This window comes from Streptomyces capillispiralis (genome assembly GCF_007829875.1).
Taxonomy (GTDB): domain Bacteria; phylum Actinomycetota; class Actinomycetes; order Streptomycetales; family Streptomycetaceae; genus Streptomyces; species Streptomyces capillispiralis.
Genome location: NZ_VIWV01000001.1, coordinates 1 through 57,671 on the forward strand (window position 1 = coordinate 1; position 57,671 = coordinate 57,671).

General features: G+C 73.5%; 39 protein-coding genes and 1 pseudogene. 15 read left to right on the plus strand and 25 right to left on the minus strand.

Going from position 1 to position 57,671, the window contains the following annotated elements; genetic code table 11:
• Positions 1–25: 25 nt before the first annotated feature.
• Positions 26–370, minus strand: a complete 345-nt coding sequence (locus tag FHX78_RS00005) for a hypothetical protein (RefSeq protein WP_145865388.1) — start codon at positions 368–370, stop codon at positions 26–28.
• Between the two features lie 412 nt (positions 371–782).
• Between FHX78_RS00005 and FHX78_RS00010 the strand changes: the two genes are divergently transcribed.
• The 4 genes from FHX78_RS00010 to FHX78_RS00030 all read left to right on the plus strand — a co-directional run bounded on the left by FHX78_RS00010 (position 783) and on the right by FHX78_RS00030 (position 4,865).
• A complete protein-coding gene (locus tag FHX78_RS00010) occupies positions 783–1,625 on the plus strand; it encodes an ArsR/SmtB family transcription factor (RefSeq protein ID WP_145865389.1) in 843 nt (280 codons plus the stop codon).
• Between the two features lie 1,321 nt (positions 1,626–2,946).
• Complete coding sequence (locus FHX78_RS00020; RefSeq protein WP_229924245.1) at positions 2,947–3,417, plus strand: lysozyme family protein; 471 nt, start codon at positions 2,947–2,949, stop codon at positions 3,415–3,417.
• 44 nt (positions 3,418–3,461) lie between these two features.
• Positions 3,462–4,423 (plus strand): IS5 family transposase gene (locus FHX78_RS00025; protein ID WP_425282228.1). Its coding sequence is split into 2 segments (ribosomal slippage): positions 3,462–3,855 and positions 3,855–4,423, totalling 963 coding nucleotides; the frame shifts between segments, so codons are not numbered across the junction.
• A gap of 7 nt (positions 4,424–4,430) precedes the next feature.
• Positions 4,431–4,865, plus strand: coding sequence for a hypothetical protein (locus tag FHX78_RS00030; protein WP_145865392.1), 435 nt, complete (start codon positions 4,431–4,433; stop codon positions 4,863–4,865).
• Between the two features lie 1,355 nt (positions 4,866–6,220).
• Here FHX78_RS00030 and FHX78_RS00040 read toward each other — a convergent pair.
• From FHX78_RS00040 to paaA, 9 genes and pseudogenes are all read right to left on the minus strand, one after another.
• On the minus strand, positions 6,221–7,480 hold the full coding sequence (locus FHX78_RS00040; RefSeq protein WP_145865394.1) for a kynureninase: 1,260 nt from the start codon (positions 7,478–7,480) through the stop codon (positions 6,221–6,223).
• 479 nt (positions 7,481–7,959) lie between these two features.
• Positions 7,960–8,757: pseudogene (locus FHX78_RS00045) on the minus strand (alpha/beta hydrolase family protein); the annotation flags it as partial.
• Positions 8,747–9,595, minus strand: coding sequence for a tryptophan 2,3-dioxygenase (locus FHX78_RS00050; RefSeq protein ID WP_145865395.1), 849 nt, complete (start codon positions 9,593–9,595; stop codon positions 8,747–8,749). The gene FHX78_RS00050 and the pseudogene FHX78_RS00045, both read right to left, overlap by 11 nt.
• 25 nt (positions 9,596–9,620) lie before the next feature.
• The gene (locus FHX78_RS00055) at positions 9,621–10,397 is read right to left on the minus strand and encodes an SDR family oxidoreductase (protein ID WP_145865396.1); all 777 of its coding nucleotides are present in this window, start codon (positions 10,395–10,397) and stop codon (positions 9,621–9,623) included.
• Positions 10,398–10,543: 146 nt separating this feature from the next.
• Positions 10,544–11,680 (minus strand): 2Fe-2S iron-sulfur cluster-binding protein, encoded by a 1,137-nt coding sequence (locus FHX78_RS00060; RefSeq protein ID WP_229924087.1) that lies wholly within the window; start codon positions 11,678–11,680, stop codon positions 10,544–10,546.
• Positions 11,681–11,688: 8 nt separating this feature from the next.
• The gene (paaD, locus tag FHX78_RS00065) at positions 11,689–12,201 is read right to left on the minus strand and encodes a 1,2-phenylacetyl-CoA epoxidase subunit PaaD (protein WP_268257226.1); all 513 of its coding nucleotides are present in this window, start codon (positions 12,199–12,201) and stop codon (positions 11,689–11,691) included.
• Complete coding sequence (gene paaC, locus FHX78_RS00070) at positions 12,198–12,926, minus strand: 1,2-phenylacetyl-CoA epoxidase subunit PaaC (RefSeq protein WP_229924093.1); 729 nt, start codon at positions 12,924–12,926, stop codon at positions 12,198–12,200. Before paaC ends, paaD begins: the two co-directional genes overlap by 4 nt.
• 70 nt (positions 12,927–12,996) lie before the next feature.
• A complete protein-coding gene (gene paaB, locus FHX78_RS00075) occupies positions 12,997–13,308 on the minus strand; it encodes a 1,2-phenylacetyl-CoA epoxidase subunit PaaB (protein ID WP_145865400.1) in 312 nt (103 codons plus the stop codon).
• On the minus strand, positions 13,305–14,312 hold the full coding sequence (gene paaA / locus FHX78_RS00080) for a 1,2-phenylacetyl-CoA epoxidase subunit PaaA (protein WP_145865401.1): 1,008 nt from the start codon (positions 14,310–14,312) through the stop codon (positions 13,305–13,307). The genes paaB and paaA overlap by 4 nt, the downstream gene beginning before the upstream one ends.
• Positions 14,313–14,637: 325 nt before the next feature.
• On the opposite strand from paaA, the gene FHX78_RS00085 reads away from it, so the two are divergent.
• Together FHX78_RS00085 and FHX78_RS00090 are read left to right on the plus strand one after the other, a co-directional pair.
• Entirely contained in the window at positions 14,638–14,886 is a 249-nt protein-coding gene (locus FHX78_RS00085; RefSeq protein ID WP_145865402.1) for an acyl carrier protein, read from the plus strand.
• Positions 14,886–16,370: a class I adenylate-forming enzyme family protein gene (locus tag FHX78_RS00090; protein WP_145871513.1), complete on the plus strand. Its 1,485-nt coding sequence runs from the start codon at positions 14,886–14,888 to the stop codon at positions 16,368–16,370. Before FHX78_RS00085 ends, FHX78_RS00090 begins: the two co-directional genes overlap by 1 nt.
• A gap of 200 nt (positions 16,371–16,570) precedes the next feature.
• Here the strand turns inward: FHX78_RS00090 and FHX78_RS00095 are convergent, their stop codons facing one another.
• The 4 genes from FHX78_RS00095 to FHX78_RS00110 all read right to left on the minus strand — a co-directional run bounded on the left by FHX78_RS00095 (position 16,571) and on the right by FHX78_RS00110 (position 30,772).
• On the minus strand, positions 16,571–16,765 hold the full coding sequence (locus tag FHX78_RS00095; RefSeq protein ID WP_145865403.1) for an antitoxin: 195 nt from the start codon (positions 16,763–16,765) through the stop codon (positions 16,571–16,573).
• 98 nt (positions 16,766–16,863) lie between these two features.
• Positions 16,864–18,096 carry a crotonyl-CoA carboxylase/reductase gene (gene ccrA / locus FHX78_RS00100; protein ID WP_145865404.1) on the minus strand — a complete coding sequence of 411 codons (1,233 nt, stop codon included), beginning with the start codon at positions 18,094–18,096 and terminating at the stop codon, positions 16,864–16,866.
• Positions 18,097–18,144: 48 nt separating this feature from the next.
• Positions 18,145–22,131: a type I polyketide synthase gene (locus FHX78_RS00105; RefSeq protein ID WP_229924086.1), complete on the minus strand. Its 3,987-nt coding sequence runs from the start codon at positions 22,129–22,131 to the stop codon at positions 18,145–18,147.
• The gene (locus tag FHX78_RS00110) at positions 22,124–30,772 is read right to left on the minus strand and encodes a non-ribosomal peptide synthetase (RefSeq protein ID WP_145865405.1); all 8,649 of its coding nucleotides are present in this window, start codon (positions 30,770–30,772) and stop codon (positions 22,124–22,126) included. The genes FHX78_RS00105 and FHX78_RS00110 overlap by 8 nt, the downstream gene beginning before the upstream one ends.
• 440 nt (positions 30,773–31,212) lie before the next feature.
• Here FHX78_RS00110 and FHX78_RS00115 point away from each other — a divergent pair, with 440 nt between their 5' ends.
• The gene (locus FHX78_RS00115) at positions 31,213–32,547 is read left to right on the plus strand and encodes a phthiocerol/phthiodiolone dimycocerosyl transferase family protein (protein ID WP_425282229.1); all 1,335 of its coding nucleotides are present in this window, start codon (positions 31,213–31,215) and stop codon (positions 32,545–32,547) included.
• Between the two features lie 56 nt (positions 32,548–32,603).
• The gene (locus tag FHX78_RS00120) at positions 32,604–33,122 is read left to right on the plus strand and encodes an RNA polymerase sigma factor (protein ID WP_145865406.1); all 519 of its coding nucleotides are present in this window, start codon (positions 32,604–32,606) and stop codon (positions 33,120–33,122) included.
• Between the two features lie 106 nt (positions 33,123–33,228).
• Here FHX78_RS00120 and FHX78_RS00125 read toward each other — a convergent pair whose 3' ends face one another.
• Positions 33,229–33,918 (minus strand): PAS domain-containing protein, encoded by a 690-nt coding sequence (locus FHX78_RS00125; RefSeq protein WP_145865407.1) that lies wholly within the window; start codon positions 33,916–33,918, stop codon positions 33,229–33,231.
• A gap of 666 nt (positions 33,919–34,584) precedes the next feature.
• Between FHX78_RS00125 and FHX78_RS00130 the strand changes: the two genes are divergently transcribed.
• Positions 34,585–35,841 carry a helix-turn-helix domain-containing protein gene (locus tag FHX78_RS00130; RefSeq protein WP_145865408.1) on the plus strand — a complete coding sequence of 419 codons (1,257 nt, stop codon included), beginning with the start codon at positions 34,585–34,587 and terminating at the stop codon, positions 35,839–35,841.
• 185 nt (positions 35,842–36,026) lie between these two features.
• Here FHX78_RS00130 and FHX78_RS00135 read toward each other — a convergent pair whose 3' ends face one another.
• Complete coding sequence (locus tag FHX78_RS00135; protein WP_208766173.1) at positions 36,027–38,369, minus strand: ATP-binding protein; 2,343 nt, start codon at positions 38,367–38,369, stop codon at positions 36,027–36,029.
• A gap of 68 nt (positions 38,370–38,437) precedes the next feature.
• Positions 38,438–38,872 (minus strand): hypothetical protein, encoded by a 435-nt coding sequence (locus FHX78_RS00140; RefSeq protein WP_145865410.1) that lies wholly within the window; start codon positions 38,870–38,872, stop codon positions 38,438–38,440.
• 266 nt (positions 38,873–39,138) lie between these two features.
• On the opposite strand from FHX78_RS00140, the gene FHX78_RS00145 reads away from it, so the two are divergent.
• The gene (locus tag FHX78_RS00145; protein WP_145865411.1) at positions 39,139–40,323 is read left to right on the plus strand and encodes an SH3 domain-containing protein; all 1,185 of its coding nucleotides are present in this window, start codon (positions 39,139–39,141) and stop codon (positions 40,321–40,323) included.
• A 47-nt stretch (positions 40,324–40,370) separates the two neighbouring features.
• Here the strand turns inward: FHX78_RS00145 and FHX78_RS00150 are convergent, their stop codons facing one another.
• The 4 genes from FHX78_RS00150 to FHX78_RS00165 all read right to left on the minus strand — a co-directional run bounded on the left by FHX78_RS00150 (position 40,371) and on the right by FHX78_RS00165 (position 46,575).
• On the minus strand, positions 40,371–41,954 hold the full coding sequence (locus tag FHX78_RS00150) for a serine/threonine-protein kinase (protein WP_145865412.1): 1,584 nt from the start codon (positions 41,952–41,954) through the stop codon (positions 40,371–40,373).
• On the minus strand, positions 41,951–42,745 hold the full coding sequence (locus FHX78_RS00155) for a serine/threonine protein kinase (RefSeq protein WP_145865413.1): 795 nt from the start codon (positions 42,743–42,745) through the stop codon (positions 41,951–41,953). Before FHX78_RS00155 ends, FHX78_RS00150 begins: the two co-directional genes overlap by 4 nt.
• 1,073 nt (positions 42,746–43,818) lie before the next feature.
• Positions 43,819–45,018 carry a PP2C family protein-serine/threonine phosphatase gene (locus FHX78_RS00160; protein ID WP_145871519.1) on the minus strand — a complete coding sequence of 400 codons (1,200 nt, stop codon included), beginning with the start codon at positions 45,016–45,018 and terminating at the stop codon, positions 43,819–43,821.
• A 96-nt stretch (positions 45,019–45,114) separates the two neighbouring features.
• Positions 45,115–46,575 carry a serine/threonine-protein kinase gene (locus tag FHX78_RS00165; RefSeq protein ID WP_167531651.1) on the minus strand — a complete coding sequence of 487 codons (1,461 nt, stop codon included), beginning with the start codon at positions 46,573–46,575 and terminating at the stop codon, positions 45,115–45,117.
• 517 nt (positions 46,576–47,092) lie between these two features.
• Here FHX78_RS00165 and FHX78_RS00170 point away from each other — a divergent pair.
• Complete coding sequence (locus FHX78_RS00170) at positions 47,093–50,377, plus strand: GH92 family glycosyl hydrolase (protein WP_145865414.1); 3,285 nt, start codon at positions 47,093–47,095, stop codon at positions 50,375–50,377.
• Positions 50,378–50,502: 125 nt separating this feature from the next.
• Here the strand turns inward: FHX78_RS00170 and FHX78_RS00175 are convergent, their stop codons facing one another.
• Positions 50,503–51,111, minus strand: coding sequence for a TetR/AcrR family transcriptional regulator (locus FHX78_RS00175; RefSeq protein WP_145865415.1), 609 nt, complete (start codon positions 51,109–51,111; stop codon positions 50,503–50,505).
• A 72-nt stretch (positions 51,112–51,183) separates the two neighbouring features.
• On the opposite strand from FHX78_RS00175, the gene FHX78_RS00180 reads away from it, so the two are divergent.
• Both FHX78_RS00180 and FHX78_RS00185 read left to right on the plus strand, forming a co-directional pair.
• Positions 51,184–52,167: a DMT family transporter gene (locus FHX78_RS00180; RefSeq protein WP_145865416.1), complete on the plus strand. Its 984-nt coding sequence runs from the start codon at positions 51,184–51,186 to the stop codon at positions 52,165–52,167.
• Between the two features lie 118 nt (positions 52,168–52,285).
• On the plus strand, positions 52,286–52,813 hold the full coding sequence (locus FHX78_RS00185; RefSeq protein ID WP_145865417.1) for a GNAT family N-acetyltransferase: 528 nt from the start codon (positions 52,286–52,288) through the stop codon (positions 52,811–52,813).
• A gap of 18 nt (positions 52,814–52,831) precedes the next feature.
• Here the strand turns inward: FHX78_RS00185 and FHX78_RS00190 are convergent, their stop codons facing one another.
• Complete coding sequence (locus FHX78_RS00190; RefSeq protein WP_229924084.1) at positions 52,832–53,713, minus strand: endonuclease/exonuclease/phosphatase family protein; 882 nt, start codon at positions 53,711–53,713, stop codon at positions 52,832–52,834.
• A 181-nt stretch (positions 53,714–53,894) separates the two neighbouring features.
• Between FHX78_RS00190 and FHX78_RS00195 the strand changes: the two genes are divergently transcribed.
• Positions 53,895–54,770: a PhzF family phenazine biosynthesis protein gene (locus FHX78_RS00195; RefSeq protein ID WP_145865418.1), complete on the plus strand. Its 876-nt coding sequence runs from the start codon at positions 53,895–53,897 to the stop codon at positions 54,768–54,770.
• 54 nt (positions 54,771–54,824) lie between these two features.
• Here the strand turns inward: FHX78_RS00195 and FHX78_RS00200 are convergent, their stop codons facing one another.
• Positions 54,825–55,676: a phytanoyl-CoA dioxygenase family protein gene (locus FHX78_RS00200; protein WP_145865419.1), complete on the minus strand. Its 852-nt coding sequence runs from the start codon at positions 55,674–55,676 to the stop codon at positions 54,825–54,827.
• 117 nt (positions 55,677–55,793) lie between these two features.
• Between FHX78_RS00200 and FHX78_RS00205 the strand changes: the two genes are divergently transcribed.
• Complete coding sequence (locus tag FHX78_RS00205) at positions 55,794–56,819, plus strand: LacI family DNA-binding transcriptional regulator (protein WP_145865420.1); 1,026 nt, start codon at positions 55,794–55,796, stop codon at positions 56,817–56,819.
• Between the two features lie 99 nt (positions 56,820–56,918).
• Here the strand turns inward: FHX78_RS00205 and FHX78_RS00210 are convergent, their stop codons facing one another.
• Positions 56,919–57,635 (minus strand): sulfite exporter TauE/SafE family protein, encoded by a 717-nt coding sequence (locus FHX78_RS00210; protein WP_145865421.1) that lies wholly within the window; start codon positions 57,633–57,635, stop codon positions 56,919–56,921.
• Positions 57,636–57,671 lie beyond the last annotated feature (36 nt).

Here is a 57,671-nt window from a genome sequence, read left to right on the forward strand (position 1 = left end):
GGTGGGCGCGGGAGCGGTGGGTGGGTTACCAGCAGCGGGAGCTGACGTTGCCTACTTCGTTGCCCGTGAGCAGGCCGCCCCAGATGTAGTTGTCGTCCGCGAGGTAGACCCACTTGTTGTGGGTGTAGCCGTTTGCGGAGACGGTGCCGCCTTCGAGCCAGCACACGGCGGTGAGGTTCTGGTTTGCCGCGACGGTGTAGGCGATGCGGTAGCCCGTGGACGGTCCGATGCGCACGTTGCCCTGGATCCAGGTGGTGACCGTTTCGAACTGGGCGCTGGTGTTCGTCCGGTTGGTCTGCGGGGCTTGGGCCGCGGTGGCCGGAGCGGCCATGCCGGCGGCGGCCATGATGCCCGCTGCGGCTGTGATCATGATCTTGGTCAGTGGGCGTGACCTCGTCTGGTGCACTTTCTGATTCCCCCTGATGGGTTTGGGGAGGCCCTGGCGGGGCGGTCTCCCTGGTGCGGGCAGCGTCGTCCGTGGTGGGGTGCTGTGCAAGCTTTTCGGGGATCGTCGAAACGTTGCCGCGGCCGTCCGCCGTGGTGGCCGGGAACCGGCGTCCGGGGGAAGGGCATGCGGCCGGACGGTGTTGTGCTCGTCGGAGCACGGACGACGCTTTACGTTCACGACGGGGGTTGGTGTGACCGGCAGTCGTCTCTTACTGGGGCCGTTGGACGAGGTGCGCGTGGAGGTGGCCCGGGCTCCTGGCGCCAGCCTCTTCCCCGTGTTGCAGGAGGTGCTGGGAGGTGTGCGGCAGGGGGTGCCGGGGCGGTGGCGGAGCGCCGTGGAATCCGCTCTGCCCGCCTCGGCCGAGGTGATCCGTCCCTTGTTCGGGCCCGGGCACGGCTGGCTGCCCGATGTGTTGGCGCTGACCGGTGATGTGCGCGCCGCCCGTATGGAGAGTGTGCTGTCGCAGTTGCGGGAGGTCGGGCCGGAGGGCCTCGTGGCTGAGGTGACCGGGCGGTTCGGTGCCGTGGTGCCCCGGAGCTGGCAGAGGGTGCTGGATGACCCTGGGCGCTTTCTCGCCGCGTACTACGAGGTGGCCGACGCGGCCTGGCGGCGCTTGGAGCCGTTGTGGGTGCGGGCGGATGCGTTGTTGGGCAGGGAGGCCGAGCGGGTGGGTTCCGCTGTGGTCAGCCAGAACCTCGGTGTGGTGCTGACCGGTCTGGGCCCTCGGGTGCGGTACGTGGACGGGGTGCTTGAGCTGCCGCGGTGTGCGAGGGAGGTCTTCGAGCTCGGGGGTCGTCGGCTGGTGCTGGTTCCCGTGGTCTTCGGTGCGGCGGCCTCGATGCACAGTTTCGACCGTGATGATGTGGTCTGGTTCAGCTACCCGTTGCCCGGGCTGGGGCGTCTTGGCTCTCCGGGAGGGCAGCCGGTGGGTGAGGACGGTCTCGTTCGACTGCTGGGACCGGTCAGGGCGGGTGTGCTTCGCTCGGTGCGGCCGCCTGCGACGGTCAGTGAGCTGGCTCGTGTGCTGAATACGGGGGTCAGCACGATTACCTACCACTGCGAGTATCTGAGGGCGGTGGGTTTGCTTCAGCGGGAGCGTTATGGCCGTGAGGTGCGCCAGCGGCTGACCGGCCGTGGGGCTGCGCTGGTGGAGTTGTTCAAGGGTCCGGCCGGGTAGCGCTGCTGGCTGCGGGCTGGTTGGGGCAGGTCTCGGGGTGGCCTCCGTGGCCGCGTGATGCTGTGCCCTCTGGTGCTTGTGCGGCGCCTGTCTGGTGGGGTGAGCGGCGGTCGTGCAGAGGGTGGGGTGGTGTGTTCTGGTGCGGCTGGGCGGGGTGGAGGGGTGGGTGGTGTCGTTGGCCGTGCAGGGTCGGGGTGTGGGGTCGTCGGGGTACGGGGGCTGGTGGGGCGGGGTGGGGCGGGTGAGGTGGGTGGGGTGGGTGGGTGGGGTGGTGTCTGGGGCGTGGAGCGGCCGCTCGTTGCGCAGGGCGTTGTTGTGGGCGAGGAGGGTTTGCGAAGCGGAGGCCGGGCCGGGGCCGGCCACTGCGGGACCTCGCGGTGCAGGTGATCGTCGCGGCGCCGGGGCAGTGCCGTCCGGGCTGTCAGGTCCAGGGGGAGTGCGAGCGGCGTCAGTTGCGCGGTGGGGTTCCGTTCGTCGCCCTCCTGTCCGGCTCGGGGGTGGTGGCGTGGGGGGATGCGGAGGTCGTGCTTGACGCGGCCGGACGGCTCAGTGCTCGTTGAGTTGAATGGTGCGGGGTGGGGTGGGTGGGGCCGGCTTTGGTCTTTTGCGGGGTTCGTCGTCGGGTGTTTTCGCGGTCGGCGCCGGGCGGGGCGCGCCTGGTGGGGCAGGCGCTGTGGTGTGCGGCGGGTGCAGGGGCGGGCCTGCGGCTTTCGCCTGGTCGGTTGTGTGTCGCGCGGTGTGCTGGGCCGGTGGTGCGGTTCGCGTGGTTGGTTGTGCGTCATGCGGCGTAGTGGGGCAAGTTGTGCGTGCGGTGCGGTTTCTGCCGCGCCAGGGGGCGGGTCGTGTGCGGTATCCGCGGCGGCCGGTGGCCGACGGCGGCCGGCGCGCTGGCGCGCCGGTGCCGTGGTGCCGTGGTGCCGTGGTGCCGTGGTGCCGTGGTGCCGTGGTGCCGTGGTTGTCCCGTGGTGCCGCCGTCAGGTTCCAATGGCCGTGGGCTGGGGTGTTTGCTGCCATCGGCTGGTGGTCGGCGGGGTGCCTTTCGACGGCATGGGCGGGTGGGCTGGCCGGGCAGGACGCCTGTGGTGATGCTGTGGGGTCTGGGTCCTCGTCCGCGGCGGGGAGGGGAGGGATTGGGTCAGGGGTGCGGGGGCACATGCACCTCACAGTGGTGGAGGGGTGATCGACGATGGCCGGACGACCGGCAGCGGAAACGGCAGCGGCAGCGGCAGCGGGGCAAGGGGCGCGGACGGCGGGCCGTCAGGATGCTCGGACGCCGCCGCTGCGGCCCGGTGGCTACGATCCGGCCGACTACGCGGCAGTCGTGGTACGCGCTGCCCGGGAGGCCGGGGTTTCGCCGCTGCTGGTCATGGGGGTGCTCCACAACGAGGCCTACAAACCGCACCATCCCCTGCTGGAGCGGCTGTGGCAGTGGTGGAAACCCAAGGCGTCCTTCGGTCTGGCCAACATGCACCGGGCGACGTTCGAGCGGGTCCGGCACACGCATCGTCTGCCGGGCCGATGGCAGGACCTGCGGGATGACCCCGCTTTCGCCATCCGCACAGCCGCCCTGCACCTCAAGGACCTCGACCACAGCCTTCCCAAGGGGCATGTGCGCCGTTACACCCGTGACGAGCTCCTGGCCCTGGGCTACAACACCGGTGAACGCAACATGCGTGCCTTCGCCCGGGGCGTACCGCCCGGCCCGATGGCACGGTCGTACCTGCGCCGCTACCGCGCCCACCAGGAACGGGCTGCCGAAGCCCTCGGACGCGCCGGCACGCCGCACGACTAGGGTCTGTTGCGGAAGTAGATCTTGTTCGTTGATGATCACGTCCTGTGGGACGTGGGGATCTGACGAACGGCCAGTGGGCCCGGCTGGAGCCTCTGCTGCCGACGGGCATCAAGCCGGGTCGGCCGCAGGTGTGGACGCGGCGGCAGCTGATAGACGGCATACGGTGGCGGACCCGGACCGGTGCTCCCTGGCGGGACGTGCCCGAACGCTACGGGCCCTGGGATCGGGTCTATGACCTGTTCCGACGCTGGCAGCGGGACGGCACCTGGGCGAGGATCCTCACCAAGCTCCAGGCCGAGGCGGACGCGAAGGGCCTGATCACCTGGGAGGTCAACGTCGACTCCACCGTCTGCCGGGCCCACCAGTACGCCGCCGGAGCGGCGAAAAGGGGGACCTCCAGAAGGAGCCGCCCGGCGGGATCTTCGTCGAGCCAGCCGATCACGGCCTCGGACGCTCCCGCGGCGGACTGACCAGCAAGATCCACATCGCGGTCGAGCAAGGGCAGAAGCCCTTGTCCGTCGTGATCACGGCCGGGCAGCGGGGCGACTCCCCGCAGTTCGAAGCGGTCCTGGAAGCCGTCCGGGTTCCGAGGCTGGGGCCCGGCAGGCCGCGCAAGCGCCCGGACCGAGTGCGGGCCGACAAGGCGTACGACTCCCGCGGCAATCGCTCCTACCTGCGCAGACGCGGCATCAAGGCCACCATTCCGGTTCCGGCGGACCGAGTCCGCAACCGCCTCAAGCGTGGATCGCAGGGCGGGCGCCCGCCAAAGTTCGACAAAGACGACTACAAGCAACGGCACGCGGTCGAGTGCGGGATCAACCGGCTCAAGCGCCACCGGGCCGTCGCCACTCGGTACGACAAACTCGCCGTCCGCTACGAAGCGACAGTGCTGGTCGCAGCCATCAACGAGTGGCTGCGACCAGCACTTTCACAACAGGCCCTAGCACGACTCGGACGTCGGGTAGGAGTTGTCCGGCCGGTCATGGTCGTGGGTGGTCCGGCATGATGCCGGGGTGAGCATCGTCGTCGAGTTCTTCGCGGCTGCGGATGACGTGTCAGCGGCACTGGTTCTTCGGGCCGGGCCGCGACGCGCTTTCGAGTCGCTTTCCTTCGGCGATTTCGATCCCGAGGTAGCTGTGGTCGAGTGGGAGTGCCTGCTTTCCGGCGGCAGCTACGAGGAACTCGTCGAGGCCGGTGAGCCTCGCCTCGTCGCCGGCCAGGACGATGACGGGTGCGTCGTCTTCGCGGTCTCGCCTCGCCTGTCCGCCGTGCTCGCCGGGGCCGAGCGGTCCGAGTTGGAGGATGCCGCTGTCGCGTGGTCTTTGCAGCGGGCGGAGGACGGCGAGGTCATCGGCACGGAGACCGCCATAGTGATCCTGGGTGATCTGGCCGCTTTCGTCGGCAGCGCCCGGCGCCGGGGCCGGAACGTCTGCTGCTGGGTCGCGTAGGGGTCGCGTTCGGAGGCAGATCGCGACGGAACGCTGTGGTGGTGCCGGGGAAGACGTAGCCGCGCTGGCCGTAGTGTGTGGCGGCCGCTCGGGACTGTTCCGGACGGTTGACCGCTCGTTCGATGGTGGTGCGTTTCTTGTAGCGGTCCTGGGTGTGCCCGGGCGGCCGTCCTTCTTGTGAGCTTTTGCGCAGGGTGGGCGGTCTGGCTGTCGGTCTTCTCCGGGATCGTGTGCCGGATGCCCCTGGGGGGCGGATACCGGCGGGGCAGGGGCCCGTTGCTGTGATGCCTGTTTGTTGCGAGGCTGTCGGGCTTCTTGCGTGGCCGGCCCGGCCTGATGCGGGGGACGTGGATTTTGTCCAGCATGCGTGTGAGCTGGGTGCAGTTCGCTCGTTGTCCCGGCGTGACGCGGGGAGCGGGCGGGAGCGGGAGCGGCCATGCGTGTTCGGGGGTGCTTGCTGGTGGACCCGCCCTGCGAGCGCCCCGGGCCTTCGCCTCCGGGACTGCCTCCATCAGGTGGCCGAGGGGGTTCTGCTACGGCGTTTCGCCCTGGTGTTCTGCCGCTGGGTTGCTCTTTGAGGCAGATGCCGGCGGCGGTTCGGTGCCGGCACCGGCGCCGGCGCCGTCGGCATGCTGGTGGGCCCGCGCGGTGGTGGAGTCGGCCGGGCTGTCCCCGTCGATCTTCCCGGCCGTATCGGCGGCTCGGGCTTGGACCTGCTGGTCGCAGGCGTTCCCGGGTTCCGTGGGCCGAGCGGATGCGGTGGCGTTCATAGGCGGTCTTCCACCGGGCCGAAGCGTTCGGGAGGATCCTGTCGGCGCATGCCGGTCCGCGCACGGTGCAACATCCGGTCGCTCACCTGCCGGTGATCCCGCCGCCTGCCACAACTGCTGTTGCTGACCGGCAGGAACGGCAGCAGCCTCGTCACCGCCGCCCAGGCCTTCCTCACCCTCCGGCGGCTCGACGAAAGCATTACCAGGGTTGTGCCGCAACGGTGCTTGGCGTTGCGGCCGGCCGGGTCGGGCCGGTGCTGTGCGCGGTGCGCTGCTGCTGCGTGCGGTGGAGCGCCGTCTCGGGCCGTCTCGGGCCGTCTCGGGCCGTCTCGGGCCGTCTCGGGCCGTCTCGGGCCGTCGTGTGGGGAGGCCGCGGTGAGCAGGGGGCGGGCCCGGCTGTGTGTGCGGGACGAGGTGGAGTCCGGCCTGTGGGGCCGTCCGCCCCGCCGGCCGGGCGGAGGCGGCAGGCGCCCCCTGCGGGCCGACCGGGCCGGCCGGGAAGGACGGGAGGGACGGGAGGGATGAGGGGGATGAGGGGGATGAGGGGGATGAGGGGACCGGGGGGACCGGGGGGACGGGAGGCCGTCAGGTCACCGGGCCTGTGGCCGGCGGTGCGGGGTCGTAGGCGGCGTTGCGGGTGAGGTCGCGCAGGGCGAGGGCGGCGGTGAGCAGGTCCTGGTGGCTGGTGTAGAGGGCGTTGACGCCGAAGCGCAGCAGGTCGGGTGCGCGCATGTCGGCGATGACGCCGTGTTCGGCGAGGGCGGTGGCCAGTCCGCGGGCGTGGGGGTGGCGCAGGGTGACCTGGCTGCCGCGGCGGGCGGGGTCGGCCGGGGTGACGGGGGTGAAGCCCAGGGGGGTGAGGAGTTCGTCCGTGCAGCGCAGGAAGAAGCCGGTCAGGGACAGGCTTTTGGCGCGGACCTGGTTCAGGTCGACGCCGTCGAAGGCGGTGAGGGCGGCTTCGAGGGCGAGCAGGGACAGGATCGGCGGGGTGCCGATGCGGGCGCGGGCGATACCGGGGGCGGGCGTGTAGTGGCGGGCCAGGGCGAACGGGTCGGCGTGGCCGGTCCAGCCCGGCAGCGGCGTGTCGAGGCGGTCGTGGTGGCGGTGCGCCACGTACAGGAAGGCGGGGGCGCCGGGGCCGCCGGAGAGGAACTTGTAGCCGCAGCCGACGGCCAGGTCGACGCCGAGGGCGTCGACGTCGAGGGGCAGCGCACCGGCCGCGTGACACAGGTCCCACAGTGCGAGGGCGCCGGCCGCGTGGGCGGCCCGGGTCAGCGCCCGCATGCTGTACAGCTCGCCGGTGCGGAAATCGACGGGTGCGTAGCTGACGACGGCGGTCCGGTGGCCTTCGGTGGCGAGGAAGCGCGGGAGGTCCGCTGGGGAGACGTGGTGTACCTGGAGGCCTCTGCGGCGGGCGACCGCGTGTGTCAGGTAGCGGTCGGTGGGGAAGTGTCCGGGGTCGGTGACCAGCAGTGGCCGGTCCGGGCGGAGCGTGGCGGCGGCGTCCAGTGCGGTGAACAGCTGCACGCTGGTGGAGTCACCGGCGATGGTCTGCCCCGGCGCGGCTCCGATGAGGGCGCCGATCGTGTCTCCCACGCGCAGGGGTGCCTCCCACCAGCCGGCCGTGTTCCAGGAGCCGATGAGTGCGGTGCCCCACTGGCGGTGCAGTACGTCTTCCAGGGCGGGCGGGACGGCGGCGGGCAGGGGGCCCAGGGAGTTGCCGTCGAGGTAGACGACGTCCGGCGGGAGCAGGAAGCGGGTGCGGAGGGGGGCCAGGGGGTCGGCGGTGTCGAGTTGTACGGCCTCGTTGTGCAGGGCGGCCGGCGGGGTGAGGGCGGTGGTCATCGGTGTGCCGCCCTTTCTTCCTTGATTGTCCAGCCTGTGCCTTCCTTGGCCGTCCGGCCGCCCGTGCCTGCCTCGACCGTCCAGCCCGTGCCCTCCTCGACCGTCCGGCCTGTGCCTTCCTCGACTGTCCGGCCGCCCGTGCCCTCCTCGGCCGCCTGGCCTGCGCCTGCCTCGGCCGTCCAGCCCGTGCCTGCCTCGGCCGTCCGGCCCGTGCCTGCCTCGGCCGTCCAGCCTGCGCCTTCCATGGCCGTCCGGCCGCCCGTGCCCTCCTCGGCCGCCTGGCCTGCGCCTGCCTCGGCCGTCCAGCCCGTGCCTGCCTCGGCCGTCCGGCCCGTGCCTGCCTCGACCGTCCGGCCCGTGCCTTCCTCGGCCATCCGGCCGCCCGTGCCTTCCTCGGCCATCCGGCCATCCGTGCCTTCCTCGGCCGTCCGGCCATCCGTGCCTTCCTCGGCTGCCTGGACCGTGCCTTGCGGGGGGAGGGCGGCGGTCATGGACCGCAGGGTGTCGGCGACCGCGCGGGCGCCGGGTGCGCCCGGCTCGATGAGGGTGTAGTGGCCGGTGCCGGGCAGGACGACCGTCTGGAGGTCGCGGTGCACGGCCGCGTAGTCGCTGAACTGGGTGAGAGGGACCTCCTCGTCGGCGGCGCCGTGCAGCAGCACGGTGGGCACCCCGGTGGTGCCGGCGTTCCGCAGGAGGCTGAGGGGGTCGACCTCCGGCAGCCGTGCGGTGAAGTGCGGCTCCCCGCCCAGGAGTTGCAGCGCCGCGTCGTCGCTGAGACCGTCACGCCGGGTGGCGGTGAGATCGGTGATCGGCGCCAGAGCGAGCACACCGCCCGGAAGGGTACGGGTGTGCCAGCGCGAGCCGGGCGGCAGCAGCCCCCGCGCGGCACACCACAACGCCAGATGCCCGCCCGAGCAATGACCCGCGAGCACGTAGGGCCGCCCCTGGGGCAGGGTATCCACAATGCGGGCGACATCATCGAACGTCTCCGGGTAACCGCCCGCACCACCGGAACGCCGGAAACCGGGAAGCAGCACATCAAAACCCTGCTGGGAAAGCCACGCCGCGAACGGGGTCAGGTGCATGCGGTCGTAACGCCAGTAGCCGCCGTGCAGCAGAACCACCAGCGGAGCACCGGCAGTACCCGAAAACCAGGCATCATAGGACTGATGGGGATGCTCACCGTAACGGCCGTGCACCGGTGCCAGTACCGGCTTCAGACCCAGGACACGCCGCTCCTCCTCAGCAGCGAAAACCGACACCACCCTAGACGTCACCGCGTACCTCCCACAGGTCAGGAAAGACCCGACGGGCCGCCCGTTCCTCCAGCCAGACCAACCCCGCCGAACCCGCACTACCCGCCCTGGCACCCATCGCACGACGGACCACCAGGACATGCTCGAACCGCCAACGCGTGACAAGCTCCGCGATATCGGTGAGCAGCTCACCCAACGCCAGATGCGGATGACACGACGGACCGGCGTAGACGTGCCGCCAGGCGGCCACGACCCCCAGGTCGCCGGTGTAGGGGGTGGTCACGTCCCGCTCGCGGACGTGCTGCGGGACGGGCAGGCCCTGACGGTGGAGGTAGGCCAGCACCTCGTCGTACAGGGACGGTTCACGGTAGGTCTCCGCGAGCGCCTCGTACACGGCCGGGTCACCGCGGTGGGCGCGCAGCAGCCCCGCGGACTTGTCGCCGAGGAGGAATTCCATGTGCCGGTACATCGCCGACTGGAAGCCCGACGCCTGGCCGAACGCGGCCCGGAATCCGTTGAACCGGGCAGGAGTGAGCGCGGCGATGGGCGCCCAGGAGCCGCCCAGGGCCTTCAGCGCGCGGCGGCTGCGCTCCAGCGCGTCCATGGCCGCGGGCAGGTCGTCCTTGGCGAACGCCACCCGGGCCGTGCGCCATTCGTGCACGATCAGGGTGAACCACAGTTCCATCACCTGGGTGGTGACGAGGAACCCCATCTCGTCCGGGGCCTCGGTGAGGGGATGCTGCAGCGAGTTCAGCACCGAGGCGTGCACATACGTGTCGTAGGGGCTGGCGCCCGCGAAGGGTTGGGTGAGGGCGTCGCCCGTCACCGGCTCATCGGGGGCGGACGTGCGGTCGTTCATCGCATCTCCTAGGGGTGCGGAGGGGTCACACACCGAGGTGGGCGCCGCCGGAGGCGTCGATCCACTGGCCGGTCACCCAGCGGGCGTCGTCACTGGCCACGAAGGACACGACGTCGGCGATGTCCACGGGGTCACCGAGCCGGCCGAAGGTGGAGGCCTCGCTGTAGCGGCGGCGGATTTCCGGGACGGCGAGGGTGGGGTTGATCTCCGTCTCGGTGTAGCCGGGTGCGACGGCGTTGACGGTGATACCCCGCGGGCCCAGTTCCTGGGCCAGGGAGAGGGTGAGGTAGTCCAGGGCGGCCTTGGTCATGGTGTACGAGACGATCGCCGGGAAGGCGACACGGGTCGCGACGGAGGAGATGTTGACGATCCTGCCGCCGTCCCGCAGTCGGGGCAGGCCGCGCTGGATGATGAAGAACGGTGCCCTGGTGTTGATGGCGAAGACGCGGTCGTAGTCGGCCTCGGTGACGGCGGCGATCGGGCGGGGGACGGTGATCCCTGCGTTGTTGACGAGGATGTCCACGCCCGCAGGCGCGTCCTCGCGGGCCAGGGCCCGGTCGAAGGCCGCCCACAGGGTGTCGGCGTCCCCGTGCACACCGAGTTCGGCGTGCACGGGGAAGGCACGGCCGCCGTCGGCTTCGATCTCCTTCACGGTGCGTTCCGCGGCCGCCTGGTCATGGCCGTAGTGGACCGCTACCAGGGCCCCTTCCCGGGCGAGACGGCGGCTGATCGCTCTGCCGATACCTCGGCTGCCCCCGGTGACCAGAGCGGTCTTCCCCTCGTGCCGGGCGGTGACGGTCATCGTGGATCTCCTTCACTCAAAAAAGGGAGGCGGGACAGGAGGGAAGCGGGCGGTGCGGGACCGTAGGGACGGGCCTCGTCCGGTGGCCCGGTGTGACGGCGGAGCAGGCGGACAGCACGGTCGGCGGAATAGACGTGGTCGGCGGGTCAGGCATCGAAGTCGACAACGACCTCCGCCGTACGCGGGCGTGCCCGGCAGACCAGCGTGAAACCGGCCGCCCGCTCCCCCTCGTCCAGGGCGAACTGACGGTCCGCCGTCACCTGCCCGGACACCACCCTCGCCCGGCAGCTGCCGCACACACCCTCACGGCAGGCATACGGCACATCCGGGTCCGCGCGCAGCAGCGCGTCGAGGAGAGAGGGGTCCTGCGGCAGGACGGCGGCGGTCCGGCGGCGCCCGTCGAGCACAGCGGTGACCCGGGCCTGTCCCACCTGCGATACCGGTCCCGCAGGCTCCGGAGACCGGACCGGTCCGGCGCCGGCGGTGAACAGCTCCCACCGCACGAGCGACGGGTCGGCACCCGACTCCGCCAGGACCCGCCGCGCGGTGCCGACCAGACCGGGCGGCCCGCACAGGGCGAACGCGGTGTCCGGGCCGGGACGGGCGTCCACAGCCGCCAGCAGGCGCCGCAGCCCGCCCGCGTCCAGCCGCTGCCCCAGCACCCCGCCCCCGCTCCCCCGCTCCTGGCCCGTCAGCACATACAGGACGGTGAAACGGTCCACGAACTCGTCCTTCAACTCGCCCAGTTCATCCGCCAGCACCGCATCGGCAGACGTACGCACCGAGTGGACGAGACTGACACGGCAGGCCGGATCCCGGCGCAGCACACGAGCAGCCATCGGAGCCAGAGGAGTGATACCGGTACCGCCCGCGAGAAGGACATGGTGACCACCGGGCAGCTCCGGCAGGGCGAAATCACCGGTGGGCGGGGACAGTTCCAGCCGGTCACCCGCGGCGAGCCGGGTGACCGCAAAGTCACCGAACCCGCCAGGACCCAGCCGCTTGATCACCAGACGGAGCATCCCGGGAGCGTGCGGCGGCGGACACACCGAGTAGCTGCGCCGCAGCTCGGCACCGGCCTCGCGGTACCGGACCGTCACGTGCCGGCCAGGATGGTGGGTGAAGACGTCACGCAGCGCGGCAGGCACGTCCAGGGTGACGGCCACCGTGCCGGCGCCCAGCTGACGGACCTCGGTGACCTCCAGCGGGTACCAGCCGGTACGGCGGGGCGGGCCGGCCGGTACCCCGCCGAAGGCGGCGGACGGGGCGGTGACGGTGTTCACGGAGTACCTCACAGCGCGGTCAGGTAAGGGAAGGGCTCACGGCACCCCGCACACCACAGCACCGACTGGCAGCGGGACGGCCCGAACGGAGCGTGCGGCCGGGTCGCCCGAGAGCCGCAGCGCGGGCAGGGCACCGCGCCCAGCTCGACGGGAACCGGGCCGGTGGGGGCCGGGGACACGGGCGGGGCGATGCCGTGCGCGGCAAGTCTGCGGCGCCCCTCGGGAGTGATACGGTCCGTCGTCCACGGCGGTGACAGGACCTGCCGGACCCGGCCCTCGGGATGCCCACAGGCCCTCAGGACATCCCGCACCGCGGCAGTGATCTCACCCAGGGCGGGACACCCCAGGTAGGTAGGCATGATCTCCACCTCCAGCACACCGTCCACGCCCGGAGCGACGGAGCCCACCACACCAAGATCGCCCAGACTGATCACCGGCAGTTCCGGATCCGGGAGAGCCGCCACCCGCTCACGCACCTCCCCGGCAGACCGGCGGACCGTGGCCGGCGCGGGCCCGCTCACCACGTCCCCCCGGGAAACTCCCGCCGCACCGACTGCAGTTCAGCGATCAGCGGGCCGAACTCCTCCGAATGCAGGCCCGAACGGCCACCCGACGCCGACCAAGCGGGGGCAGGCACGGCGAGACCCGCCTCCGTGACAACGCCGCTCACCCCGCCGAGCCACGTCTCCCGCAGCACGGCCGGCGACAACACCACATCCCGCACGGCCAGGCGGGCCAGTACCTCGTCCTCCTCGAAGAGTTCAGCGGCGTACGGCCACACACGGTCCAGGCCCTGCTGCATGCGGCGGGCACTCTCCCCGGTGCCCCGCCCCAGCGTCACCGTCCAGCGGTCCGCGTGCATCCGGTGGAACGCCACCTCCTTGGCCGCACGCGCCCCGAACGCGGCAAGACCGGGATCCGCGCAGCGCGCGAGGCTCTCGTAGTACAGGACGGCGTAATGGGTGTAGACGAGTTGCCGGGCCACGGTCACCGCGAAGTCCCCGTTGGGCAGCTCGGCCAGCAGCGTGTTGGTGAACTCCCGTGCCGAGCGCGTGTAGGCGAAGTCGTCCTCGCAGCGGCCGGATCCGTCGAGCTGCCCGGCACGGGTGTACAGGACACGGGCGTGACCGATCAGATCGAGGGCGATGTTGGACAGGGCCAGGTCCTCGTCGATCGTCGGCGCGCGAGTGATCCACTGGCACAGACGCTGACCCAGGACGAGCGCGTCATCACCGAGACGCACCATCAGCCGGGCCAGAGCGGCGGTGCCGGACGGCAGCCCATGCGGCAGGGAGTCCGGCGACACCACCGCCGCCTCACTCGTCGTGCTCACCCTCACGGCCCTCCTCGGTCAGCGGCGCGTACTGCTCGGGGTAGCGGTACGGCTTGTGGCGGGCACCCGCGAAGTACGGGTCGCGTTCGTCCGGGGAGGCCGTGTGCACGGCGTCGGAACGCACCACCCACAGCGACAACACCTCACCCCGGCGCAGATACAGATCCCGCGCGGTAGCCAGAGCCGCGTCCGGGCCGGCCGCGCGCACCGACCCCACATGCTGGTGGGCCAGACCCCGTCGGGAGCGCAGGAACACCTCCCACGACGCCGGCGCACCCTCCCGCACACCGCTCACCCGTCCTCACCTCCCGCCGCCGTACCGGCCGCGTACGCGGCGGCGGCCTCTCGCACCCAGGCACCGTCCTCGTGCGCCGCCCTGCGGTGCGCGATCCGCTCCCGCGCCCAGTGGGTGTCCTCGCCCAGCGCCTCGCGGTAGGTGTCCCAGGTGACGGGCGTGAACTCGTAATGGCCGCGTTCCTCGTTCCACCGGATCGCCGGGTCGGGCAGGGTCAAGCCCAGGCGCTCGGCCTGCGGGACGCAACTGTCGACGAACCGCTGGCGCAGTTCGTCGTTGGTGTGACGCTTGATGCCCCAGGCGATCGCACGACGGGAAACCGCAGCACCCAGCGCGGCGGTCCGCGTGTCCGCGCCGCCCGCCTCGGTGTCGGGCGGCCCGAACATCAGCGCCACCGCCGGCAGCCACCAGCGGTTCACCGCGTCCTGCGCCATCTCCTTCTGCCGCGGTGTCCCCTCGCACAGGGCGCGCATCAGGTCGTAGCCCTGCCGCACGTGGAAGGCCTCCTCCTGGCAGACACGGCGCATCGCCCGGGCGTACGGCCCGTAGGAGGTCCGGCACAGGGGTGCCTGGTTGATGACGGCGGCGCCGTCCGTCAGCCAGGCGATGGCTCCGGTGTCCGCCCAGGTCAGCGCGGGGTGGTTGAAGGTGGCCGAGGCGCGCTGCCGGCCGTGGTGCAGGGCGTCCAGCAGCTCGGCGCGGTCCACACCGAGCGTCTCGGCGGCGGAGTACAGGTACAGGCCGTGCCCGGCCTCGTCCTGTACCTTGGCCAGCAGGACCGACTTGCGGTGCAGAGACGGGGCACGGGTGAGCCAGACACCCTCCGGCTGCATACCGATGATCTCGGAGTGGGCGTGCTGCGCGATCTGACGCACCAGCATGCGACGGTAGCCATCAGGCATCCAGTCCCGCGGCTCGACCGCTTCACCGCCGGCAATGATCGCGTCGAAATGCGCGAGCAGTTCGCTCTCCGCAGGTGCGGGGGCGGTGGTCGGCGCGGTCACCGGGCACCGTCCCCGCGTCCGGGGTCCGGTGTGGCGGTGCGGCACTTCGGGCACCGTCCGGGGGCCCGGACCCGTACCGGCTGCCTGGGCACGCGCATCACTCCTTCGGCTCGGGACCGCCCGTGCGGGGCCGGGCGGAGCGGGTGGCTTCATTGCGGTAAGAGGGCGCGTGCGGGGGTCGGCTATCCCCGCCGCTCGGGGTTGGGGCGCGTGACAAAGCTCACGGGCCGGCCCGGGGAGTGAGAACGGTCCGTGTCCGCCTCTCCAGGGGGTGACAGTCGTACACCGCGCGGCGGCCGGCACGCCGAGGCGAAAGGGGAACACCATGAGCACCATCAGGGAGTTGCTGGTCGAACTCACCGGAACGGCCGAGTACGCCGACCAGGTCGGCGACGACGTCGACCTGGCCGCCAGCGGCATCGACTCCGGGGACCTGGTGCGTCTGGTCCTCCTGGTCGAGCAGCGGCTCGGCGTGGAGATCACCGCCCAGGACATGGAGGAGCTGCGCACGATCGGCGACTACGAGCGCTTCGTGGCCGAGCGGGCGGCCGCCGGTGCGAGCGGCGGTGCGTGATGTGGCTGACGCAACTGCTGGAGCGCAACCGCCAGTGCCGGCCCGGCCGGACCGCGCTGGTGGACGAGGAGCGCAGCGTCACCTGGGCCGAGTTCCACGATCGCACCCTGGAACTGGCGCGGGGATTGGCCGAGTTGGGCATCGAGCGGGGTGACCGGGTCGCGGTGCTCTCCAAGGACCGGATCGAGGTCCTGGAGAGCTACTTCGCGCTGGCCCGGCTCGGCGCCCTGTTCGTGCCGCTGAACCACAGCCTGGCCGAGCCCGAGGTCGCCGGGATCGTCGAGCGGGTCGGGGCGGTGGCCGTCCTCGGTGAGTCCGAGCTGCTGGACCGGCACCCCGAGCTGCCGGCGTCGGTGCGGATCCGGCTGGCCCTCGACAAGCCCGCCTTCGCGGCGCTGGGCGCGCTGGCCGCCGAGCGGGACCTGCCGGACGTCGCCGACACCGACCCGATCGCCGTGCTGCACACCTCGGCGACCACCGGGCAGGCCAAGGGCGTCACCGTCGACAGCGCGTCGTTCCGGGCCATCGCCCTGGGCTGGCTGGTGATGGCCCGCCCCACCGACGACATCGTCATGGTCAACTGCTGTCCGCTGTACCACGGCAGCATGGTCGTGTCGCTGACCTACCTGGCGGCCGGTGCGACGGTCGTGCTGATGCCCGGTTTCACCCCGCAGCGGGCGCTGTCGGCGGTGGAGCGGCACCGCGCCACGCACATGTGGCTGGTGCCGCAGATGCTGCGTTTCATGCTCCAGGCCCGGGCGTCCCACCGCACCGACCTGTCCTCACTCCGGGAGATCCTGTACGGGGCGGCCCCGATGCCGCTCGACGTCTACGCCGACGCGGTCGAGCGGCTCGGCTGCGGCTTCCGGCAGGTGTACGGCATGACCGAGGTGGGCGGCCCGTTCGTCACGCTCGGCCCCGACGAGCACCCCGCCCCCGGGGACGTCACCGCCCGCATCCCGTGCGGGCGGGTCGTGCCGGGCATGTCCGCCCGCGCGGTGGACGAGGGCGGCCGGGAGCTGCCGCGCGGTGAGATCGGCGAGATCGTGGTGCGCGGGCCGGGCGTCATGCAGGGCTACTGGAACGACCCCGAGGCCACCCGGGAGATCACCCTCGACGGCTGGATCAGGACGGGCGACCTCGGCTTCATGGACGAGGAGGGCCGCATCAGCCTGGTGGACCGCACGAAGGACGTCATTATCCGCGCGGGCCAGAACGTCTACCCCTCGGAGATCGAGCGCGCCCTGATGACCCACCCGGCGGTCCGGGACGCGGCGGTCGTCGGGATGCCCGACGAGGACTACGGCGAGGTGCCGCTGGCGTACGTGGCCCTGGAGCCGGGTGCGGAAGCGGGCGCGGTGGCGCTGCTCGCGCATGTCGCGGGGCTGCTCGCGCCGTACAAGCGTCCGCGGCGGGTGGAGTTCATCGAGCAGGTGCCCCGCAACCCCGCCGGGAAGATCATCAAGAAGGTGCTGCGGGTGTGAGGCGTGCGACGGCCGGCGGTGGACGGTGGGCGGGGACGTGTCCCCGTTGCGTCCGCCGCCGGCCGTTGCCATTGCCGTATCCCGGTGCCCCGCCTTGCCGGGCAGTGGCCCGTCGTCGGTTGGTCCGGTGCGGGCGGCTGGACAGGCGCTTCCCGTCCCCGGGGCGTCGCACCGGGGACGGGAAGCCGTTCGTCACCGGGTCAGCGTTCGTGCGTACCGCCGTCCCGGTAGGAGCGCCGCACCGCGTCGGCGGCCTTGTCGGTCCGGGCGTCGTACTTGTCGCCCGTCCGCTGGTCGACCGCCCGCTCGGCGCCCGCGACGCCCTTGTCGGCCTGGTCGGGGTGGCCCTTGGCCATCTGCTTGGCCTTGTTCATCATGTCGCCCAGCTTGCCCATGGGATACCTCCCGGAAGTGCGCGTGCGTCGGTCTCCGCCGCAGGTACCCCTCCCGCCGCGCGTGAATCACCGGGGCCGGCTCACCGCCGCCCCCTGTCTCATCCGCGGTCGCCGACCCGTGCGGCCATGTTGCCCGCGGGGTGCCGGTTGTCGTGGATGAGCTGGTGGGCGAGGCCGATCTCGTCGAAATCGAAGGTCCGGGACAGGCACGGGTCGATGATGCCCTGGTCGATCAGCCGGGTGACCTCGCGTGCCTCGCGGGCGGTGGCGACGTGCGAGCCCTGCAGGCGCTTCTGCCGCATCCACAGGAAGCGCAGGTCGACGTCGCCGTTGTAGCCGGTGGTGCCGCCGCACAGGACGACCATGCCGCCGTTGTCGCACAGGTACAGGGACGTGGGGACGGTGTCGGCGCCGGAGTGCTCCAGCACGATGCGCGGGCTGCGGCGCTCGCCGAGCACCTCCCAGAAGGCCCGCCCGAAGGCGCGGGCCCCCGACAGCCAGCGGCCCATCGCCTCGTCGTCGGAGGCGTCCGGGAGCCGCCCCCAGTGGTCGAACCGGCGCCGGTCGATCCAGCCCTCGGCGCCCAGCTTGAGGCAGAACTCACCGCGTTCCTCGCTGGACACGACGGCGACGGGGATGCCGCCGACGTGCCGGACGAGCTGGATGGCGATGCTGCCGAGGCCGCCGGCGCCGCCCCAGATCAGTACCGGGTCGCCGGGGCGCACCGTGTGCGGCGGCCAGCCGAAGAGCTGGCGGTAGGCGGTCGCGGCGGTCGCCATGTAGCAGGCGGCCTCCGCCCAGGACAGCCGGGCCGGCTTGGGGTGGCACATGTAGTCGTCGACGACCGCGAACTGGGCGAAGGAGCCGTAGTTCTCCTCGTAGCCCCACACCCGCTGGCTGGTGGACCAGGTGGGGTCGCCGCCGAGCCGGACGTCCTCGGCCCGCTCGTCCCAGCGGTTGGCGAGGACGACGACCTCGTCGCCGAGCTTCACCCCGCGCACGTCCTCGCCGACCGCCCACACGATGCCGGACAGGTCGGAGCCGCCGATGTGGAAGTCCTCGGTGGCGCCCGCCTTCTGCCGGGCGGCGATCACGTCGAGCGGCGAACCGAGCGCCGCCCAGACGTTGTTGTAGTTGATGCCGGCGGCCATCACCTTCACCAGGACCTGTCCGCGGCCCACGGGCGGCACGTCGACCACCTCGGTCCGGAAGGCGTCGACGGGCTGTCCGTAGCGCTCACGGCGGATGAGCGAGGCGTACATCCGCCGGGGTGCGGTGCCGATCTCGGGCGCGTCGCCGAGTTCGTAGAGTTCCTGGGTCGTCGCTTTCACGCTGGTTCTCCTCAGCCTGTGCTCAAGGGTGCTCGGGCGGGGGCCTGTTCAGCCGGCGAGGCCGCGCAGGGCCTTGGCGACCGTCTCGCCGATGCGGGCGATCGGTTCGGGTTCGGTCATCTCGTAGTGCCCGCAGGGCACTTGGTGGTCGTGCAGGGTGCCGTCGACGTGGGGCCGCCAGCTGTCGGCCTTGCCGGGCAGTACCGCCAGGTCGGCCGGGAAGTCCGTGGGTTCCTCCTCGGCCGCGCTGAAGAACAGCACGTCGCCCCGGAAGACGCCGGGGGTGAACTGGGGTGCGATGCGCAGGTTGTTGCGCATGACGGCGGCGATGGCGGTGGCCTCGGCGCGGGTGACGGGGGAACTCGACGGGTCGGCGGCGACCCGGGCGCCGATCCGGTCCAGGACGGTGTCGACGTCCGGGGGTGCCGCGCCGGGCTCGACGGGGAGTCCGGCCACCCTGGACAGCAGGGCCGCCACCTGGCGTTCGGCCGCGTCGGGGTCGTGGGCGGTGCCGTGCGGCTGGGGTGCGTCGAGCATGGCGAGGAGTTCGACCCGCTCGCCGTCCCGCTGGAGCGCGCAGGCCATGGCGTGTGCGACGAATCCGCCGTAGGACCAGCCCAACAGGCGGTACGGGCCGTGCGGCTGCACCTGGCGCACCAGGTCGAGGTAGTGGGCGACCATGGCGGCGGCGTCCGGCGCGGGCGGGGTGGTGCCGTCGAGGCCGGCCGCCTGGATGCCGTGAACGGGCTGGTCGCCGCCGAGGTGGGGCAGCAGGCCGGTGTAGCGCCAGGACACGCCCGCGCCGGGGTGGACGCAGAACAGGGGTGTGGCGGTGCCCTCGGCGCGCAGCGGCAGGAGCGGGCTCAGCGCGGTCGGGGCCTTCCCCGTGGTGGTGCCGTCCGGTTCGTCGGCGGAGGCGAGGACCCCGGCCACCGTGGGCGCGGCGAGCAGGGTCGCCGCCGGGACGTCGAGGACGCCGGCCTGGCGGAGCCGGCCCGCCAGCAGCACGGCACGCATGGAGTCGCCGCCGAGGTCGAAGAAGTTGTCGTGCAGGCCGATGCCGCCGATGCCCAGGGTCTCCTCCCAGAGCCGGGTCACCGCCTGTTCGCGTTCGGTGCGCGGCGGTACGTGCTCCGTCGTCAGCCGGGGCCGCGGGGCGAGGCCGGCGCCGGAATCCGCCGTGGCCGGGGTGTCGTCGGGGGCGGCGGGGCCGGTCCGGGCGCCGGGGGCGTCGATCCAGTGGCGCCGGCGGTCGAAGGCGTACGGGGGCAGCGGGGCCCGCCGGGGCGTGCCCGGCACGGGGGGCAGGGCGCTGTCCGCGCCCGCGCTCCACAGCCGTCCCAGCGCCTCGGCGAGGACGAACCCGTCGGACGCCTCGGCCTTGGCGTGCCGCATGGTGGTCACCGTCACCGGTGCCTCGTCGGTGAGCCGGCCGGTGGCCAGCTTGGTCAGGGTGTCGCCCGGCCCGATCTCCACGAGGACGGGGTGCAGACGGTCCCAGAGGGCGGCGATGCCGTCGGCGAACCGCACGGTGGTGCGGGTGTGGTCGATCCAGTGGCGTACGGAGGTGGCCTGGGCGTCGGTGACCCAGGTGCCGGTGACGTTGGTGACGTACGGGATGCGCGGCGGGCGCAGGGTGACCTGGCGGAGGTGGGTCTCGTAGGCCGGCAGGACCGGGTCCAGGACGTGGGAGTGGGCCGCGACGGGGATGCGCAGACGGCGGAACGGCACGCCCCGGCGGGTCAGTTCGGCCTCGAAGCGGGTGACGGCGTCGAGGTGTCCGGCGACGGTGCAGGCCTGGGGGCCGTTGACGGCGGCGAGGGACAGTTCGTCGTCGAGCAGCGGCCGGATCTCCTCGGCCGGGGCGGCGACGCCGACGGTCGCTCCTCCGGCGGTGCTGATGAGCCGGATGCGTTCGGTGACCAGGGGCAGCATGTCCTCGAGGTCGATGACGCCGGCCAGGCAGGCGGCCGTGTACTCGCCGAGCGAGTGGCCGATCAACGCGTCGGGGCGTACGCCCGACTCGATGAGCGTGCGGGCCAGGGCGTACTCGGTGACCACGAGCCCGAGGAAGGCGGAGGTGTCGTCGGGGCGCCGTTCCTCGAAGAGGGCGGTGCGCAGGTCGGTGCCGAGGACGGGCCGCAGGACGCGGGCGCACTCGTCGACGGTGTCGCGGTAGACGGTGTGGTCGCGGTACAGCTCCGCGCCCATGCCGGGGTACTGGGTGCCGCCGCCGGGCAGCAGGAACGCCACGCGGGCCGGGTCGTCGGAGAGCGGCGCGGTGGCGGGGGCGGCGCTGCGCAGTGCGTCGAGGGCCTCGTCGCGGGAGGCCGCCGTGACGGTGAGCCGGTGGCGCAGCGCGGGCCGGTCGGTGCGCAGGGAGTGGGCCACGTCGTCCAGGCGCAGCTCCGGGCGGCGTTCGAGGTGCCGGGCGAGTGCGTCGGCCTGGCCGCGCAGGGCGCCTGCGGTCCGTGCGGACAGGGGCAGCACCAGGCGGCGTTCGTCCTCGGGCGGGCGGGGCGCGGCGGGGGCGGTGGGCGGGGCCTCCTCCAGGATGACGTGGGCGTTGGTGCCGCCGATGCCGAAGGCGCTGACGGCGGCGCGGCGGGGGTGCTCCCCCGCGGGCCAGTCCTCCAGGGCGGTGGGCACGCGGAAGGGGCTCGTGTCGAAGTCGATGAGCGGGTTGGGCCGGTCGAAGTGCAGGCTCGGCGGGATCTGCCGGTGTTCCAGGGCGAGGACCGCCTTGATGAGTCCGGCGATGCCGGCGGCGGCTCCGAGGTGGCCGATGTTGGTCTTGACCGAGCCGAGCGCGCAGAATCCGGTCCGTCGCGTGCTCTGCCGGAACGCCTCCGTCAGGGCGGACACCTCGATGGGGTCGCCGAGTTTGGTGGCGGTGCCGTGGGCCTCGATCAGGCCGATGGTGCCGGCGTCGACCTCCGCCTGGGCCTGGGCGGCGAGGACGACCTCGGTCTGTCCGGGGGCGCTGGGCGCGCTGAAGCCGACCTTGCGGCGGCCGTCGTTGTTGACGGCGCTGCCGCGGATGACGGCACGGATGCGGTCGCCGTCGGCGAGGGCGTCCTCCAGCCGTTTGAGCACGACGGCTCCCACGCCGTCGCCCGAGGAGGTGCCGGCGGCGTCCGCGGCGAAGGCGCGGCAGTGGCCGTCGGGCGAGAACGGCCCGTCGGGTACGTGGCGGTAGCCGAGGACGGCGGAGGGGTTGAGGGAGACGGCGGCGGCGAGCGCGGTGTCGCAGCGGTGGTCCAGCAGGTCCTGGCAGGCGGTGTGCACGGCGACCAGCGCGGTGGAGCAGGCCGTCTGGAGCGACACGCTCGGGCCGGTGAGGCCCAGTTCGTAGGAGAGGCGGGTGGCGAGGGTGCCGAGGGAGTTGGCGGTGGCCGCGTGGACGAGCGCCACCGAGCCGGGCTGCCCGGCGAAGCGCGGGTACACGTGGGCCGGGTAGTAGCGGCTGTCGCCGGCGCCCGCGTACACGCCGAACGCCTCGCCCGTACGGTCCCCGCCGAGGCAGCCTGCGTCCTCCAGGGCGTGGTACGCCGTCTCCAGCAGCAGCCGCTGCTGGGGGTCGACGACGGCGGCCTCGGCGGGGCTGTAGCCGAAGAAGCCGGAGTCGAAGCGGTCGATGCCCTCGACGACGGACGCCATCCGGATCAGTGCCGGGTCGTCCAGGTCGCGCGGGTCGCCGCCCGCGGCGAGGAACTCCTCGTCGGTGACGGGCCGGATCGCCTCCCGGCCGGCCGCGAGGTTCTCCCAGAAGGTGTCGAGGTCGTCGGCGCCGGGGAAGCGGCCCGCCATGCCGATGACGGCGACGGCGGGGAGGTCCTCGTCGTGGGGTGTGCTGATGTCGTGCACGGCCTGTGCCTCGTCCTCTCCCGGCTCGGTGGGGTTGTGCGGGGGCTGCGTCTCGTACCGGTCCGGCCCGGTGGGGTCGTGTGCGGACTTCTCCTCGTACCGGCCCTGCCCGATGGGGTCATGTGCGGGCTTCGTCTCGTACCGGTCCGGCACGGTGGGTTCACGCACGGCCCCGGTCCTTTCCTTGTCGTGCGGCGCGGCGTGCGCGGGCGGCGCGCTGGCGCTGTGCCTGTTCCTTGGCCTGGTCCAGGCCGCCGCCGGTCTCCGGCCGGGGTGACGGTTCGGGGTCCGCCGCCGGGGCGGCGCCGCGTTCCGACAGATGGCGGGCGAGATCCCGGACGGTGGGGTGGGCGAAGAGGTCGACCACCGACAGGTCGGTGCCGAAGGCGCGGTTGACGGCGGTCTGGGCGGTGACCAGGAGCAGGGAGTTACCGCCCAGGTCGAAGAAGTTCTCGTCCCGGCCCACCCGGTCGCGGCCCAGGACGCCGCACCACACCTCGGCGAGCCGGTGCTCCAGCCGCCGCGGGTCCTCTCCCGTCTCCGCCCCGTCCTCGTCCGGACGGGCGGTGGTGGTGCCCGCCGAGCGCAGGGTCCACGCGTCGGACAGGCCGGCCGCGCGGGCGCCGTCGGCCGCCGCGCGGTACAGGGCGCCCAGGTCGGTGCCGTCCGCCAGGCCGACGCGCGCGGTCAGGCGCCGCGTCTGCCGTACGGGGGCCGCGACGTGGCTGCGCACCCAGGGGGCGGTGCGGTCGGCGCCGATCAGCAGGTGCGGCTCGTCCAGGGTGCGGGCGAGGTCGAAGGAGCGCAGCGCGGCGGGGACGTCGAGCAGTCGGTAGCCGCGGGCCTCGGTGAGCGCGGTGAGCCCGTAGCCGCGGCTCATGCCGCGCTCGCGCCACATGCTCCAGGCCAGGGACTGCGCGGGCAGGCCGAGGGCGCGCCGGTGGTGGGCCAGGGCGTCCAGGTAGGCGTTGGCGGCGGCGTAGGCGGCGTTCATGGCGCCGCCGAAGAAGCCGTTCACCGAGGAGAAGGTGACGAAGGAGCCGACCGGGTGGTCGGCGGTGAGCCGGTGCAGGGTCCACGCGCCGCGCACCTTGGCCTCCAGTGCCCGGCGCCAGGTGGCGGCGTCCAGCCCGTCCACCGGTCGTTCCACGAGCGTGCCGGCCAGGTGCAGGACCGACCCCAGGGGCACGCCCCACGCATCGGCGGCGGCCTCCACCGCGGCCCGCAGTTGGCGCTCGTCGGTGACGTCGGCGCGGGCGTAGCGGACCTCGCCCAGTTCGCTCAGCCGCGCCGGGACGGCGGCCTCGGCTGCCGGAGTGCGGCCGACGATCAGCAGCCGGGTGCCGGGGGTGCGGAGCAGGTGCGCCGCGATCTCGGCGCCGACGCCGCCCAGTCCGCCGGTGAGCAGGGTGAAGCCGTCGTGCGCGGACGGCTCGACGCGGGCCGGGGTGTCGGGCAGGGGCGCGAGGCGGCGTACGTACCGGTGCCCGTCGCGGTACGCCACCTCCGCGCCGTCCGCGGTGACCGTCGCCTCGGCCAGCAGGACGGGCAGCGGGTCCACGCCCTCGTCGCCCGCGAGGTCGAGGTGTGCGCCGCGCAGCCGACCGGACTCCTCCCCCAGCGACTTGAGCAGGGCGCCCGCCATGGCGTGCGCCGGCGAGGGACGGTCGCCGGGGCGCACGGCCTGCGCGCCCGCCGTCACGTACACCAGGTCGACGGGGCGCCGGCCGGGGCGGGCGGCGAGGGCGCGGGCGAAGGCGAGCAACTGTTCCGCGCCGGCCGGGTCGTCCGGCGCCGTCCCCGGTTCCGCCGTGCCGCGCAGCCCGTCGAGGTGGAGGACGGCGTCGACCGGTCGCTGGTCGTGCTCCAACTGCCCCAGCAGCTCGCCGTAGTCGGCTTCCTCGGTGGTCCGCAGGCGGTAGTGCGCGGCGTCGAGCCGGGCGTACGACGTTCCCTCCCCGGCCACCGTGCACAGGCCGCCGGCGGACCGCAGCGCGTCGGCGAGCCGCTCCGCGACCTCCCGGACGCGGGGGTCGCCGCCCGCCAGGACGAGGGTGTGCCGGCCCGGCGCCGGCGCGGGGGCACCGGGGTGTTCCGCCCGCTGCCAGACCGGTCGCAGGAACCAGTCGGGGACGGTCGCGGCGGTGCCCAGCAGGACCTGGGTCCGGCGGACCTCGTCGTCGAAGTCGCCCGCCTCGAAGCCCTTGCGCAGCTTGGTGCGTTGGATCTTGCCGATCTCGGTCTTGGGCACGGCGTCCCGCGCGACCGGGATGAGGAAGGCCGGGCTGACGCCGATCTCCCGGGTGACCTTGCCGGTGATCTCGCGGAGGGCGGCGGCCGGGTCGGCGGCGGCTTCGGGGGTGAGGTGGAGGAACAGGGCCAGTTCGTCGGTGGGTGACGACGGGTCGGTGCGCACCGCGACCGCGGCGGTGAAACTGCGTTCCGCGTACGGCAGTTCCTCGACGCAGGCCTCGATCTCGTGGCTGTAGTGGTTGACGCCGTTGACGATGATGACGTCCTTGGCGCGGCCGGTGATGTACAGCTCGCCGTCCCGCAGGAACGCCAGGTCGCCGGTGTCGAACCAGCCGTCGTCGGTGAATGCCTCCGCGTTGGCCGCCGGGTTGTCGTGGTAGCCGCCGGTCACGGAGGTGCCGCGGACCTGGAGCCGGCCGGCGTCCCCCTCGGTGAGGAGCGTGCCCTGCTCGTCGACGATCCGCATGGCGAAGCCGGGGTAGGGCAGGCCGCAGCTCACGAAGGTCCCCTCGCCCGGTACGGGTTCGGCGGGCAGGACGGCGTCGGTGACCACGGAGCAGGTCTCGGACATGCCCCAGCCGGGGTGCATCACGTGCTGCGGCAGGCCGAACGGCTTCAGGGTGTGCAGGAAGCGGCGGGCGGCCGGGGCGACGACGACCTCACCGGCGTTCATCACCAGCCGCATCGGGGACAGGTTCCAGGTGCGGTCGGTGAAGCGGTGGGACTGCTCGGCGAGGAGCCCGAAGGCGAAGTTGGGTGCCCAGGTGACGGTGACCCGGTGCCGGTCGGCGAGGTCCATCCAGCGCAGCGGGTCCTGGAGGATCCAGGAGGTGGGGGCGTGGATCTGGCGGCAGCCCAGGTAGACGTCCCGCAGGTGGAACATCACCACGCCGGTGACGTGGTCGAGCGGGATCCAGTTCAGGGAGACGTCGTCCGCGCCGAGCCCGTTCAGCTGCTCGGTGGCGGCGGAGCGGGTCAGCACGTTGCGGTGGGTGAGCCGCACCGCCTTGGGCAGGCCGGTGCTGCCGGACGTCATCAGCATCAGCAGGAGGTCGTCGGGCCCGGCGGGGTGCCAGTCGTGGTCCTCGGGTGCCTCGCGCAGCGCGTCGGCCGTGGTGAGCCGCAGCCCGGGCCAGTCCTGCCGGGCGGCGAGGGCGCGCAGCCCGGTCTCGCGGCCGGCGGAGCACACGATCCACGGCCGGCCGAGCATCCGCCAGATGCCCTCCAGCTTGGTCAGTGCCGCCGAGGGCGTGTCGTAGGAGGCGGGGACGGTCAGCGGGACGGCGACGAAGCCGCCGAGGACGCAGCCCCACAGCACGGCGAGGAAGTCCTCGGTGGCGTCGCACTGGAGGATGACCCGGTCGCCCGGGCGCAGGCCCGCCCGGCGCAGACCGGCGAGGACGCGGGAGGCCTCGGGGATGAGGGAGGCGTAGGTGCGCCGGTGTTCGCTGCCGTCGGGGTGGACGTGGACGATGTCGCCCCGGTCCCGTTCGGCGGCGCGGCGCAGGGCCTCGGCCCAGCTCGGCACGGACGGCTCGGTCAGGACGGGGCCCTCGCTGAGCGCGGGGACGGCGGACGCGCGGTCGGTGCGGGCGGGGGCGGGGGCGGGTTCCGTGGTGCGGTCGGGCAGGCCGGTGTGGCGGCGGTCCAGTTCCTCGGGGGTGTTCTCCACCGTCACCTCGGCGGTGGTGACGCCGGGGAGGGCGGCCAGGCGTTCCCGCCAGGCTCCGGCCGCGGTGCGGTCGACGGCGGGCAGGGCGCGCAGGGCCGCGGTGTCGAGGGTGCCGTCCGCCGCGCGGGGCAGCGCGTTGACCGCCGTGACGCGGACGGTGCCGCGGCCGGCGCGGTCCAGGGCGTCCTCGACGCGTTCGGCGGCGTCCGCCCGGCCCGGCACCACGTACAGGCGCGGTGGGGTGCCGTCGGTGCCGGGCAGGGCGCGGGCGTCGCGGATGCCGGGCACGGCGAGGGCCGCGTGCTCCAGTTCCGCGGGGTCGGTGGCGGCCGGGGCGGGGGTGCGCCCGGGCAGGGCGGGCAGTTCCGTGAGGCGGGTCCCGGGGTCGGTGCCCACCGTGCGGAGGGTTGCGTGCAGGGCGTGGGTGAACGCCTCGGCGGTGCCGGTGTCGTAGAGGTCGGTGGCGTACTCGATGTGCAGGGTCAGCCCGTCGGGGGCGCCTTCGGGGGTGTGGCGTTCCAGGACGTCCACGAAGAGGTCGAACTTGGCGGTGCCGGTGGCGGTGGGCCGCAACTCGGTTCGGGCGGAGTCGAGTTCGAGGACGGCGGGGGTGTTGTTCTGCAGGGCCAGCATCACCTGGAAGAGGGGGTGCCGGCCGGGTGTGCGGGGCGGGTTGAGGTCGTCCACCAGCCGGTCGAAGGGCAGGTCCTGGTGGTCGAGGGCGGCCAGGTCGGCGGTGCGCAGCCGGGCGAGGAGGTCCCGGAAGGCGGGGTCGCCGGAGGTGTCGGCGCGCAGCACCAGGGTGTTGGTGATCAGGCCGATCAGGGGGTCCAGCGCGGGTTCGGTGCGGCCGGCGACGGGGGTGCCGAGGACGATGTCCTCGCCTGCTCCGCTGCGGGTGAGCAGGGCGCCGACGGCGGCGTGCAGCACCATGAACAGGCTGGCGCCCTCGCGGTCGGCGAGGCGCAGCAGGGCGCGGTGCAGGGCGGCGTCGACGGTGGCCTCGACGTGGGCGCCGCCGCCGCGCGGTGCGGTGGGGCGGGGCCGGTCGCCGGGCAGGGTGCACTCCTCGGGCAGGCCGTCCAGGGCGGTGCGCCAGTGGGCGGTGAGCCGCTCCAGCCGGCCCGGGCCGTCCGGTGCGGGGGCCAGCAGGGCGCGCTGCCACAGCGCGTAGTCGGCGTACTGCACCGGCAGCGGGGTCCAGGTGGGTGCCCGGCCGGCCCGGCGGGCCGCGTAGGCGGTGCTCAGGTCGGCGGCGAACGGGCCGAGCGACCAGCCGTCGGCGGCGCTGTGGTGCAGGACGAACAGCAGTGACCGTTCGGTGCCGGTGCCCAGCAGCCAGGCGGCGAGGGGGCTTTCGGCGGTGAGGTCGAAGCGGTGCCGCAGTGCGGCGGTGACGTGGGCGGCGGTCTCCGCGGCGGGGCAGTCGATCCGCCGCAGTACCGGGCGCAGCTCCCCCGGCGGCAGGATGCGCTGGTGGGGGACGCCGTCGTGCTCGGCGATCACCGTCCGCAGGATCTCGTGGCGGTCGGCCAGGTCGCCGAGGGCCGACCGGAGCGCCTCGGTGTCGAGGCCGGCGTCGACCGGGACGAGGAGCGGGATGTTGTAGGTGGCCGCTCCCTCGTCGAGCCGGTGCAGGAACCACATGCGTTCCTGGGCGAAGGACAGCGGCACCCGCTGCGGGCGTGCGGTGTCGCCAAGGGCGGGCCGGGGCGGGGTGTCGTCCGCCCGGACGTCGAGCCGCCGGGCGAGGGCGGCCGGGGTCGGCATGTCGAACAGGGCGGTGATGGGGATCTCGGCGCCGGTCGCGTGCCGCAGGCGGGCCAGCAGGCGGGTGGCGAGGAGGGAGTCGCCGCCGAGGTCGAAGAAGTTGGCCTCGGTGCCCACGGTGTCCCGGGGCAGTTTCAGTACGTCCTCGAACAGGGCGCAGACCAGGGCCTGTTGCGGTGTCGCAGGGCGGGTGCCGGACGCGGCGGCGGTGAAGTCGGGGGCGGGCAGGGCCTGGACGTCGAGCTTGCCGTTCGCGGTCAGCGGCAGCGTGTCCACCGGGACGCAGGCGGCCGGGACCATGTGTTCGGGCAGGTGGGCGGCGGCGTGGGCGCGCAGTTCGGCGGGGTCCGCGGGGTCGTCGCCCGCGGGGACGGTGTACGCGACGAGGTGCAGGGCGCCGTTGCCGGCGCGGCGGGGCACGACGGCGGCGCGGGCGACGCCCGGATGGGCGGCGAGGACGGCCTCGATCTCGCCGGGTTCGACGCGGAAGCCGCGCAGCTGCACCTGGGCGTCGGCGCGCCCGGCGTAGTCGAGCGTGCCGTCGGGGCGGCGCCGGGCCAGGTCGCCCGAGCGGTACATGCGGGTGCCGGGCGGGCCGTAGGGGTCGTCGAGGAAGCGTTCGGCGGTCAGTTCGGGCCGGTCGAGGTATCCGGCGGCGACGCCGGCGCCGGAGACGTACATCTCGCCGGTCGCGCCGGGCGGCACCGGGCGCCCCGCGGCGTCCAGCAGGTGGACGCGGAGGTCGGCGAGCGGGGTGCCGATGACGCTGCCGCGGCGCGGGTCGTCCAGGTCGGCGCGGGTGAGGCGGTGGTGGGTGACGTGCACGGTGGTCTCGGTGATGCCGTACATGTTCACCAGGGCCGGGCGGTCGAGGCCGTGCCGGTCGGCCCAGGGGCGCAGCCGTGCCGGGCGCAGGGCCTCACCGCCGAAGACGACGTAGCGCAACGCCCCGGTGTCCCCGCCCCGTTCCAGGTCGGCGTCGATCAGCTGCTCGAACGCGGACGGTGTCTGGTTGAGGACGGTCACGCCCTCGCGGTGCAGCAGTTCCAGGAACTCGCGCGGCGAGCGGCTGACGGCGTACGGCACGACGACGACCCGGCCGCCGTGCAGCAGGGCGCCCCAGATCTCCCAGACGGAGAAGTCGAAGGCGTAGGAGTGGAACAGCGTCCACACGTCGTCAGAGCGGAAGTCGAACCGCGCGGCCGCGGCGGTGAAGAGCCGCACGACGGCCGCGTGCGGGACGGGCACGCCCTTGGGGCGGCCGGTGGAGCCGGAGGTGTGGATGATGTACGCGATGTCGGTGGGGCTCACCGGCCCGTGCCGGTCGGTGTCGCTCAGGTCGGCGGCGGAGCGGCGGGCGAGGTCCGCCGCGACCTCCGGGTCGTCCAACCGGACGACGGGGACGGCCTCTTGGGCGAGGTGGGCGTGGGCGCGCTCGGTGACGAGGACGACGGGGGCCGCGTCCTCGACGACCAGCCGCAGCCGCTCGGCCGGGTGACCGGGGTCCAGGGGCAGGTAGGCGGCGCCGGTCTTGAGGACGGCCAGCAGGGCGGGCAGCAGCCGCACGCCGCGCTCCAGGGCCAGTGCCACCACCCGGCCCGGGCCGGCGCCGTGTTCGGTCAGCAACCGGGCCAGGCGGTTGGCCTCGGCGTTGAGCGCGGCGTAGGTGAGGCGTTCGTCCCCGCAGGTGACGGCGGTCCGCTCGGGCCCGGCCGCCGCCCGCTCCTCGAACAGCTCCGTGAGGGTCCGCTCGACCGGGTACGTGTGCACGGGGGTGTCGCGGGGGTGTTCGCCCGGCAGCAGGAGGTCCAGGCCGCCCAGCGGTGTCGTCGGCTCCGCCTCGGCCAGCCGGCGCAGCAGCGTGCGGAACCGGTCGCGGTGCAGGGCGAGTTCGTCCTCCTCGTACAGGGCGGGGTTGGCGTCGAGGGCCAGCCACAGTCCGCCGGGGCGGGCGCCGGGGCGCACCGAGATCTGGAGGTCGTCGACGGCTCCGCCGGACAGGTGGTGCCAGGTGGTGGGGTGTCCGCCGAAGACCGGGGACTCGTCGAACGGGACGATGTTGAGCACCGGCCCGTACAGCCGGCGTCCGGTGCCCAGCAGGCCCAGGTCGCGGCGGAGGAACTCGCCCCGGTAGCGCTGGTGGCGGCGCAGCGCCTCCAGTTCGTCGGCGACGGCGCGCGCCAGCTCGGCGAGGCTCGTGTCGGGGGCGGCGGCCACGCGCAGCGGGAGGACGTCGGAGGCGGTGCCGGGGGTGCGCAGGGCGGCGCTGCCGAGACGGCTCATGGTGGCCAGGCCCAGCACCAGGTCCCCGGCGCCGGTCATGCGGTGCAGGTAGGCGGCGGTGGCGGCGGTCAGCAGGTCGGTGCGCCGGACGCCGAGGCGGGCCGCGGCGGCGTCGAGGGCTTCGGTCTCGGCGGGCGTCAGTTCGGCGGTGCGGCGCAGGAAGGGCGCGGTGGGGGCGGCCGTACGGGTGGTGAGGCGGGCGGGTTCCGGCAGGCCGGCCAGGCGTCGCGCCCAGTGGTCGCGGTCGCGGGCGTACCGCTCGGAGGCGCGGTAGGCCGCCTCCTCCTCGTGGAGCCGGCTCACCGGCGCGAAGCCGCAGGGGTCCGGCTCGCGCCCCTCGGCCAGGGCGTTGTACGTCTCGGCCAGGCGCCGCCCGAGGAGCTTGTAGCTGTAGCCGTCGAGCAGGAGGTGGTGGGCCCTCAGCAGCCAGAGGAACCGGTCGGGGGCCAGGGTCAGCAGGGTGTGTGCGAACAGCGGGCCCTTGTCGAGGTCCACGGGGGCGGTGAGATCGGTGCGGACGTGGGCCCACGCGGCGGCTTCGGGATCGTCGGCGCCGCTGACGTCAACCCGGTGCAGGGTCCAGTCGTGCGCGTCCGGGGCGAGGTGGCAGCGCGGGCCGTCGTCGGTGTCGGCGAAACGCAGGGCGAAGGTGTCGGCCTCACCGACGGTGCGCCGCAGCGCGGTCTCGAACAGGGCGGTGTCGAGGGGGCCGTGGATCTCCACCGCCTCCGCGGTGTTGTACGCGGCGCTGTCCGGTGCGAGCCGTCCGGCGTACCAGAGGCCCTCCTGGGCTCCGGACAGCGGTCGACGTGCGTCCTCCTGGAGTGACATAGCACAACCCTCACGTGGCAAGCCGTAATGTCCCGGACGGCGAAGGCCCGGCCGGATCGGACGGGTGCGGCAGCCGCCGCGTGCCGCCGCCGCGTGGGGGTACGCGCCGGGCCGACCCGCGGGGCGGAAAAGGCTGCCGCACGCCGGGGGCGGGGGATCACGTCGCCCGCCCCGGTTTCACGGCACAGCACGGTGGTGCACCGGAACCGGCCGGGTCAAGGGATACGGGCTGCCGTGACGCCGATTCAGGGGTTTCCCTGAAGAACGCGGAGTCGGGGAGTGCGGGTCCCGGTTCAACTTTTAGGGAAAACACGCGGATTCGCTGCGCCGACGGCTCCGCGCTGGATTCGGGCGCGTCCCTCCGTGCACTCTCTGAAGGCCCCGACATTCCCGCGGACAGCCGCGGCGGCAGACCGATTCCCGGGCCGAGGAGCCCCGAAATGAACGACGGAAAGAAGGCTGACGGCATGCACCGTGCGCTGTGTCCGGTCGAGACGCTCTACGTGGGCCAGCGGAGCAGGGCCTTCCTGTCCTGCTCCTTGCGCGGAGCCGTGGACGTCGCGGCGCTGTCGGCCGCGTTCGACGCCGTGACGGAGGCGAACCCGCCGCTGCGCTCCCGCATCGAGCAGGACGGCGCGGGTCATGTGCTGCGCGTCCTCGGTGAGGACGAGCGGCCGCGGCTGGTCACCCGGACCGGCGACGAGGAGGAGGCCTACGCGGCGGAGCTGAACAGGCCCCTCCCGGTCGGCGGCCCGCTGAGCCGTGCCGTCCTGGTCAGCGCGCCGGACGGCGAGAGCCACCTGTTCCTGCTGGTGGTGGACCACACCATCACCGACGGCCACAGCAGCATCGCGCTGCACAACGCGCTGTGGGACCGCTACCGGGCGCTGGTCGAAGGGGAGCCCGCCGCCGAGGCCGCCGGTGCGGACCTCCCGCGCTGGCCCGAGCCCGTCAGCCGGCTGCTGCCGCCGGCCGACGACGCCGACACGGCGAAGTACCTCGACGACCGGATCGAGCGGACACGGCGGCACCCGGTCGAGCTGGTGCCGTACGACGCCGTCCCCGGTGAAGGGGCCGACGGCGGCGGGCACATCGAGGTCCGCAGGCTGACCCTGGACGCGGACCTCACCACGCGGCTGCGCCGGACGGCACGCGGCTCGGGCGTCTCCGTGCACGCCCTGGTCGCCGCGACGCTGCTCGCCACGGCCCGGCGGCGCCTGGACGGCGACGGATCCCGCACCCTCGGCTGCCTCTCCCCCGTCGACCTGCGCTCCCGGCTGTCCCCGCCCGTGCCCGCCTCCGCCCCGGTCCCCGCGGTCACCACCCATCTGCAGACCCTGGAGGTGTCCGAGACCTCCGAGCCGCTGGAGCTGGCGCGTGCCGTGCACGCCCGCCTGGGCGACTTCCTCTCCCGCGGCGACCACTTCCACGAGATGCGCATCACGCCGGAGATCCCCCGCAACCCCGCCCTGCAACTGGCCACGGTGATCGCCACCAACATGGGCGTCGTCCCCGGCCCGCGGCTGCCGAGCGGGCTGCGGGCGGCCGACGTGCGTCTGGTGCCGGCCCGCGAGCACTACTTCCCGCAGGCGGGACGCAGTCCCGTCATGGCGTGCGTCGTCTCCTTCGAGGGCCGGCTCGCCATCGAGTTCCCGCACTCCACGGCCTGTTACAGCCCGGCCTTCATGCGGGCGTTCCGCGACGACGTGCGTGCGGGGCTGCTGCGCTTCGCGACCGCGGCGGAACCGGGGGACGCCCGCGCCGCCACGGGCTGAGCACGGCCCTTCGCCCTTCCGACCCCCGCCCGGCTGCCGTAAGGAACCTCTGTCCGATGACCACCGTCAGCGAACTCCCCTCGCCCCTGACGCTGCTCCCCCGAGCCCAGGCGGGCGACGAGCACGCGATGAACCACCTGCTGACCGGCATCACGCCCTACGTCGCGCGCATCTGCCGGTCCATCACCCACGACGACGGTGCCGACGCCACACAGGAGGCGCTGCTCGCCATCTACCGCGGCCTGGGTTCCCTGCGCGAACCGGCGGCGTTCTACGGCTGGGTGCGCTCGGTGACGGTCCGTGAGGCCGTCCGCACCGCCAAGCGCTACGGCGAGGAACGCTCCTGTTCCGAGGTGGAGTCGCAGCAGGAGACGAACCCCCTGGACGCGGTACACATCAGCGACGTGCTGGAGCGTCTGTCCCAGGCGCACCGGCAGGTCCTCACCCTGCGCGCCTACGGGCTCAACGAGGAGGAGATGGCCGAGGTGCTCGCCCTGCCCCTGGGCACGGTCCGCTCCCGTCTCTTCCGGGCCCGCCGCCGGTTCCAGGAGGCGTGGCAGCCCTCGGCCGCGTGAGGCCGGAACCGGCGCCCCGGGGCCGGATCCGTACGAAGCGAAGGCGGCTGTGGCGGTGGGTCACCGTCACAGCCGCCGCGTGGGGCTCGGTGGGCCCCGTTCCGCGCTACCGCACGCGTTCGGGGAGGACGCGCGGGGGCCACTGGCCCGCGGCGAACATCCCGAGCGCGTGCGCCCGCGCGACCAGGGCGGGGCGGTTGGGCGCGTCGAAGCGCCGCAGCATCTGCCCGACGCGGTACTCGATTCCCTGACGGCTCAGATAGAGACGGGAGGCCAGCTGCACCGTGGACTCGCCACTCGCCACCCCTTCCAGAACCTGCGCGTCGAGGGCGCTGAGCACGGGCCCGCCGGACACCGCGCCGTCGCACCGGCGCAGGAGGACGACGACGCCGGCTATTTCACCCGCAGGATTCCTGACGGCGACTGCGGTGACTTCCGCCGGGAAATTCCGGCCGGTGCCGTCGCGGCCCGTCACCTTTTCCTCGAATCGCCGGATGCTTCCCGAGGAAAGCGCGGTGAATTTTTCCCGCAGCCGTGCGGGAACGGGTGAGCGGAGAAGGTCGAGCAGGCGTTGTCCGCATATCTCGTCGGCGCTCAGGCCGAAGGGGCGGGCGAATTCGGGATCCGCCGCCCTGACGACCAGGTCCCCGGGGGAGACGTGGGCTCTGCAGACCTCCGGCGGGGCGGCACCGCCCGGCGCGCCGCCCGCTGTCGGGGCGCGGCGGGCGGGGGTGGCCGCGGCGGCGGCCTTCTTCTTCTTGCGGGGCGAGGCGTCGGGGAAACTCGTGGTCGCCACGGACGTACCGTCCTTCTTCCTGCGTGGGGGGCTGGGAAGGGTGAGCGACGCGGAACGGACCGATGTGCCGTGCCTGGGTGTCGACGAGCGTCCGGTGACGGCGCGGGCCACTCGTGGGTGGCCGTCGCCGGTGTCCGCGTCGCCCCGGGGCGGCCGGCGGCGAGGCGCCGGACTCCCGGGTCGGTCAGGGTGAGCAGAGGGGGCGGCGCCTGGGCGGCCGGCACCCGACTGGGGTGGATAACGTTGTCATGGCCATTCGATCTCGGTGTCCGATCCCTGCGGGGAACCACCGGGCCGTACGTCCGGCCTTCGCGAGATGCCCGGTCGGGAGCTGCGCAGCACGAAAACCTCCACATGACGAAGATGGGATCGCATCAAGGGGGCGCATTCGAGATTAAGGGTCGGCAACCCCCGTGGCAAGGGTTTGCCAGGTGACCTGGGCAACCTGGCAACTCTTGTGAAATCGGGCCGATTTCGGGCAGCGCGAAGCCCGATCCAAACACCCCACACGCGGTGGGGTGCCGCTCCGACAATGGCCAGTTGACCTGCGCTTAACGGCTTGTAGCCCCTTGCCGCGCTTCATAGAGTGTTGACAACCCGCGCGCCCGGACGGGCAGGCAGGGGCGACGACGCCTGTCGATCGCGCGACGGAACCGGAGGGGGGAGATGCTCGAACAGCCGCATTTCGGCCGTCGGTTGAAGAGGCTCCGGCTGGCACGGGGCCTGAGCCAGGCCGGCCTCGTCGGGGAAGGCATGTCGACGGGGTACCTGTCGCGCCTGGAGTCCGGTGACCGGCGTCCCACCGAGCGCGCCGTGTCCTACCTCGCCGATCGTCTCGGCGTCGACACGTCCGCCCTGACCGGTCCGTCGGACGAGAGATCCCTGACGGGGGTACTGGCCGCCGTGACCTCCGCACCGCCCGGCACGGACGACACGGCGGCTCTCAGCCGCGCGGTCGAGGAGGACGCGGGCGAGGATCCCGCTGCCCGCTGGCAGGCCCTGTGGCTGCTGAGCCGCGCCGCCGGCCACGACGGCGACTACGAGCTGGAGCGCACGCGGCTGCTCGAACTCGTCGATCTGAGCGACGTGCTGGAGGCACCGGAACTCCGGGTCCGCTCGCGCGTCCGGTACGCCCGCTGCACCCGCGCCCTGGGCGACATGCGCACGGCCGAACCGGCGGCCCTGGAGGCGCTGTCCGTGGCCCGCGCCGCGGACCTGGGCGTGTCCGACACGCTGCCCGCCCTGATGGTGCTGATCAGCATCGAGACGGAGCTCGGCCGACTGGAGACGGCCGGCCGGCACGTCGCCGAACTGGAGCGGGAGCTGCTGCCCCGGGCCTCGGCCGCCCAGGCGGCCGAGGCCTTGTGGACGGCCGCCGTGGTCAGCAACCGCCAGGGCGACGACGCGACCGCCCGAAGCAGACTGGACACGGCGCTGGGGCTGCTGAAGGGCAAGGACGACCTGAGTCTGTGGACCCGGCTGCGGGCCGCCGCCACCGCCGCCGCGCTGCAGATGTCACCGCCCCGGGTGGCCGCCGCCGAGCGCTGGCTGGGCGAGGCCGCCTCCGTCCTCGGCCTGATCGGCACCCCCCTGCAACTCCAGGAGCTGCGCGCGCTCCAGGCCCATCTCGCCTTTCACCAGGGCCGGTTGGACGACGCCCGGGCCCTCACTGAGGTCCTGCTCAGCGATGAGGACCTGCGTCTGTCCTACCGTGACCGGGTGCGGCTGTCGGTCCTCGACGGCCGGCTGATGATCCTGGCGGGCCGCGTCGACGAGGGCATCGCCGCCCTGCAACGGCTCGGACGGCAGGCGACGGAGTCCCGGAACCTCGACCTGGCGGCCCACATCTGGCAGGCCCTGGCCACCACCCTGGCCGACGTCCGCGTCCCCGAGGCACGGGCGCGGACACCTGAGCGGGGGTGACTCATCGGGCACCACGCCTCCGGCTGCTGAACGCTCCGCGCGCACAGGGCGCCCCGGTGTGCCGGCACGTGGGCGCGAGGGGGCGTCCGTGACGGCTCACCGGGTCCGGGCTGTGTCGTTCCCTCGTGGGAACCGAGGGGGCGTCCGTGGCGCCTTCCCCGTCGGGCGGGCGCCGCGCGGAAACGTCAGGCGGGCAGGTCGCGCAGGGCCTGTTCGGTCCGGGCCGCCGCACCGGTCAGGCCGAGAGCGGTCTGCAGGCGGTGGGCGGCCGTGTAGTGCTCCCGGGCCTCGGCGGGACGGCCGAGGCGGGCTTCCAGAGCCGCCAGTTCGGCGTGCGCCGCGGCCTGGCGGGGGCGGTCGCCGATCCCGGTGAGCAGGGCCAGCGCGTCCCGCAGGCCGGCCGCGGCCCGCTCCGGGTCGCCCTGGGCGAGAGCGACCCGGGCCAGACCGGCCGAGGACTCCGCCTCACCGGCCGGGTTGTTGACCGCCCGGTGCAGGACGAGCGCGTCGCCGAAGTACGCGGCGGCCTCCTCGTGACGCCCCCGCTCGCACGCGATGGTGCCGAGCGCGGTGAGGGCGAAGGCCTGGCCGAAGCGGTTGCCGGCCCGCCGATGGAGGGTGACCGCTTCCCCGAAGTACCCGGTCGCCGCGTCGAGTTCACCCGCCGCCCGGGCGACGTGGCCGAGGCCGCGCAGCGCGTAGGCGAGGCCGATGCCGTCGTCGGCCCGCCGCTGGAGCTCCACCGCCTCCCGGAACCCCTCCCGGGCCCGGCCGTGCTCGCCGCGGGCCCGCGCGACATGGGCCAGGCCGGTCAGCGCGTAGCCCTGCCCCGCCGGGTCGTCCGCCGCCCGCGCGCACCGCAGGGCCCGCTCGAAGTGTTCCGTCGCGGCCGCGTAGTCGCCGCGTGCCCGGGCGACCTCCCCCAGCCCGCGCAGCGCGTCGGCCTCCCCCGCCCGGTCCCCGGCCAGGCGCAGCAGCGCCGCCGCCTCCTCGAACCCGGCGACCGCCTCGTCGTGGCGGCGCCGGTCCCGCGCGATGTCGGCGAGGGCCGTACGGGCCCGGCCCCGGCCCGCCTCGTCGCCGGCCCGCTCGGCGGCCGCCAGGATGTCCGCGTAGAGCGATGCCGCCTGCTCCTCACGGCCGTCCACGTACAGGAGCCGCGCGGTCCGCCGGGCCAGGCCCGCTCCGGACTCCCACCCCTCGGCCAGCGCGGACCGGGCGGCGCCGCACAGTTCCTCGAAGGCGGCGTGGCACCACATCCGCGCGTGGTCGGGGTTGTCGAACGGTCCGGTGCCCGAGGCCGGGACGGCCGCCCCGTACAGCAGGGCGTGCGCCGTGCCGGTGACGCTGTCCAGGTGCCGGTAGAGGCTGCGCCGGCCCTGCTCGACGGCCTCGCGGGAGTCCTGGGTGGAGACGAGCTTGCGCGCGTACGCCACGAACAGGTCGTGGAAGACGTACCGGCGCTGCGGCAGCGAGGTCAGCATGCTGCGCTGCAGCAGCCGGACCAGGCGCACGGTGGCCAGCTGTGCGGGCATCCCGGCCAGCGCCGCAATCGAGGCGGCGTCGAAGTCCGGCCCCGGGTGCCAGACACAGGTGCGCAGCATGGCCTGGAGGTCCGCGCTCAGGGCCTCGTACGAGACCTCGAAGGCGGTGGCGGCCTCGCGGTCGGCGTCGTCGAGCTGCTCCAGCGGCCGGGTCGCGGACCGCATCACCGCGAGCAGGTCGACCGGGTCCATGTCGGCGAGCAGGGCGCCGACGGGGCGCAGGGCCAGCGGCAGCCGGCCGCACAGCCGGGCCAGTTGGTGCAGTACCTCCCGCTCGCCGGCCCCACCGGTCCCGCCCGCGGGGGACCGGCCCGCGATCCGCAGCAGCAGTTCCACGGCCTCGTCGGGCGGCAGCAGGGACACCTCCTCGCGGACCACCGCGTCCAGCCCCGTGAGCCGGTGCCGGCTCGTCACCAGCACCAGACAGCGGCCGGCGCTCGCCGGGCCCGGCAGCAGCGGCTCGACCTGAGCGGCCTCGCGGGCGTTGTCGACGAGCAGCAGCACCCTTCTGTCCGCCAGCCAGGCCCGCCACAGCTGAGCCTTGCCCGCGGTGCCGGTGGGGACGTCGGAGCCGTCGAAGCCGGCCAGCCGCAGCAGTTCCGCCAGGACCTCGCCCGGCTCGCGCGGTGTGCTGCCGGGGGTGAATCCGGACAGGTCCACCTCGAACCGGGCGTCGGGGAAGGCTCCGGCCAGCCGGTCCGCGAGGGCGCGGGCGAGGGCGGACTTGCCGACGCCGCCCGTGCCGTACAGCAGCGCGAGGGCGGGAGAGCGCCGCTCGGTCAGGGCCGCCTCGCAGACGGCGGCCAGGTCCGTGAGCAGCCCGGCGTGGCCGACCAGGACCGAGGGGGGCGGCACCAGCGTGTTCAGCTCGATCCCGGGCCGTTCGGCGGCGGGGGCGCCGTAGAAGTGGTTGTGCTGGACGCCCTGCCCGATGACGGCCTGCTGCGCCCGGCCGCTCGCGCTCGCGTCCATGCCGACCGTCACGGGGCCGCCGGCGGTCCCGGCAGCCGGTGCCGTGCCCGGTGGGTCGGACGGCCGGTCCGTCCCTGCCGTCACCGGGGTGCCCGGAAGGTGTTGTGCTGCTCGCCCTGCCCCTGCACCGCCTGCTGCGCGTGACCGGACGCGGTGGCGTGCACGGTGACCTGTCCGGCGGCCACTCCCCCGGCCCGCGCCTGCTCCCGCACGAACGCGACCAGGTCGCGGAGCTGCTCCGCCTGCTGCGGGGCGTCCTCCAGCAGATCCTCGAACCGCGTCCGCCAGGCCGCGGTCTGGCGGGCCGCGACCTGTTCCGTGTCGTCGCCGGCCGCCACCAGTTCCTCACGGGCGCGCTCCAGGCGGGCCTCCTGCCGGGACTCCTCCTGCGGATCGCCGCGGCCCAGCAGCCGGGCCGTGCGCTCGCGGCACTCCTGCCACGCGTCCGTGGCCATCGCCTGGACCAGTGCGCCGCCCCCGGCGGCGGCCAACGCGCTGAGCGCTTCCAGGAGCATGGGGGTCCTCTCGTCGGCAACGGGGGTTCAAGTATGACCGACCGCGCGGAAGTTGATGTTGGACGCAGGGCTGCCGAGAGCCCGGGCCGGCCGCGCGCGACGCCGTGCGGTGGCGCCCTCTCGTCTCGTCCCGCGGCCCGGCGCGACGGGTACGCCCCCGTGCGGCCGGGCCGTCGTGACCTGACAGGTGTCAGGGTCACCGGGGGCCCGCGGGTGCCTAGCGTGGCGGCGTCATCATCGGTGGACGTTGCGACGACGGAGTGACGATGAGAGGTACGACCCCGCCCGGAGTCGGGCGACTGCTGGCGGCGGCCTCGGCCGTCCTGTTGCTGGTGTGGTGTGCGGTCGCCCCGGCGGCCGCCGGGGAGGAGCGGCGTGCCGGTGCCGGGGACACCGTGTCGTCCGCCGCGCAGGTGCCGGCGGGTGTCACCGCCGGTGTCGCGGTGTTCGACCGGCAGACCGGGACGTACACCGAACAGATCGCGTCCGGCGCGCAGTTCAGGTCCGCGTCGGTCGTCAAGCTGCTGCTGGCCCTGGACTTCCTGTGGAACCGCGGGCCCGACTACACCGTCCCCGAGGCCGACCGGGCGCGGCTGGAACCGATGCTGCGCAGCAGCGACGACGCCGCGGCCACCCACTACTGGAGGACCTACGGCCGCTCGGCGATCATCGACCGCATGGTGGCCAGGCTGGGGCTGGGCGACACCGTGCCGCCGCCCGCCGGGTACGAGGAGTTCTGGGGCTACACCGCGCTCTCGGCGCGGGACACCGTGACGATCTACCGGTACCTCCTGGACCGGGCGCCCGCCCCCGTGCGGGACTTCGTCATGGGCCGGCTGCGGCAGAGCACGCGCTGCGCCTCGGACCGCTTCGACCAGCACTTCGGTATCGCCGGGGCGTTCGAGCGGCCGTGGGCGGTGAAGCAGGGCTGGTCGGGTGACTTCCCCGACGGCACCTGCGGCACACCGTCCCTCGCGGCGGGTGTGACGGCGGACGAGAACGCCGGGAGCGGCGCGGCCGCGGTGGACCTGGACCGGCCCGCACTGCACAGCACCGGTACGGTCGGCGCCGGTGACCGGTCCATCGTGGCCGTGCTCACGCTGCACCCGCTCGGCACCTCGTACGGCAAGGCGTACACCGACATCGGCCGGCTGACCCGCTCGCTGAACGTCCCGGGGGCGGTGCGGCCGTCCGGGACGTGGCTCGGGACGTGGAGCGAGTTCGTCAACGTGCGCGAGGACCCGTCCACCGGCAGGCCGCCGCTGCGGCAGCTGCCGGCGGGCGTGGAGGTGCTGGTGGGCTGCCAGGTCCGGGGCCAGGTCGTCACCGTGCCGCCGTACTCCAACGAATGGTGGGCGTACCTGCCGCAGCACGGCGGCTACATCTCCAACATCTACATCAGTTCGCCGGACAACAGGCTGCCGGGCGTCCCGGAGTGCGGCGCGCGGTAGCCCCGGCCGGGGGACGGGTGCGGGCGGTGGGCGGGTCGGGGGGCCGCTCACCGCTCGTACGCGGCGAGGTGGCGCAGTACCTCCTCCACGTGCGGCCGTACCCGTTCGGGGACGCCGCGTTCCTCGATCACGGTCCGGTCGCTGGTGCGGTAGCCCGCGACGATGAGTGCCTGGAGGTCCTCCTTCGGCAGCCCCTCCTGTTTGAAGCGCTGGTCAAGCCAGCACGCGTACAGGCTCATGGTGGCGATGGCGTCCGGCGCCGACATGTGGTCCTTGTCGCCGTCGCCGTCCCCGTCGACGGCCCACGCGCGGAACACCGACGGGGTCCACATGGCGATGCCGTACTCGTCGCGGGCGGGGCGGGCGGCGTTCACGTCGAAGCCGCTCTCCACTTTCAGCATGGCGGCGAGCAGGGCCGGTGTGACCTCCTCGTCGGTGCAGCGGTGGGCGGCACGGTCGATGACCGGCCGGAGCGCGTCGGGCACGTCGGCGTCCGGCCGCAGGGCGCCGGGCGCCGCGGTCCCGGCCGCGGCGCCCCGGCCCGGAGCGCCGGTGGCGGGGCCGGTCGCGCCGGCGGTCCGCCGGTCCCCCGCGCGGTCGCCGCCGGCGGGGCCGTCGCCCCCGAGGAGCGCCATGCCGGCGACGGCCACCGCGGTCAGCCCCAGGAGGGCGGCCACGACCGGGCCCGTACGCCGTCGGTGCGGGCGCGCGTCCCGGACCAGCCGCTCGACCCGGGCGGCGAGCCGCTGCGCGGTGTGCGGCTGCCGGGAGGCATGGTCGGGGGCCAGGCAGTCGGCGATCAGGACGCGCCAGCCCTCGTCGAGTCCGGCGTCCAGCCGCAGCGGCGCGGTGCCGCGCGCGTAGGACTGAGCCGCGAGCGAGCGGGCCCGGGCGGTGGCACCCGGGAAGGGGTGCAGGCCGCCGGTGAGCACCTGGTGCGCGAGGATGCCGAACGCCCAGACGTCGGCGGTGGGCCGGACCACAGAGCCGAGCGTTCCGGTGCGCTGGGACCACCACTCGGGAGGCAAGTGGTCCAGGGTGCCGAGCGGCGGCAGGTGGGCGTGGCTCCCGTCGAGTTCCACGGCGAGCCCGAAGTCCGCCAGCCACACCTGTCCGCCCGCGCCCAGCAGGACGTTGGCCGGCTTGAGGTCGCCGTGCACCCATCCGGCGCCGTGCATGTGGGCGAGGCCGGCGGCGACGCCGCCGAGGATCCGGGCGGCGTCGGCGACCGCCCGGCCCGGCTCGGCGGCGTCCAGGACGTCCTTCACGCTGGCCTCGGCACGGTCCATGACCAGGGCGGTCGCCCCGTCCAGGGCCGGCAGGTCCGGTACCGCGAGGGTGCGCACGGCGCGGGTGCGGACGAGGTGGGGGTGGTCCGCCCCGGCACTGAACCGCACCTCGCGGGCGACGAGTTCACCGAAGGCGGTGCGCGTCCCGGGCGCGAGGGATCCGGTCGGCAGCACCTTCACCGCCACGGGCGTGCCGTCGGCGAGGGAGCGGCCCTCGTACACGGTGCCCCAGCCCCCGGAGCCGATGACCGCGCCGAGCTCCCATTCCCCGTCGATGCGGAACCCCTCGGGCAGCCCGGGCCGTTCCGGTCCGAGGTCGTCGGGTGCCTCGTGTGCCGTCATGTGCCGGTCTCCTGCGGCACGGTGCGGCGGCTGCGCGGCGGCAGCAGCGCCAGGTGCTCCTCGCGCACCAGCCCGAACCTCAGTGCCATGAGGGCGAGTTGGGCGCGTTTGGCGCCGGTGCGCGGGCCGTCGGCGGCTGTCTCGTCGGCGTGGGGCAGGCGCAGTTTGGCGAACGCGAGGTAGTCGATGTGGTAGTTGACCGCCGAGCGGGTCAGGCTCCGGCAGGACTCCAGCGGGCGCAGCCGCTCCACGATGTCCCCGGCGCCGGGCAGCGCCGGGTCGGAGGGGTCCCGCAGCCGTGGCTCGCACAGGGCGACGAGCACGAGGAAGTACTTCGACGTGGGGTCCAGGGCGAAGGGGTGCACGGTCTGCTCGCCGGCCCCGTCGCCGGGCCGCTCCCCGAGGTAGGCGTGCTGCGGCGCGAACACCTTGAAGGCGGCGCTCCCGGTCAGGGCCGGCAGCACCACCCGGGAGAACTCGAACGGCACCGGCGCGCCGAGGCGTCCGGGTGCCACGGTGATGTACTCGCCGGCGCCCTCCAGGTTCTCCACGACGTACGCCATGCTGCGGCTGAAGTTGGACAGGCGCCAGTAGTCCCCCGCCGCCTCCAACTGCCCGGCGCGGCGCGAGATCCCCGGATCCGGCAGGTTGACCGCCCTGGTTCCGTTTCCGGGTACGCCGCGGCCGAACTCGATGACGTCCCCGGGACCCAGGTGCAGGAGCCCGGGTCTGCCCGTCTCTCCCGGGACCACCGCCCCTGCCTCCGGTAACTGGACGATGACGGTTTCCATCCGGTACTCCCCCCAAGTCGGTCGCGTGGATTGTATGGCGCACCCCACGGGTCGTCCGCGCGGTTCCCCAAGACACTGTGGGGACTCCGGTTTCCGCCGTGAATCATCGGTGCGACGGCCGGGCGCGAACGGATCGCGCCATGCGTCGGGTGGCCGGAAACGACTCGTCCGGCAGCGTCGGCGCGACGGACGGCGCGGGGTGTCCCCGTGACGAGGTGACGCGCTACGGCCGGAACGGGAACCGGAACGAGGACGCAGGGGCCATCAGTGCCATCAGCTGCTTCCGCGGCGACGTCCGGGACCTCGGAGGACCGCCGCGTCGTGGGTGACGCCGCGCGGTCCGCCGCCTCCGCCGACCGTGCTCGGCTGCTCCGCGCAAGGCGCGGACAAGCCGACGCACGACGGGCTCCCGCTTGTCACTGTGACCGAATCGCAGGACTGCGCCGACGTCCGGCACCCTTGAAGGAGTACATCCTGACGGTGCGTCAGTGACAGTTGACGCTCGCGGCCGACCAGCGGCTGCCCGTCAACGCCGATGCCGGGACGCTTCCCGCGCTGCGCGCCACCCTGCACAGCGGGCGGCTCGTCGGCTCCGTCCTCGACGACCGGGCCGGTCCGGTGGCCGTGCTCGGCTCCGGCGCCGCACGGTGCCCGGGCATCGGCCGGCTCGACCGGCGGCCGGTGATCCTCATCGGAGCGGGACGCCGTTCACCGTCGTCGACGCGGGACGCCGTTCACCGCCGTCGACGCGGGACGCCGTTCACCGTCGTCGGCATCGTCGGTGACGTGGACCGCGAGGCGGAGGTGACGGCCTCCGGGGTCGTGCCGCACGGGACCGCGCACCATATGTGGGGGGCCGCCCGGCAGATGGGACCCGCCCCGTCCGGATGGTCGTCGACACGGACATGGGGGTGGCCGCCGATGTGGCCGGACCGCTGCCGCTCGCCCTGTCGCGGGCGCCCGTCCGGCGCTCCGCGCGGCGCGCACCGAGCCGGTCGACGCGTTCCGTCACGGCGCCGCGGGGTGACGGGTCGTCACCGCGGGCGCAGTGGCGCCGGCCCACCGCGCGCGGCTCAGGGGTGGGGGCCGCCGCAGGTGCCGCGCGGTCCCGAGATGCTGTCGTGCCAGTCCAGCACCAGGGTGGTGGCGTCGTCCGCCAGTGTTCCCCGGCACGCGGCGTGGACCGCCGCGGTCAGGGCGCGGACCACTTCGCGGGGATGCTCCTCACGGGTGTCGCGGATGAGCGCCTCCAGGTCCACCGCGGCCGCGTCGCGCTCCCGCATGCCGTCCGTGATCAGCACCAGGCGGTCGCCCGGCTCGAGACGCAGGTACTGCACCTCGTAGGTGACCGCGGCAGGCGCCCCGAGGGGCAGGTTGATCTTGAGGGACAGTTCTTCCACTCGGGTGCCGCGCAGCCGCAGGGGCCAGGGGTGGCCGGCGTTGACCAGCTCGCAGACGCCGGTGTCCAGATCGACGCGCAGCAACTGTCCGGTGGTCATGCCCAGAGCGTGGCTCCTGATCGCCCGGTGGGCGGCGTAGGCCTGGTCGAGGATGCCGTGTCCGGCTCGGCGCGCTCCGCGCAGGGCGTTGACCGTGAGGGTGGCCAGCAGCGCGGAGTCGGTGTCGTGCCCCATCGCGTCCGTGATCGACAGGTGGAGGGTGTTCTGGTCGAGGGCGTAGTCGTAGGTGTCGCCGCCGATGTCGTCGGCCGGGATCAGGCCGGCGGCCAGGGTGAACTGGGCCGCCTCGCAACACGCCGCCGACGGCAGCAGCTGGTGCTGGATCTCCGCTGCCAGGCTCATGGTCGTGGTGCGTCTGCCCCAGTGGTACAGGTCGGTGAAGCGGCGGTCGGTGACCACGATGTACGCCAGCGCGTGTGCGGCCTGCTCGACCGCCTCGTGGACCGCGTCGTCCGTGTGCGGCACCACCAGGTCGAGCACGCCGAGGCAGTCGCCGCGGTTGGTCACCGGCACGACCATCCGGCAGTTGCCCTCCTCGTCGTCCTCCTGGTGGAGGCGCTGGGACCGCAGCACCCGGTCGTAGATGCTGCCCGCCAGCTCGACTCTCTCCGGCTCGCCGCGGGCCTGTCCGGCCGCCCCGGCTCTGGGCAGCCGCACGGCTTCCCTCCCGAGCATGTCCACGAAGAGGAACGACACCTCGTTGGCCGAGAACCGCTTCTCCAGGTTCCGCGCCACCACGTCCACCGACTCCACCGGCGCGGCCTTCTCCGCCGCCCGGAGTACCCCGTCCAGGCCCAAGCCCTCATCACCGATCACACGCACCTCCCCGGTCTGCTCACTGCGTGTTCCCGGTGATCGGCACCGAATGCACACATCCGGTCGGGTGTGACGAGCGCCCACCTCGTTGACCTACTGCTTCGTGTCGTTCTTGCGTACCTTCTTCTGGTTCTTCCCGGCGGTTTCGGGCCTGTCGGCCCGTTCGCCGGGTGGGGTCGTCCCGCTCTGCCGACCCGTGCCGGAGGGGTCCGTGGGCAGAGCGCGCGCGGTGCCGTCCGGGCCGGAGCGGGGTGCCGGGGCCGGGGTGCCGTGTGCGGCCGCGCCGGTGGCCGGGTTCCGGCTGCCCGGGTCCACCGGGGCGGGGGCCGCGTCACGGCGCGGGTCGGCCGTGGGGCGGGGGGCGGAGGGCGACGGAGCCACGGGGGTCGTGTCCTTCCTCTGGGTGCCGATGCGCGGGGCGTCGGCCGGCGCGGAGGGGCTGCCGGCCGCCCGGGGTGCCTGCTCGCCGCTTCCCTGCCGCCAGGGGCCGTCGGAGACGGCGAGGCCAGCGGTGAGGACGGCCGCGAGCGCGGTGGTTCCCCCGGTGACCAAGGTGCGACGCCGCGCGGCTGCGGTTCTCGGCCGGGCCGGTCGGCCGGCGGGCGACGGGCTCCGGTGCGTGGGCCCGGCGTCCCGCACCGGTTCCCGATCCGGTTCCCGCACGGGTTCCCGATCCGGTACGGCGCTCGTGGTGGGGGTCGCGGGCGGGACGGGCACGGAGTCCGCCGCCCCGGCCAGGGCGGTCAGCATCCGGGCGCACTCACGGGCCGGCGGGCGCTCCCACTCGTTCAGGGAGGTCATGCTCCGCAGCAGCGCCGCGAAGTCCTCCGTCAGGAAGTCGGGCAGTACGGGCGGGCGGTGGAGGCGCGCGATCGCGGCCTCCAGGGGGCCGCCGTCGTACTCCAGCCTGCCCGTGAGGCATTCGAGGAGTACGAGACCGAGGGCGTAGATGTCGGCGGGCAGGCCGACGGACCGGCCCAGCACCTGCTCGGGGGACAGATACGCGGCCGTGCCGATGAGGGTGCCGGTGGCGGTGCGGGAGGTGGCGTCGAGCAGCCGGGAGATGCCGAAGTCGGTCAGGTGGGGACGACCGGCCCCGTCCAGGATGATGTTGGACGGCTTGACGTCGCGGTGCACGATCCCCGCGTCGTGCGCGTGGGCCAGCGCCTCGGCGAGACCGGCGCCGACGGCGGCCGTCTGTTCGGCCGTCAAGGTGCCCTCGGAGACGCGGTCCTTGAGCGTGGGGCCCTCGATCAGCTGCATGACCAGGTAGGCGCGGTCGTCGTGCCGTCCGGCGTCGTAGGCGGTGACCAGCCCGGGGTGGTGGAGCCGGGCCAGGATGACCGCTTCGCTGCGGAAGCGTTCCTCCATGTCGAGATCCGCGCCGGGCCGGAAGACCTTCACCGCCACCGGACGCCTCAGCCGCAGGTCGTGGCCGCGGTGGACGTCGGCGGCACCGCCCGAGCCGATGAGTGCGTCCAGGCGGTAACGCCCGGCGAGCACTTCGGCGGAATACCGGGAGGTCAGTGCCATGGCCGACTCGCGGAGCCTCATTCCATCTCCCACTGCTTCGAAAGGAATCCGTACAGCGCTCGTTGCCGACGGAACGCCGGTCACACGTACCCCTGGGAGACCGGGCTACCCCAAGGGGCCGTCGGCGGGAGACGGAGGACCGGCGCCGGGCTCGTCTCGTGACCTCGCGCGGGGGTGCCGCGCCGTCGCCGAGAAGGCGGCGCCGCGGGCCCGGTGGACGTGCCGGTACCGGCGGCACCCCACCTATTGACAACGATGTCAGACGCGTGATCTAGTCCGCTTCCATCCAGCCGAGTGCCGCTGATCGCCCCGCCGAGGGAGGCTCACCGCGATGACCCGCACCCCACGGCCCTGCGACGCACGGCACCCGGTGACCGTACGGACGCCGGGTCCGCGGGCCGGGGTGTTTCCGTCGCGTGCGCCTCTCCCCCGCGCCCGTGCGCCCATGACCGGTTGAATGTGCCCACCCCGTCCGTCACTTGGCGATCACTCTCATGTCGTGCAGCACATGAGAAGTGAGGAACAGGAGACCTCTTCCATGCACAGACCCCTCCGCCGATGGCGCACCCGCGCCTCGGCAGTCCTCGCCGCGCTGGTCGTCGCCGGCGGTGTCCTGGGCCCGGCGCCGGCCATGGCCCGGGACACCGCGGCCGCTCCCCGGCTCACGTCCCTGGTGAACCCGTTCATCGGAACCCAGAACTTCGGCAACACCTTCCCCGGCGCGAGCGCCCCCTTCGGCATGGTCCAGGTCAGCCCGGACACCGGCGGCCAGGGCGGCTACGACTACCAGCAGGACAAGATCCACGGGTTCAGCCAGACCCACCTCTCCGGCGTCGGCTGCTCCGTGATGGGCGAACTGCCGCTCATGCCGACGACCGGAGCGGTCGACAGCGTCGACCCCGACGACTACCGCTCGGCCTACTCGCACGACGACGAGGACGCCGAACCGGGCTACTACCGGGTCGGACTGAAGACGTACGACATCGACGCCGAGCTGACCGCGACACCGCGCACGGGGTGGCAGCGCTACACCTTCCCGTCGACCGACCGGGCCAACGTCCTGTTCAACACGGGCAAGGCCAACCAGCGGGTGTACGGCTCGGAGGTGCATGTCGTCGGTGACCGGACGGTCGAGGGCCGTGTCGAGGCGGGCAACTTCTGCGCGGGCAAGGACCGGCACACCGTCTACTTCACGGCGACGTTCGACCGGCCGTTCGCCTCGCACGGCACCTGGCGGGGCTCCACCCGCTCCCCGGGTGGGCGGGACGCGGCCGGCGAGGGCGGGAACGGCGCGTGGGTGACCTTCGACGCCGGCACCGACCGTGACGTCGTCGTCAAGGTGGGCCTGTCGTACACGGGCCTCGAAGGCGCCCGGAAGAATTTGAAGGCGGAGACGGACGACTCGTACGACTTCGACGCCACCCGCGCGGCGCTGCACGAGACGTGGGAGCGGCAGCTCGCCTCCGTCACGATCGGCGGCGGGTCCACCGAGCGGCAACGCGCGTTCTACACGGCCCTCTACCACGCGCAACTGCACCCGAACCTCGCGGGCGACGTCGACGGCCGCTACGCGGGCTTCGACGGCAAGACCCATACCGCGTCTGGGTTCACGCCGTACCAGAACCTGTCGCTGTGGGACACCCACCGGCCGCAGAACCAACTGCTCCAGATGCTGCAGCCGCAGGTCGCCCGCGATGTCGCGCTGTCGGTCGTCGCGATCGGACGGGACGGCGGCTGGCTGCCGCGCTGGTCGCTCGCCAACAGCGAGACCAACATCATGACCGGTGACCCGGTGACGCCCTTCCTGGTCGAGGCGTGGTCCAAGGGCCTGCTCGCGGGCCACGAGGAGGAGGCGTACGCGCTGCTCAGGAAGAACGCCCTGAGCACGCCACCGGACGACTCCCCCTACAACGGCCGCGCGGGCATAACCGCATACCAGGAACGCGGCTACATCCCCAGCGGTCTGGAACCGGGGAAGGACTGCCCGGACAAGGGCGGTGACAACGACTGCCGTCATCCCGCCTCCGCGACCCTGGAGTACGCGGCGGCGGACGCGTCGCTGGCCCTGATGGCCAAGGGCCTCGGGCACACCGCGGACGCCCGCGTGTTCGCGGCACGCGGCCAGTGGTACCGGAACCTGTGGGACTCCTCCATCGGGCAGTTCCGGCCGCGCACGGCCGACGGCACCTGGCTGACGCCGTACGACCCCGTCGAGGCGGGCCACCAGTTCCACGAGGGCGGCGCCTACCAGTACCAGTGGCTGGTGCCCCAGGACCCGGCCGGGCTGGTGGACCTGATGGGCGGCAAGCGGGAGACGGAGAAGCGGCTCGACGCCTTCTTCGCCTACGAGAAGCTCCTCACGGACCCCGCCGGGACCGCTCGCGAGGACTGGATCTCCGCGCCGTACGACTACTACGGGAAGCCGACCTACAACCCGAACAACGAGCCCGACCTGCACTCCCCGTACATGTACTTGTGGGCCGGCGCGCCCGCCAAGACCGCCACCGTGGTCCGCGCCGCGATGACGCTCTTCACGGACGGGCCCGACGGCATGACCGGCAATGACGACCTGGGCACCATGTCGGCCTGGTACGTCTTCTCCTCCCTGGGCCTGTACCCGACGACGAACGGCGGCGACTTCCTCGCCGTCTCCAGCCCGCAGTTCCCGTCGGCGGTCATCCGCATCGGCGCCTACGGGAAGGAGCAGGGCGGCACCCTGACCGTCAGGGCACCGGGGGCGAGCGACACCCGGCGCTACGTGAAGGAGGCGGAGTTCGGCGGGAAGGACCTGCGCGCCACCTGGCTGGACTGGGACGCGGTCGCCAAGGGCGGGAAGCTCGCCTTCGAGATGGCCGACAAGCCGTCGGCGTGGGGTACGGGCAGGGGCGCGGAGCCGCCGTCCGTGAACCGCGCGGCGGCCGACTCCCGGCGGCACCTCGACGCGTCGCTGCGCACCGCCTCCGACGTCCTGCCGACGGCCGACAGCGCACAGAGCGTCCGTCTGAAGCTGGACGTGCTGGGCCAGTCGCCCGGCACACTGCGGGTGGGCGTGGACGCGAAGGCTCCCGACGGCTGGACCGTGAAGACCTCCGAGCCCTTCTCCCTCACCTCCCACCGGCTGCCGGTCCAGCGGACCGCGGCGGTGGACGTGACCGTGCCGGCGGGCACCGCGCCGGGGTCGTACTCCGTGCGGATCACGGCGACGGCGAAGGGGGTCAAGAGCGTGGAGCGTACGGCGACCGTCGAGGTGCGCGCCGCGGCCCGCTGCGCGGCGGACGCCGGTGAGCAGTGTGCCGTGGACCTCGGCAAGGAAGTGAACCACGACGGCACCGCGACCGTCGCCGCCTCCGACGAGGGCGACTTCGACGGCGGGGGATGGAGCTACGACGCCGACCTGCTGCCCGAGGCCGGCCCGGTCGTCTGGGACGGCGTGACCTACGACGCTCCCGATCCGTCGGGGAAGGCCGCGAACTTCGTCGAGGCGCGGGGGCAGGCCATGCTGCTCCCGGCCGGGTCGTACGGCGCGCTGCGCCTGGTCGCCGCGGCCCACCACGGCCCGGTGACGACGATGGTCACCGTCCGCTACACGGACGGAACCACCGCCGAGGTATCGGTCCCCGTGGGCGACTGGGCGGGATCGGCACCGCAGGGCAGCACCGTGGCTCTGGAGATGCCGCACCGGATCAAGCGCGGGCAGGGCGTGGACGGCCCGCCGGTGCGTCTGTTCGGCTCCTCGGCGCAGCTCGACGCGTCGAAGACGGTGCGTTCCATCGGTCTGCAGAACGATCCCCGGGTGCAGATCTACGCCATCACCCTCCAGTAGGTCCGTGCACGTCCGCCCGGGGACCGTCCCGGTGTCCGGTCCGGCAGGACCGGGCACCGGGACACCCCGGGCGGCGCGTTCACCGGCCCGGTGGACGCGTCACCGTGTTGTGCGGCGGGGTCCGCTCAGCGTTTCGTCGTCGTGTTCCCGGTCGCGGCGAGGAGGACCTGTGCCTGCTCGCGGGCCTCGCCGATGGGGTTCGGGAAGACGTTCAAGCCGTGGGCCACGAGCGCCCCTTCGTGGAGCAGCATGAGGGTCCGGCCCAGACGGTCGGCGTCGTCGGGGGCGATGTCACGGGCGAGGCGGGTGAACAGGGCGAGCATCCACTCCTTCTGCCCGGTGATCACCGGGTACGCGGGATGGGACGCGTCGCTGATCTCGGCATGGGCGTTGACCATGCTGCACCCCTTGGGGCTGTGCTCCCGTGACCACGCGAGTGAGGCGTCGAAGACGGCCAGCACACGCGCCGGCGGTTCCGGGTCCGCGGCGTCCAGGTATCCGGCGAGCAGGGCTCGCCAGCGTTCGTCGCGGTCCGCGAGGTACTCCACGACGAGCTGCTCCTTGGAGCCGAACCGGTCGTAGAGCGTCTTCTTGGTGACCCCGGCCTCGGCGGCGATCAGGTCGACGCCGACGGCGTGGATGCCGCGCTCGTAGAACAGTCTCGCGGCGGCCGCCAGGATGCGCCGGGCGGCAGGCGTCATCGTGATCCTTCGCAGATCCTCCACGGTGCCCATGCTTCAACACTATACCGATCTGTATAGTGGGCGGGGCAGGCATGTATACCGATCTGTATAGCGGGGTCAGATGTGAACTTCCTGCTCTCGATCGCCTTCGTGCTGTGCTGGAGTTCCGGGTTCATCGGAGCCAAGCTCGGCGCGGGGAGCGCCTCCGCCCTCACGATCCTGATGTGGCGGTTCCTGCCGCTCGCCGTCGTCCTGGTCGTCATCGCGGCCGTCACGGCGTCGTGGCGGGGCCTCACGGCGCGCGGCCTCGCCCGGCAGGCCGTGATCGGCGCCCTGTCCCAGAGCGGCTACCTGCTCACCGTCTACTACGCCATCCAACTCGGCGTCGCCAGCGGCACCACGGCCCTGATCGACGGGGTCCAGCCGCTCGTCGCCGGAGCACTCGCGGGACCGCTCCTGCACCAGTACGTCTCGCGCCGGCAGTGGCTCGGCCTGTGCCTGGGGGTGAGCGGCGTCGTCGTCGTCACCACCGCCGATGCCGCAGCCGCCACCGGCGTGGCCTGGTGGGCCTATCTCATACCGTTCCTCGGCATGCTCTCGCTGGTGGCGGCGACCTTCCTCGAGGGCCGCTCCCGCGAGCGGGCCGCGCCGTTGACATCCCTCACCGTGCACTGCCTCACCAGTGCCGTCGTCTTCAGCGCCCTCGCCCTGGGTACCGGGTCCGCGACGCCGCCCGCCCAGCCCGCCTTCTGGGGCGCGATCAGCTGGCTCGTGGTCCTGTCCACCTTCGGCGGGTACGGGCTGTACTGGATCATCCTGAGGCGCTCGGGGGTCACCCGGGTGAACACGCTCATGTTCCTGATGGCTCCCGTCACGGCGGTCTGGGGGGCCATGATGTTCGGTGAACCGTTCGGCCTCCGGACGCTTCTCGGCCTGGGCATCGGCCTCGCGGCGGTTGTCATCGTCCACGGCGGTGACACCTCGGCGACCGGACACCGCGCGGGGGACGCCGACGGTGCCCGAGGGGCCCGGCAGCGACGCCCCTCCCCCGTGGACGGCCCCGGGAGGGCGCGCACCAAGGACGTGTCCGCCCGCGCCATCGACTGACCGGTACGAGCAGGCCCGCGCCGCCCGCGGACCAGGAAGGCACCCCCATGCCCAGCACAGTGAACACCCACAACTCTCCTACACACGCAGGCGGTTCGCGCGGTGAGGCGGTGGCGGCGTGAGGACCCTCGTGGCCCGTGCCATCAGCACCAGCAGGCTGGAGTTGCTGCCGCTGCGCCTCGAACACGCCGAGGAGATGGCCGCGGTGCTGTCCGATCCGGCCCTGCACACGTTCATCGGCGGCACTCCGGACACCCCGGATGCCCTGCGCTCGCGCTACCAGCGCATGATCGCGGGCTCTCCCGACCCGGGAGTGTCCTGGCTGAACTGGGTGATCCGGCTGCGGGACGAAGCCTGCCTCACGGGCACCGTGCAGGCGACGGTCGTCCCCTCCGACGACGGTCCCGTCGCCGAGATCGCCTGGGTGGTGGGCACTCCGTGGCAGGGCAGGGGCATCGCCACCGAAGCGGCCCGCGGACTCGTCGCCTGGCTCGGCCGGCAGCCGGTGCCCACCGTCGTCGCCCACATCCACCCCCGACACCGGGCGTCCGCCGCCGTCGCCACGGCCACCGGGCTCACCCCCACCGGCGAACGGCACGAGGGCGAGGTCCGGTGGCGCCGGTCGGTGAGCACCCGGAGCGGGTGACGGTCACCGGCGTGTTCCTCAGGCCGCGTCCAGGTCGGTGTGGACCAGGTGGTGGTCGGAGTACCGGGTGGGTTCCACGCGGTAGGTCAGCGGGGTGGGGATGCCGCGCAGGAAGACGTAGTCGAACTTGCTCTGCCAGTCGGTGGTCGGCTCGCAACCGCCGCCGCCGACCGCGGGACGGCACTGGGGATGCGCGTCCTCGGCCAGTTCCCAGATCCGCGCGAGTTCGGGAGCGTCCGGAACGGCGTTGAAGTCCCCGAGGACGATCGCGCGGTCGTAGGGGGCGACCGCAGCGGCGAGTGCGCGGGCCTGGTCGGCCCGGACCGCTTCCTGACGCCGTTCGGCGAAGTGGGTGTTGAAGACCCGCACGGTCCGGCCGTCCACCGTGGTGGTGACCGCCATGTACCCGCGGTCCTCGGAGCCTCCGTCGGGGTATTCCACGTTGACGCGGTCCGTCATCGGTGCCGCCGAGAGGACCGCCTGGCCGTAGCCTCCCGGGTTCCACGGCACTCCCCCGCAACGGCCCCAGCTCTGGAGGACCGGCCCGTACTCGACGTGGTAGACCAGCCCGTGGAGGTGCTCCAGGTGGTCCCGGATCCGGGCCACGTCACCCACACACGCCTCCTGCAGGCCGACGACCTGGGGCGCGTACCTGGCGATCTCCGCCGCCCGGTCGACGTCGCTGGTCTCGCAGGGGTTGCAGAGGTTCCACGTCATGACCCGGTCCGGTACGACGTCCCGGCCGGCATCGGCGGGCAGTGGCCGGGCGGAGGGGCCTCCGTTCGGCGCACTGGTTCCCAGGAACACCAGGCCCGCCACGATCACGGCACCTACGAGCGACCGCATGCCCCGTCCGAGCACCATCGCCTCCTCCCTGTGGACACCGATGGCGTACGCCATTCTCCGTGCAATGAGCTTATGGGACGGTCCCGTCGGCAACTCCGGCCCGGCGGGGGCGGGGAGGGCGGGTGCCGTGCGCTGAGGCCCACTCCGCCGCCTTCCCCCCCGGCGGCGGGCGGCGGGCGGCGGGCGGCACGGCGGTTCAGGAATAGCCGCGCGTCCGCGACTTGTTGCCGCGAGCATGACGACGAACGCGCCGCGGCCCGAGGTGCTCCGGTACACCGCCTTCTCCAGCAGTCCCGCCGGCGGCAACCCCGCCGGTGTCGTGCTGGACGCCACCGCTCTGGAGGACGGGGACATGCTCGCCGTCGCCGCCGACCTCGGATACTCGGAGTCCGCGTTCCTCACCGCCCTCCCGGAGGGCCTCGCCGGTCACGAGGGGCGGGCGTACGGCATCCGTTACTTCAGCCCCAAGGCCGAGGTGCCGTTCTGCGGACACGCCACCGTCGCGGCCGCCCTCGCGCTCGCCGAGCGGACGGGCCCCGGCCGGCTGGTGTTCGCGACGCCGGCCGGTCCGGTGCCGGTGGAGGTGACCGAGGAGGACGGGACGCTCAGGGCGACGCTCACCAGCGTCGAGCCGCACGTCGAGGAGGTCACCGACGCCGACCTCGCGGAGGCACTCGCCGCACTCGACTGGCCGGCCGCCGATCTCGACCCGGCCTTCCCGCCCCGCATCGCCTTCGCCGGCGCCCGCCATCTCGTTCTCGCGGCGGCGACACGCGCCCGCCTGGCGGACCTCTCGTACGACTTCGCGCGCCTCGAAGCGCTGATGCACCGTCTGGACCTGACCACGGTCCAGTTGGTGTGGCGGGAGTCGGCCGCGGTCTTCCGCGTCCGTGACCCGTTCCCCGTCGGCGGTGTCGTCGAGGACCCGGCGACCGGCGCCGCGGCCGCCGCGTTCGGGGCGTACGCCCGTGAGCTCGGCCTCGTCCCCGAGGACGCCGTCCTCACCCTGTACCAGGGCGAGGACCTGGGCCGGCCGGGCGAGCTCACGGTGACGCTGCGCGCGGGTGACCCGCGCGTCCGGGTCGGCGGCGCGGGAACGCGTATCGGCTGAGGGGGGTCCCCTCGCCGTGTTCGCTCCCGCGCGGCGGGACCGCGGCCGCCGGGCTCAGGCCTCTCCCATGACCAGACCCTCGATGGTGTGCTTCTGCGTCACCGGCTCCAGGACGTCGACGACCGGGCAGTCCAGGTGTCGGCGGACCCGCTCGGGCAGCGACGCCCAGTAGGCGCGGGTCACGGCGGTGTCGTGCCGGTCGCCGTTCGTGGCCTCGGGCCCGTCCACTCCCAGGACCAGCACGGGGCGGGACCGGGTGGAGTGGTTCCGGGTGCCGCGGTGAACGGTCAGTGCGGTGCGCGCCGAGATGTCGCCGCGCCGCGGGTACTTGCGGACGGCTCGCTCCTCGTAGCGCGGGTAGTGGGAGCGGGGCGGGAACATGCCGTGCTCGAAGTCCGGGTGGTCGTCCCACTGGGTCCCCGGCGCGATCTCGAAGGGGCCCATGTCCTCCTCCGTGTCGACGGCGGTGACGTTGAACGCCAGCGAGGTCAGCCGCCGCTCGGCGCGGGTCTCCTCCGGCATGGGGAAGTCCCGGTGCCAGGGCTGGTCGACCGCGCCCTCGAGCGGCACGTCGAAGCCCAGCTCGACGATCCGGTAATCGGGCCCGAGGACGGCCGTGCAGACGGAGCGGACCCAGGGGTGGTCGACGAGGTCGACGAAGCCGCGCAGCTGCTCGGGGTGTATCTCCACGTAGTAGCGGTGCGGTCCGCGGCCCACCGCGCCGCCCGGCCGCTTCAGCGCGTCCCGGAAGGCCACCTCGATGTCCTCGCGCATCCGGTCGGCCCATTCGGGGGTGAACGCGCCCTTGCGCGCGGTGATGCCGTCCGCGTAGAGGGCCTCCACGTCGGCCGTCACATCGACGTCGGGACCGGCCGGCGAGATGCCGGGGTGGGCGTGCGTGCTCATGCGTGCCTCCTTGTGCGGCAGGACCGTCCGGGTCATGGTGCATCGTTGATTTCAACGTGGCAACACTTCGGGGCGGGATCCTGGGTGACGTGGGGCCGCGCATGCCACGATGTGCGGGTGAGCAGCAGCCTGAAAGACGTGGCCGCCCGGGCGGGGGTCTCCGCGCGCACGGTGTCCAACGTGGTCAACGGTTCCGCGCGGGTGTCGGAGCAGACCCGCGTGCGGGTGCAGGAGGCGATCGACGAGCTGGGCTACCGGCCCAACCTCGCGGCCCGGAGTCTGCGGGCCGGCCGCACCGGCATCATCGGCCTCGCGATCCCGGAGCTGCATTCCCCCTACTTCGCCGAGCTGGCGGGTCTGATCGTGGACGAGGCACACCGCCGGTCGTGGACGGTGATCATCGATCAGACGCGGGGCGACGCGGAGGCGGAACGGCGTCTGCTGACCGGTGACGGCGGCAGGGTGATGGACGGGCTCGTCATCAGCCCCTGGGCTCTGGGAGCACCGGATCTGACCGCGACCGCGCGTCCCCTGCCCGTCGTGCTGCTCGGCGAGCGCAGTCCCCAGGGCATGGCCGACCGGGTCGCCGTGGACAACGTGGCCGCCGCGGAGGAGGCCACCGCCCACCTGCTGTCGTCGGGGCGCCGCCGCATCGCCGCGATCGGCCTTCAGCCCCATCTGGAGAACGGCACGGCGCGGCAGCGCGCCGAGGGCTACCGCAGGGCGCTGCGGAGCGCCGGGGTCACTCCCCGGGCCGGCTGGGAGCGTTCCGTGACCGCGCTGCACCGGGAGGACGGCGCCCGTGCCATGGCGGAACTGCTGGACGGCGATGCCGCCCCGGACGCGGTGTTCGCGTTCAGTGACGAACTGGCCCTGGGTGCCCTCCACACGGCACACGCCCGAGGGCTCAGGGTGCCGGAGGACCTGGCGGTCGTCGGGTTCGACGACATCGAGGACGGCCGGTTCAGCCATCCGCCCCTCACCACCGTCTCCCCCGACAAGCGCCAGATCGCCGCCCGGGCCCTGCAGTGCCTCGCCGACCGCATCTACAGCCCCCGCAACGAGGTGCCGGCCGCCGATCTGACGATCCCGCACCGTCTGGTCGTCCGCGGGAGCACCGTAGGCGACGCGGCGACGCGGTGACGCTCCGACGGGCACGAGCGAGGGCGGCCCGCCGGTGGGCCGCGGGAACAGGTGCCCCGGGACCGGTGGTGTCGTCGGTGAGCCTCCGGCTCGTTCTCCTCATATGCCCGCTGCCAGGCGTCCCGCGTACCCCACCATGACGACCCAGAAGAGGCCGGTGAATCCGCGTTCGCCGATTCTCGTGTTGAAGCGCCTTCCCAGGAAGGTCGCGGAAAGCATCAGGGGGACGCAGATCACGGCGACGAGATAGTCCTGGCCGGTGAGCAGAGAGGCCTCCGTCCAGACGGCGGTCTTGGTGACGTCGCCGACGAGCGAGGTCAGGGAGAGCGCGCCGACGAGGTGGAGGCGGTCCAGGCCCAGCCCCCGGACGGCGAGCCCCTTGAGGGGACCGGACGTGCCGCTGAACCCGGACGTCGCACCGGCGGCGAACGCCATCAACGGCGAACTCGCCTGCCGCCAGCGGGTGAGCCCGAGCGACTCGATCAGAAAGGCCGCAGCGAAGGAGAAGATGACGGCGAGGGCCACAGCCCGTTCGGGAGCGGACACCAGCAACTTGGCGCCCAGGAACGTCCCCACGGCGACCAGGAGAATGACGACGGCGGCCTTTCGGTAAGGAAGTGTCCTGCGGTAAGCGAAGACCTTGACGAAGTTGTTGGCGGCGAGAAGGAGCGCGGCCAGCGCCACTCCGGGCTTGGTGCCGAGCACGAGGGCCAGGGTGGGGACGAGAATCAGGCTCCCCCCGAATCCGGCCGCGGCGGACAGGGTGAAAGCGGCGGCCACGGCCACGAACACCACCGGAAGCAGAAATGGCTCCATCAGCGCTCCTCAGTCGTTCCGGCCGAGCAGCTGTCG

Bases quoted from the DNA above. Each gene is read 5' to 3' on its own strand.
- FHX78_RS00200 (WP_145865419.1), bottom strand. From the start codon at position 55,676: ATGAGCACGCACGCCCACCCCGGCATCTCGCCGGCCGGTCCCGACGTC.
- paaC (WP_229924093.1), bottom strand. From the start codon at position 12,926: ATGGTGCGTCTCGGTGATGACGCGCTCGTCCTGGGTCAGCGTCTGTGC.
- FHX78_RS00195 (WP_145865418.1), top strand. From the start codon at position 53,895: ATGACGACGAACGCGCCGCGGCCCGAGGTGCTCCGGTACACCGCCTTC.
- FHX78_RS00140 (WP_145865410.1), bottom strand. From the start codon at position 38,872: ATGCTCCTGGAAGCGCTCAGCGCGTTGGCCGCCGCCGGGGGCGGCGCA.
- FHX78_RS00085 (WP_145865402.1), top strand. From the start codon at position 14,638: ATGAGCACCATCAGGGAGTTGCTGGTCGAACTCACCGGAACGGCCGAG.
- FHX78_RS00175 (WP_145865415.1), bottom strand. From the start codon at position 51,111: ATGGGCACCGTGGAGGATCTGCGAAGGATCACGATGACGCCTGCCGCC.
- FHX78_RS00130 (WP_145865408.1), top strand. From the start codon at position 34,585: ATGCTCGAACAGCCGCATTTCGGCCGTCGGTTGAAGAGGCTCCGGCTG.
- FHX78_RS00005 (WP_145865388.1), bottom strand. From the start codon at position 370: ATGATCACAGCCGCAGCGGGCATCATGGCCGCCGCCGGCATGGCCGCT.
- FHX78_RS00090 (WP_145871513.1), top strand. From the start codon at position 14,886: ATGTGGCTGACGCAACTGCTGGAGCGCAACCGCCAGTGCCGGCCCGGC.
- FHX78_RS00055 (WP_145865396.1), bottom strand. From the start codon at position 10,397: ATGACCGTCACCGCCCGGCACGAGGGGAAGACCGCTCTGGTCACCGGG.
- FHX78_RS00145 (WP_145865411.1), top strand. From the start codon at position 39,139: ATGAGAGGTACGACCCCGCCCGGAGTCGGGCGACTGCTGGCGGCGGCC.
- FHX78_RS00150 (WP_145865412.1), bottom strand. From the start codon at position 41,954: ATGACGGCACACGAGGCACCCGACGACCTCGGACCGGAACGGCCCGGG.
- FHX78_RS00155 (WP_145865413.1), bottom strand. From the start codon at position 42,745: ATGGAAACCGTCATCGTCCAGTTACCGGAGGCAGGGGCGGTGGTCCCG.
- FHX78_RS00110 (WP_145865405.1), bottom strand. From the start codon at position 30,772: ATGTCACTCCAGGAGGACGCACGTCGACCGCTGTCCGGAGCCCAGGAG.
- FHX78_RS00115 (WP_425282229.1), top strand. From the start codon at position 31,213: ATGAACGACGGAAAGAAGGCTGACGGCATGCACCGTGCGCTGTGTCCG.
- FHX78_RS00190 (WP_229924084.1), bottom strand. From the start codon at position 53,713: ATGGCGTACGCCATCGGTGTCCACAGGGAGGAGGCGATGGTGCTCGGA.
- FHX78_RS00165 (WP_167531651.1), bottom strand. From the start codon at position 46,575: ATGAGGCTCCGCGAGTCGGCCATGGCACTGACCTCCCGGTATTCCGCC.
- FHX78_RS00095 (WP_145865403.1), bottom strand. From the start codon at position 16,765: ATGGGCAAGCTGGGCGACATGATGAACAAGGCCAAGCAGATGGCCAAG.
- FHX78_RS00050 (WP_145865395.1), bottom strand. From the start codon at position 9,595: ATGAACGACCGCACGTCCGCCCCCGATGAGCCGGTGACGGGCGACGCC.
- FHX78_RS00040 (WP_145865394.1), bottom strand. From the start codon at position 7,480: ATGACCACCGCCCTCACCCCGCCGGCCGCCCTGCACAACGAGGCCGTA.
- FHX78_RS00210 (WP_145865421.1), bottom strand. From the start codon at position 57,635: ATGGAGCCATTTCTGCTTCCGGTGGTGTTCGTGGCCGTGGCCGCCGCT.
- FHX78_RS00120 (WP_145865406.1), top strand. From the start codon at position 32,604: ATGACCACCGTCAGCGAACTCCCCTCGCCCCTGACGCTGCTCCCCCGA.
- FHX78_RS00170 (WP_145865414.1), top strand. From the start codon at position 47,093: ATGCACAGACCCCTCCGCCGATGGCGCACCCGCGCCTCGGCAGTCCTC.